Origin of the sequence: Cupriavidus nantongensis (assembly GCF_041726985.1) — a bacterium.
Classification (GTDB): domain Bacteria; phylum Pseudomonadota; class Gammaproteobacteria; order Burkholderiales; family Burkholderiaceae; genus Cupriavidus; species Cupriavidus nantongensis_A.
In genome coordinates this window covers 3,209,465-3,266,604 of sequence record NZ_CP168303.1, presented here as the reverse complement: position 1 = coordinate 3,266,604, position 57,140 = coordinate 3,209,465, and the positions used below count along the sequence as shown (strand labels likewise).

Here is a 57,140-nt window from a genome sequence, read left to right as displayed (position 1 = left end):
TCGCCGGCGTCGACGCCATGCCGCGCCAGGCGCGCGCGCAGCGCCTGTGCGTCGAACGGGTCGATGCGCAGGCAGAAATGGTCGAGGTTGCGGCCCTGCGCGCCCGGACCGGCGCCGCCCGCGCGGCCCAGCGGGCCATCGAGCGTGACCAGGTCGATCAGGCTGGCACCGGCGCGCAGCTGGGTCAGGCCCAGGTCGGCCTGCTCGCGCTCGACGCTGCAGCCGAGCACGTCGACATAGAAGCGCCGCAGCGCGGCCACATCGGCGCTGCGCAACACCAGGTGGTCGATGCCGAGGATGCGGAAGGCCGCGTCAGTGGTGCAGTCCGTCATAGTCGATGATCTTGAGGTTATCCAGGTCGACATTGTCCAGGCAGCGCACATTGACCGCGGCCATCGGCTTGCCGTCCTTGTCCTGGCCGTCCGCGTACGGGCCGCAGCCGCACACCGGGCAGAAGCGGTGCGCGATCTTCATGGTGTTGAAGCGGTAGGTGGAGGCGTTGCTCTCCGGCGTCTCCAGCTTGAAGGACGCGCGCGGCACGAACCACAGCAGGTGGCCGCGCCGGCGGCAGATCGAGCAGTTGCAGCGGATCACGCTGGGGATGCTGTCGGCCTCGACCGCGAAGGCGATGTTGCCGCAATGGCAGCTTCCGTTGAAGGTCATGTCTATCTCCTTGCGACAGGGTCCGTTCGACCCGGGGATCACAGCAACGCTGCTGCGCCGCAATATGCCGGCACATTGTTTGGTTTTTGACAGTGTAGTCCGGTCACGGGTGCCACAATGCCGGCAAAAGACAACGACACGCGCGGCCGCCGCGCCCCATTCCCATCAAAGGAGACCCGCATGAGCGACACCCACGCGCCCGCACGCGCCACCTTCAGCCATATGGAACACGGCACCCGCGAAGACTGGGCCGCGATCTCGGCCGAGTTCAGGCCGTTCGCGCGCGCGCTGCCTGACCGCGTGCTGGTGCACCTGCGCCTGCTCGATGGCGACTGCGGCGGCTTTCCCGTGGACCGGCTCACGCATTCGCTGCAGACCGCGACGCTGGCCCACCGCGACGGCCAGGACGAGGAATACGTGGTCTGCGCGCTGCTGCACGATATCGGCGATACGCTGGGCAGCTTCAACCATCCGGACATCGCCGCCGCCATCCTCAAGCCCTTCGTCAGCGCCGAGAACCTGTGGATGGTGGAAAAGCACGGCGTGTTCCAGGGCTACTACTTCTTCCATCATCTCGGCCTCGACCGCGACCTGCGCGAGCAATACCGCAGCCAGCCCGAGTTGTTCGAGCGCACCGCGGAGTTCTGCCGCAAGTACGACGCCGCCGCCTTCATGACCGACTACGACACGCTGCCGCTGTCGTTCTTCGAGCCGATGGTGCGCAGGGTGCTGTCGCAGCCGAAGCACTCGATGTATGTGAAGCCCGGGGAAACGACGCTGGCGCAGGCGTAAGCCAACGACTGACCCGTACCGATTGTGTTCCCCTCTCCCCGCATGGGGAGAGGGCAGGGTGAGGGGTGGTTTGGCTAGGCACCACGCCTCGAGAGACTCCTGCCCTCTCCCCCGGCTCCTCTCCCGCAAGCGGGAGCGGGGAGCAAACAGCGGGATTCGCAAAAAGCTCGCGCCGTCAGGCCGCCCGCTGCGCCGTCTCCGGATGCCGGAACTGCTCCAGCAGTTTCGCCCAGCGCGCCCGCACCGCCTTAAGGTTGTTTTCCTTTACATGGCCGAAGCCGCGGATATCGTCGGGCAGGTTGGCCAGCGCCACCGCGGTGTCGTGGTTGGCGGCATTGAGCCCCGCCACCAGTTCATCCAGCAACGCACGGTACTCGCCGATCAGCGCGCGCTCGGTGCGGCGCTCTTCGGTCTTGCCGAAGATGTCGAAGATGCCGCCGCGCAGCCCCTTCAGTTTCGCCAGCACGCGGAACAGCTTCATCGTCGACGGGCCGAACTTGCGCTTGACCAGCTGGCCCTTGTCGTCGCGCTTGGCGTTCAGCGGCGGCGCCAGCCAGAAGTTGAGCTGGTAGTCGCGTCCGGGCTCGCCCTCGAACTGCGCGTGCAGCTTGTCCAGGAAGGCCGGGTCCGTATAGAGGCGCGCCACTTCGTACTCGTCCTTGTACGCCATCAACTTGGCCAGGTTGCGTGCCGCGGCCTCGGTCAGCGGCAGGGCCTTGCCGCTGCCCAGCAGCGCGCTCTCGGCCGCGCGCACGCGCTCGATCGCTTCGCGGTAGCGGCTGGCATAAGCCGCATCCTGGTACGCCGTCAGGTGTTCCACGCGGCGCGCGATCAGCTTGTCGAGCAGGGCGCCGGTCGACGCCGGCAGCTTGACCACGGCCGCGCCTTCAGCGGTGCTCCTGAGCTTGCCGCTCAGCGACAGCACGTGCTCCGGGTCGTGCGCCATATGGCGGCCCCAGTCGAACGCGGCCTTGTTCTTTTCCACCGCGACCCCGTTCAGCTCGATGGCGCGCTCCAGCGCCTGCAGCGTCAGCGGAATCCAGCCCTTCTGCCAGGCGTAGCCGAGCACCAGCGGGTTGGTGTAAATGGCATCGCCCAGCAGCGCCACGGCCAGGCCCGACGCATTGATGAAGTCGCACTTCTCGCCCACGGCATTGCGCACGTCCTGCTCGGCCGACAGGCCCGGGAACTGCCACTTCGGGTTCTTGATAAAGTCGGCGGTCGGGGTTTGCGCGGTGTTGACCACGGCGCGGGTGCGGCCGGCCTGGGTCTTGGAGATGACCTCGTCGCTGGCCGAGACGATGGCATCGCAGCCGATCACCAGGTCGGCCTCGCCCATGGCGATGCGGGTGGCATGCAGGTCGTCGGGGCGCGCGGCCAGCTGCACGTGCGACAGCACCGCGCCGCCTTTCTGCGCCAGCCCGGCCATGTCGAGCACGGTGACGCCCTTGTTCTCCAGGTGCGCGGCCATGCCGAGCAGGCCGCCGATGGTCACCACGCCGGTGCCGCCGACGCCGGTCACCAGGATGCCGTAGGCCCGGCGGATCGCCGGCAATTGCGGCTCAGGCAGCGGCGGCAGGCTGTCCATCGACACGCCATGCTGCTCGGGCTTGCGCACCTGCGCGCCCTCGGCCGTGACGAAGCTGGGGCAGAAGCCGTTCAGGCACGAGAAATCCTTGTTGCACGACGACTGGTTGATCTGCCGCTTGGTGCCGAACTCGGTTTCCAGCGGTTCCACCGACAGGCAGTTGGACTTGACCGAGCAATCGCCGCAGCCCTCGCACACCGCATCGTTGATAAAGGCGCGGCGCGGCGGGTCTTCCATGGTGCCGCGCTTGCGGCGGCGGCGCTTCTCGGTGGCGCAGGTCTGGTCGTAGATCAGGATGGTGCAGCCGGGCACTTCGCGCAACTCGCGCTGCACGCGGTCGAGCTGGTCGCGGTGATGGATGTCGATGCCCTGCGGCAGCTTGATCGCCGCGTTGTATTTTTCGGGCTGGTCGCTGACGATGACGATCTGCTTCGCGCCCTCGCTGTGCACCTGCCAGGCGATGTCCTGCACCGACAGCTGGCCGTCGACCGGCTGGCCGCCGGTCATCGCCACCGCGTCGTTGTAGAGGATCTTGTAGGTGATGTTGACGCCCGCGGCGATCGACGCGCGGATCGCCAGCAGGCCGGAGTGGAAGTAGGTGCCGTCGCCCAGGTTGGCGAACACATGTTTGTCGCCGGCAAACGGTGCCTGGCCGATCCACGCCACGCCTTCGCCGCCCATCTGGCTGAAGGTGCTGGTGCTGCGGTCCATCCACACCGTCATGTAGTGGCAGCCGATGCCGGCAAGCGCGCGCGAGCCCTCGGGCACGTTGGTCGAGGTGTTGTGCGGGCAGCCCGAGCAGAACCAGGGCTTGCGCTCGGCCTTCTGCTGGCCCGTCCCTTGGCCCACCACGCGCGGCGTGGCCAGCGCCTTTTCCTTGGCCTCGATGATGGCCAGGCGCGCGGTGATGCGCGCGCGCACGTCGACCGGCAGGTCGAACTTGTCCAGGCGCGTGGCGATGGCCTTGGCGATGATCGACGGCGACAGCTCATAGTGTGCCGGCAGCAGCCAGTGGCCCTGCGGGATCGACCATTCGCCGCCGGCGTTGTCCTTCTCGTCGAACTTGCCGTAGACCTTGGGACGGACATCGTCGCGCCAGTTGTACAGCTCTTCCTTGAGCGCGTACTCCATGATCTGGCGCTTCTCTTCGACCACCAGGATTTCCTGCAGGCCCTCGGCAAAGGCGCGCGCGCCATGCGCCTCGAGCGGCCACACGCAGCCCACCTTGTACAGCCGGATGCCGATCTGCGCGCAGGTGGCATCGTCCAGGCCCAGGTCGGCCAGCGCCTGGCGCGTGTCCAGATAGGCCTTGCCGCCGGTCATGATGCCGAAGCGCGCATGCGGCGAGTCGATCTCGATCCGGTCCAGCCGGTTGGCGCGCACATAGGCCAGCCCGGCGTACCACTTGTAGTCGAGCAGCCGCGCTTCCTGCTCCAGCGGCGGATCGGGCCAGCGGATGTTGAGGCCGCCCGGCGGCATGATGAAGTCGCCCGGCAGCGCGATCTGCACGCGGTGCGGATCCAGTTCGACCGAGGCCGACGATTCGACCACGTCGGTCACGCACTTCATCGCCACCCATAGCCCGGAGTAGCGGCTCATGGCCCAGCCGTGCAGGCCGTAGTCCAGGTACTCCTGCACGTTGGACGGATACAGCACCGGCAGGCCGCAGGCCTTGAAGATGTGCTCGGACTGGTGCGCCAGCGTCGACGACTTGGCCGAGTGGTCGTCGCCGGCCAGCACCAGCACGCCGCCGTGCTGCGAGGAACCCGCCGAGTTGGCGTGCTTGAACACGTCGCCGGTGCGGTCCACGCCCGGCCCCTTGCCGTACCACATGCCGAAGACCCCGTCGAACTTCGCATCGGGGTACATGTTGACCTGCTGCGAGCCCCATACCGAGGTGGCGGCGAGGTCTTCGTTCAGGCCGGCCTGGAACACGATGTTGTGCGCGGCCAGGTGCTTCTTGGCCTTCCACAGCGACTGGTCCAGCGCGCCCAGCGGCGAGCCGCGGTAGCCCGAGATAAAGCCGGCGGTGTTGAGCCCGGCGGCGTGGTCGCGCTCCTGCTGCAGCATCGGCAGGCGTACCAGCGCCTGCGTGCCGCTGATATAGATGCGGCCGCGTTCGAGCGTGTATTTGTCTTCGAGGGAAACGTTGGCGAGCGCCTGGCGGATGGCGTCGCTGACCGGCGAGGTCAGGGGGGCATTCATGCGTGCTCCTCTATGGGCGTGCTGTCGGGATCACCGAAACCTGCAGTTGTGGGCAACCGCCGCGTCGCCTCTTGTGAAGGCTCGGGGTGGCTGTGTCTCTGCGCGGCATGGTAGCACCGCCACAAAATGGGCGGTACCTTGCAATGCAGCACAAAGCGTGCCGGTTGTGGGCGTGATTTCCCGTATCGACAGGGCTTGGCGTGTACACTGCGTTGCATCGAGATCGCCGGCGCCGAAGCCCGGCCGTCTCCCAAGCGTCATATCTGTGTTGCCATCCTGGTGCAACCGGACCTCTTGACCGCCCGCGCCGGTGCGCGGCTTGCCAGCGAATATCCGAACATGACCAATTCCCCCCGCCAGGGCACCGCGACCCTGGCCGTGCTGATCGACGCCGACAACGCGGCGCCCGCCATCGTCGAAGGCCTGCTGGCCGAGGTCGCCAAGTACGGCGTGGCAGCCGTCAAGCGCATCTACGGCGACTGGACCCGGCCCAACCTGGCCGGCTGGAAGGAGCGGCTGCTGTCGCACTCGATCCAGCCGATCCAGCAGTTCCGCTACACCGTCGGCAAGAACGCGACCGACAGCGCCATGATCATCGACGCCATGGACCTGCTCTACACCGGGCGCTTCGATGGCTTCTGCATCGTCTCCAGCGACAGCGACTTCACCCGGCTGGCCTCGCGCATCCGCGAGCAGGGCCTGACGGTGTACGGCTTTGGCGAGCGCAAGACGCCCAAGCCGTTCGTCACCGCCTGCGACAAGTTCATCTATTCCGACGTGCTGCGCGCCGAAGTCGACACCGACGGCGCCGACGGCACCGACGGCGCGGCCGCGCCCACGCGCAAGCGCAGTACCGGCGAGCTGCGCCAGGATTCGCGCCTGGTGCGCCTGCTGCAGAACGCGGCGCAGGCGGTGTCGGACGAAGACGGCTGGCTGACGCTGGGCAGCATGGGCAACCACATCGCCAAGCAGGCGCCGGAATTCGACTCGCGCAACTATGGCTACGGCAAGCTTTCTGAACTGGTGCTGGCCACCGGCCTGTTCGAGGTGGAAACGCGCAACGGCGGCAATAACAAGACCATCTGGGTGCGGCTGAAGAAGCGCGCCAAGGGCGGCGAGCCGCAGCAGCAGCGTGCGCCGCAACCGCCCGCGCCGCACACGGAGCCGGCGCGTCGCCAGCCCGCGCCGGCGCCGGCCGAAGCGCCGGAACCTGCGCGGGGCGTCGAGCCGCTGCCCACGCCGGAGACCGTTACCCCCGAACCCGAGGCCCCGGTGCCAGCCGAGCCGCCTTTTGTCGCGGCCGATGCGGTGCAGGCCGAGCCTGAGCCGCAAGCGGTGCCGCCGCTGGAAGCGGCGCCGCAGCCCGATCCGCAGCCCGCGTCGGGCAACCCCGGCGGCGCGCGCAAGCGCGCGGCGCGCCGGCCCGAGGTGACGCTGAGCGAGACGCCGTGGCCGATCGATCAGTCCGTATTCGCGGCGCCGGGCACGACCGTGCTGACGGCTACGGTGGAAGCGGAGCCGCAACCGGCCGCTGCTGAAGCGGAAGCCGCACCGGCACCGGCTCCTGCGCGCAAGACGCGCAAGCGTCCGAGCAAGAAGGCAGAGTAAAGCGCGCCTTACCGCACCAGCTGGTTGATCTCGATGATCGGCATCAGCACCGCCAGCACGATCAGCAGCACCACCACGCCCATGGTCAGGATCAGCAGCGGTTCCAGCAGGCTGGTCAGGAACAGCGTGCGCCGTTCCAGTTCCTGCGCTTCGCCCTGCGCGGCGCGGTCCAGCATTACCGGCAGGTTGCCGGTGGCTTCGCCCGAGCGGATCAGGTGCACCAGCACCGGCGGAAACTGGTTCTGCGCCGCCAGCGCGCGCGCCAGTGAGGCGCCTTCGCGCACGCGGGTGTTGGCGTCTTCCACGTTGGCGCGCAGCGCCTCGTTGGTCAGGGTCTCGCCGGCGGCCTGCAGGCTGCGCAGGATCGGCACCCCCGCGGACACCAGGATCGCCAGCGTGCCGGCAAAGCGCGCGGTGTTGTAGCCGCGCACCAGCTTGCCCAGCAGCGGCGCGGTCAGCAGCCAGCGGTGCCATTCCAGCCGCACCGCGGGCTGGCGCAGCAGCCGGCGGATGCTGAACGCGGCCACCGCGATCACAGCCAGCGCGGCCCACCACCAGTTGCGCACGAAATCCGACAGCCACAGCATGACGATGGTCAGCGTGGGCAGCTTCTGCTTGGTATTGGCGAACACGCTCACCACCTGCGGCACCACGTACGACAGCAGGAAGATCACGATCGCGAACGCCACCACCGTGACGATGGCCGGATAGGTGAAGGCGAGCCGGATCTTCGAGGTCAGTGTGTTGCGCGACTCGATATAGCCGGCCAGCCGCTCCAGCACCACGCCCAGGTGGCCGGAGTGCTCGCCGGCCGAGACCAGCGCGCGATAGATGTCCGGAAAATCGCGTGGATGCTGCGCCAGCGCCACCGACAGCGCGCTGCCGCCCATCACCTCGGCGCGGATGCCGGCCAGCAGTTCATGCACGTAGGGGCGCTCGGCCTGGTCGGCCAGCGCGCCCAGCGCCTCGTCCAGCGGCAGTCCGGCGACGATCAGGCTGGCCAGCTGGCGCGTGAACAGCGCCTGCTCCTGCGTCGACAGCTTGCGCGCGAGCAGCTGGCTGCCGCGGCGTGGCGCCAGCCCGGCGCCGGCGAGCGCGTCGACGGTGAGCGGCGTCAGCCCGCGCGCGCGCAACTGGGTGCGGGCCTGGCGCGCGCTGTCGGCTTCGATCACGCCGCGGTCGGTCTTGCCGGCGGCGTCGGCGGCTTCATAGCGGAAAGCTGGCATGCGGGCGGCTCCGCGTCAGTCGCGCGTGACGCGCAGCACTTCCTCGAGCGAGGTCGCGCCGCTGTCGATCCAGCGCTGCGCGTCGCCGCGCATGGTGTGCATGCCGTGCGCCAGCGCCACCTGCTTGATTTCCGATTCGGGCGCCTGGCGGTGGATCATGGTGCGGATCTCGTCGTCGACTGTGAGCAGCTCATAGACGCCCATGCGCCCCTGGTAACCCGACTGGCTGCACTTGTCGCAGCCGACCGGATGCCAGACGGTCTGCAGCGGCTTGCCTTGCGCTTGCAGCACGTCGGCCTCGGCTGGCGTGACCTCGATCACTTCCTCGCGCTTGCAGTGCGGGCACAGGCGCCGTACCAGCCGCTGCGCCAGCACCCCCAGCAGCGACGACGACAGCAGGAACGGCTCGATGCCCATGTCGACCAGTCGCGTCACCGCCGAGGCCGAGTCGTTGGTGTGCAGCGTGGCCAGCACCAGGTGGCCGGTCAGCGACGCCTGCACCGCGATCTGTGCGGTTTCCAGGTCGCGGATCTCGCCGATCATGACCACGTCCGGGTCCTGGCGCAGGATCGCGCGCAGGGCCTTGCCGAAGGTCATGTCGATGCGCGGGTTGACCTGGGTCTGGCCGATGCCGTCGAGGTCATACTCGACCGGGTCTTCCACCGTCATGATGTTGGTGGTGCGTGCATCCAGCCGCGACAGCGCGGCATACAGCGTGGTGGTCTTGCCCGAGCCGGTCGGCCCGGTCACCAGCACGATGCCGTGCGGCTGGCGGATCAGGTGGTCGAAGCCGCGCAAAGTGTCGGGCGCCATGCCCAGCTTGGCCAGGTCCAGCCGGCCGGCTTCCTTGTCGAGCAGGCGCAGCACCGCGCGCTCGCCGTGGCCGGTGGGCAGCGTCGAGACCCGCACGTCGACCGGCCGCCCGCCCACGCGCAGCGTGATGCGGCCGTCCTGCGGCAGGCGTTTTTCGGCAATGTCGAGCTGCGCCATGATCTTGATGCGCGAGATCAGCGCGCCGTGCAGCGCCTTCTTGGGCCGCACCACGTCGCGCAGCGTGCCGTCGACGCGGAAGCGCACCACCGACGACGATTCGAACGGCTCGATATGGATATCCGAGGCGCCTTCGCGCGCGGCCTGCGTCAGCAGCGCATTGATCATGCGGATGATCGGCGCATCGTCTTCGGATTCCAGCAGGTCTTCCACGGCGGGAATGTCCTGCATCAGGCGCGACAGGTCGACCTCGCCCTCGACCTCGCCCACCACCTGCGCGGCGCTGCCGTCCTGGCGGTTATAGGCGTCGGACATGGCATGTTCCAGCGCCTCGGGCTCGAGCACGCGCAGGCGCAGCGCGCCGTGCACGCGCGCCACTTCGGCCAGCGCCGTGGGCGAGGTGGCGCGGCTGACCCACACCTCGAGCCCGTCGGGACGCTGGTGCGCGATCAGCAGCGGCGCCTCGCGCGCAAAGCCGTAGGAGACCAGCCGCGCCGCCATCGGCGACGGCGGCTCGAGCTCGGCCGGCGGGTTGATCCCGGCGCTGCCGGTGGCAGGGGCGGAGAGGGCGGTTTGGACTTCGCTGGCCATGACGGGCCTCAGTACGGGAGTGCGGCTTCGCCGCGCTGGTTGAGCGGCTGCGGGACGCTCACCGGCGCTTGCGGCGCGGGTTGGGGCGCGGGTTGCGGGACCGGTTCGGGCACCGGTTGCGGGACCGCCTGCAGCGGCTGTGGCTGACCCGGCACGCCGGGCTGCGGCGCGCTCTGCGGCAGCGTCTGGGGCAACGGCAGCGGGCCGGCCACCGGGCCGTTGGTGCGTGGGTTGACGAACGGCGTGGTGGGCGCGTCGGCCGGCGGCAGCAGCGGCGTGTTGGTGTCCCGCACCATGATGTTAGGCGATACGAAGCCCTGCTGCTGCGCGCGCATATAGTCGTAGCGGTCCGCGGTCAGGCGGTCGGTGGCGCCGGCCGTGCGCATCACATAGGGCCGCAGGAACACCAGCAGGTTGGTCTTCGTGCGGTTCTTGTTCTCGTAGCGGAACAGGCCGCCGATCAGCGGGATGTCGCCCAGCAGCGGCACCTTCTGCACGCCATCGCCATAGTTGTCCTCGATCAGGCCGCCCAGCACGATGATCTGGCCGTCGTCGACCAGCACGTTGGTCTCGATCGAACGCACATTGGTGGTCGGGCCCTGGATCAGGTTGGCCGTTGCCTGCACCACGTTCGACGATTCCTGGAAGATCTGCATCTTCACCAGCCCGCCGTCGGTGATCTGCGGCTTGACGCGCAGCGTGATGCCGACGTCCTTGCGGTCGAAGGTCTGGAACGGCGTGACCGAGGCCGCGCCGCCGGTCTGGGCGTAGGAGCCGGTGGTGATCGGGATGTTCTGGCCGATCAGGATCTTGGCTTCCTCGTTCTCCAGCGTGATCAGGTTCGGCGTGGACAGCAGGTTGACGCTGCCGTTGGTACCCAGCGCGCGCAGCAGCGCCCCCAGCCCCATGGCGCGGTTGACGATGCCCAGGTTCAGGCCGCCGATGTCCTGCACCAGCCCCTGCGCCGCGGCAATGCCGGCGGTGCGGTTGCTGTCGGCCAGCGCCCCGGCCAGGGTCAGGTTCAGGATGTTCTGTCCGCCGGTGCCGAAGTTGGTGCCGGCAAAGACGTTGTTGTTGCCGCCGGGGGAACTGATCAGGCCCTGCCACTGGATCCCCAGTTCGCTCGCCTGGGTGGCGGTCACCTCGACGATCATCGACTCGATGTAGACCTGCGCGCGGCGCGCGTCGAGGTCGTCAATCACGCCGCGCAGGTTGCGGTAGACCGGTTCGCTGGCGGTGATGATCAGCGAGTTGGTGGAGGGGTCCGCCTGGATGATGCCGCCCGTGGTCGGCTGCGTGGTGGTGCCGAACGAGGCCGCGAAGGCCGAGTTGCCATAGGCGCCGCCGGTGCCGCCCCCGGTGCCGGTGCCGCCGCGCATGCCGGTCTGGGCGGTGGTGGCGCCGCCGGTGAACTGGCCGCCGGTCGGCGTCGAGACATTGGTCATGCCCGCCGCGCCGCCGATGCCGGCGGCCTGCCCTCCGGGCTGGGTGGTGGTGGCGAAGCTGCTGTCGGCGGCGACGATGGCGCGCAGCGTGGCGGCCAGCTTGATCGCATCCGCGTTCTTCAGCGGCACCACCCAGATGTTGCCGGGGCGCGCATAGGGCTGGTCGAGCTTCTCGATCAGCTGGCGCGCCTGCTGCAAGCGCGCGCGGCTGGTGGCGCGGATCATCAGCGAATTGCTGCGCGGCTCGGCCACCACCGAGGTGCGCAGGCTGGCATCGACAGCCGCGGCACCGCCGCCGCCGGTGGCACCCGCGGCGCCCGGGTCCAGCAGGCGCTGCAGCACCGCCGCGGTGTCGCTGGCCAGTGCGTGCTTGAGCGGCACCAGTTCGACCTCGCCCGAGGCCGGCGCATCGACCGCGGCGATGATGCGGGCGATGCGGCGCAGGTTGTCGGCGTAGTCGGTGATGACCAGCGTGTTGTTGGCCGGATAGGCGGTGATGGTGTTGTTGGGCGCGATCATCGGCCGCAGCACCGGCACCAGGTTGTTGGCCGACTCGTAGTTCAGCCGGAACACCTGTGTCACCACCTGGTCGCCGCGGCTGGGGCTGCCGCCGATCACGGTGGGCGAGCCCTGCAGCTTGGCGTCGGCCTCGGGCACGACCTTGGTGAAGCCGTTGCTCTCGACCATGGCATAGCCTTGCATGCGCAGCACCGAGCCCAGCGTCTGCAGCGCCTGCGCGCGCGACACCGGCTGTTCGGTGACGAGGTTGACGGTGCCCTTCACGCGCGGGTCGATGACGAAGTTCTTGCCGGTGGCCTGGCCGACCGCCTTGATCACGGAGTCGAGGTCGGCGTTGACGAAATTCAGCACCACCTGGTCGCGATTGGCGGGCGTTACGTCGGGCGGTGCCGGCAGAGTGCCTTGGGTACGCGAGGCCGGCGCCCCGGGCTGGGCCCACAAGGGCGCGGGCGCCAGCAAGGAGAGCCCGCAAAGCAATGCCACGGCGCGGGCGCAGGCGGTCTTGAAAACAGGTCGATTGGCGTGGGTGGTCATAGTCATTTCCGTGGGCTGTGCGCTCTGCGTGGCATCAGAAACGCAGCCTAGTCACATTGTTGTCTCGTCGTCCCAGCAGGCTCAGCAAGCTGGTCAGCTGCGTCGCGGCCTCGGGTTCGGCATGCGCGGTACCTTCGAAGCGCGCCTGCCGCCCGAGTGTGCCGCTGCCCTCCAGGTGCAGCGGACCATCGATGGTACTCAGCTGCAGCTTGCCGCCGCCTGCGCCGGTCCAGTCGATCTCGGCGCGGTAGCTGCCGAGCGGGCGCAGCCGGCTGACCGCGGCCGATACCTGCTCGACGCGCAGCGTCATATGGCCGGTCATGCCCTGGCCGGAAAAGCGGCCCTGCAGCGTGGACCAGTCCACCCGCATCAGGCCGTCCGGGCGCAGCGTGTTGAACGGCGCGCCCACGCCCTCGAGCAGCGACGCGGGCAGCCGCATCGCCCCCGACTGCGCGGTCCAGCCGCCCGGCGTCGCGGTGACCGCGACCGGCGCGGCCATGGCCTCCGAATGGGTCAGCACCAGCCGCGCGCGGCCGGTCAGCAGCGGCCAGAATGCCAGCGTCCAGTGCAGCCGGCCGGGCAGCACGGTCGCGGTCTGGCTGCCGGCACCGGCGGACAGCGCCAGCGTGGCACTGCCGCGCCACAGCGAGCCGCTGGCATCGGCCAGCAGCACGCGTCCCTGCGTCTGCGTGGCGACGCGCGTGGCGATCCATGTCGCCGGCAGCATCGCCACCGTGGTCACCGCGGCCGTGGCCAGGCCCAGCCCGAGCCAGCGCAGGCGCCGCGCGGCGGCCGGCTGGCGCAGCGCGCGCCGCGGCAGGCGCAGGGTTTCCAGCCGCACCATCAGCTGCGGCCACCCGGACCCTGCAGGGTCGCGGTTACGTTCACCAGCGCCGTGGCACCGACATAGACCACGCGCGCATCGATCACCTTCATGCGCTGCTGCTGGCGCACGTCCTGCAGCCAGGTGCTGACCGCCCCGAACGGAACCTTGTCCAGCTGCACCTGCACGCTGTTGTCGGCGGCGGCCGCCAGCCGGGTCGCTTTCAGGCCGTACTGGCCCAGGCTTTCCTGCAGCGCCTGGGTCAGTTCATCGCCGCGCAGCGACGGCGCCGGCGTGGCCTTGAGGCCGCGGGCTTCCTGCGCCAGGGTTTCCATCTCGGCCAGGTCGGCGCGCAGCTGCGGCAGGTTGCGTGCGGCGCGTTCACGGCCATCGGCGGCCGGCTCCCACAGCAGCAGGTAGCCGAGCACCAGTGTCAGCACCGCGGCGCCGCCGCCCAGGATGGCCTGCTCGCGCGGGTTGCGCGCCGACCAGAAGGCGTCGAAGCGTTCCCGCCACGCCTGCGGCACCGACGGGCGCAGCCGCGCCATGCGCGTGCGCAGCGTGGCGGCGCCGCGGCGGGCGGCGGGCGAAGGGCTGCGGGTTGAGTCTTTGAATGGATTCATGTCGGGCGTGCGCCGGTCACAGGCCGGGCTTGATGGTCCAGCGCGAGCCGGGTGTCACAGGCGTGCCTGCGCTGGAGCCGGTGCTGCCCGCGGCATTGCCGGCCTTGTCCTCTTCCATCTGCAGCCCCGCCTGGCGCGTCGCGCTGCGCAGGCCGGCGGTGTCGGTGCCGGGCTTGAGCGTCACCACCAGCATGCGGCCGCGGTACTCGAGCGCCTGCAGCGCATCCGGCGGCAGCCGGCGCGCGGCCTGGGCGAAGCGGTCGGCCAGCGGCAGGAAGTCATCTGGGGTGCTGCGTCCGCTGGCGATGCGCAGCTGCTCGACCTGCCGGCGCATCTGCAGCGGGGCGTCGATCACCGTCGGCGTCTGCGGGAAGGTGCCGCGCAGCGTCTGCGCCTGCGCGGCTTCGAGCCGTTGCTGTTCATTGCGCAGCAGCAGCCAGTGCGCGTTCATGCCGATCAGCTGGACCAGCACCAGGCCCGCCACCAGCGCCAGCGGCAGGCGCCACGCCACCAGGTTCCAGCGGTCGGCGCGGCCCTGCGCGAATTCGAACTGCGCCAGGTCCAGCCCGGGCTCGCGCAGGCATTCCTGCGCACCGTCGATCCACAGCCGCCAGCCGGTGCGACCGGCCTGGCGCAGGCCAGGCACCGGCGCCATCGCAGCGGCGTCGGCATCGGCATACCAGCTGCCTTCAGGCGCCAGCGCCTGCCACGCGGCCAGCGCGTCGTCGCCCAGCAGCAGGCCGTATCCGGCGTGCGCACCGGTGCGCACGGTCAGCTGCCATTGGCGTGCGCTGCTGCTGGCGGTGTCCGGCAAGGCTTCGCCCAATGCATCGCCGAGGGCACCGCCTTCGGCCAGCGCACTGGCGGCGGCCTCGACCACCAGCGTGGCCGGCTGCACCGCGACCGGCGTCTTGCCCGGCGGCGCCAGCGTCGGCTCGGCGCCGGCTTCCTCTTCTTCTGGGGCGGTCAGCGGCACGCACAGCTGCGCGGCCAGCACGTGGCGGCGGCGATGGCGGTGCTCGGCAAAGGCATCGAGCACCGCGCGCAGCCAGGCGCGGTCCGCCACCATCAGCAGGCGCTGGCGCGGCCCGCGCGCGGACGTGGCGCCGTCGAGGGCGGGGCCGATGCCGATATGGCAGGGCTGCGCGTCGGTGGCCAGGGCGTCCTCGACCAGGTTGGGCAGCGCCTGCTTCAAACGCGCGGGCGGCAGCGGCGGCACGCTGGCGCTAGTCAGCAGTACGTCGCTCGCGGCCAGGATCAGCACCAGCCGCTCCGCCGCGGGGAGGTCGGCGATGCGGGCGTGGCCTTCTCGCAACACTTCCGGCGCGGCACGGGGCAAGCCGCGCCGCGCGGCATCGGCCGCCGCCGTGCGCACCAGCGCAAACGGCAGGGCGCCGAACTGCCACGGTTGCGGCTGGTCATGCGGCCGGTGCGGCAAGCGCACGTACAGAGTGGTGCTCAAGGTGTCCTTGCTTTGGCTTCAGTAGAACGGCTCGATAAGGCGCATGGCCCATGGGGATGCGCCCGGGAACGCCCCGGCGCAGGAAACTTGCCGGAGTGCGGGGATGCCGGCGGGCGGCCTGGGAGGCCGATCGGCGGCGAGCGGGCTGGTGTCAGGCTCGCGCCAGCGCCGCAGCATACCTTGCCTGCGTGACAAAATCGCGTCAATACCATTCTCCCCGGTTGCTCCGGTGTGCTGTTTTCATATGTGCGCCAGGCCGCCTTGCCATGCTCAGCGCAGGTCCGGCAGCCGGTCCGCGTCCTGGATCCAGACCACGCGGGTGGTATTGGACGCACCGAGCGGTTCGCCGCGGTAGATCAGCGACACCTGCAGCCGGCTGGCGCGCTCGTGCCGCACCAGCCCGTAGACCAGGAAATAATGCGAGCGCACGTCGAGCAGGTTGCCCAGGTTGCCGCTGCTCGCCTGCGGCGCCAGCGCGGACAGCTGCGTCTGCAGGTTGCCGATGTTGTTGAAGTAGGCGCGGTCGCGCTGGCGCACCAGCTCGCGCGCGCGTTCCAGCGGCAGCTTGTCGATCATCGCGGCCAGCACCTCGGCCTCGGCGGTGTTGGCGTTGACCAGGGTGCGCTCGGGCAGCACGATCACGAAGGGCTCCAGCACCGCAACCATCTCGGGCGTGTAGCCGGGCAGCGCCAGCAGGCCCTGCACGCTGTCGAGCGGGCGCGGCGCCTGCCGGCCCGTGCCCTCGCCGCCGTGGCCACCCTGCGCGGCCTGCAGCATGTGGCGCGCGGTGGTCTCCGCCAGCGCCGGGTTCAGGCCCACGGTGCGCAGCAGCCGGCCATAGGCCGCCTGCGCCGACTGGTCGATATTGGCGACGCGCCCGGCCGGCGCGCCCTGGCCGCCGGTGGCGGACCATGTCACCAGGTTGGCAAGGTTGAAGCGCGCCTGCGCATCGAGGATGCGCCCGGACAGGAACGAGGTCTCGCCCGCGACGTCGGTGCGCAGCGACGCGCCCAGGAAATCCGACAGGCGGGTCTCGGCGATCGGCACCGCCCACGGCTCGCCCAGCTCGTCGACATTGCTGCGGCGCTGGTCGTCGCGCAGGATCAGCCGCGCCCAGTCGACCGCGGCGCGCTCGATCCAGGTGGCCTGGGCCAGCAGCCGCTGGTTCTCGATGGCGCGGATCTGCACCTGCTGCCGCCACAGCATGCCCGACACCACCACCACGGCCAGCGTCACCATCAGCAGCGCGGTAACGACGGCGGCGCCGCGGGCGCGGCGCACAGGCTGGAAGCGGAAGGGGCGGCGTGCGTGCGTCATAGCCCCGACATGCAGATCTTCTGGAACTGCCGCGGCGCGTCGCCGTCGCCCATGCGGGCGAGGATGGTCAGTTCCACCGCGCGCACCGCGGTATTGGGCACCGCCGCGCCGACCTCCGACGCTTGCACCGCGCTGGCCGCGTTGCCGCTGAACAGCACGTTGCGGATGCGGTTGCTGTCGGCCTGCCAGCCGCCCGGTTCGACCCAGGCGCGCGCGCTCATGCCGTCGACGTTGCCCAGCACGCGCCGCACCTGCGCGTCGTTGCCACCGCCCTGGCGCAGCGCCAGCAGCGACGACTGCAGCGCGGCGCGGTTGTTCACCGGCGGCGCGGCCACGCGCACCAGCGTGTTGCCGTCAAGCTGGTACGACAGCGCCTGCCATGCCGGCGCCTGGCCTTCGTCGCGGCGGTCGCGCACCATCAGCACGCGGTTCTGGCCGATCTCGACCGGGCTGCCCTGCAGCAGCGTGGGGTTGGCCAGATGCTCGCAATCGGCCTGGAGCTGGCCGTACAGCACCTTCAGCGCATCCAGCCGGGTGTCATGGTCGATCAGCCGTTCGCGGCCGCGCGTCAGGCTGTCCAGCGCGCGCCAGCCGATCACCGCCATCACCGCCAGCAGCGTGATGGCGACCAGCATTTCCAGCAGCGTGAAGCCGCCGGCGGATCGGCGCCCGCGCCGGCGCTCAGAGCACGTTGCGGATTTCATTGGGAACGATGGTGACAAGCCACGCCAGCCGCACCGACTTGTCGGTGGCCGACGGATAGACCGCGATCTCGACGCGGCGGAACACCGGATTGGGCGTGGCCGACACGGATTGCTCGCAGTACAGCGGCGTGCCGCCCTGCGGGCAGGCATAGCCGCTGACGCCGGGCTCGGGCCAGGTCTTGGCCAGGCGCAGCGCGGCCAGGTGGTTCTCGGCGCTCCATTCGGCCAGCATGCGGGTCTGCAGCGACGCGCTGGCATCGACCATCGAGCCCATCGCGCGCATCGCCGCGGTCAGCGCCACCGCCAGGATGGTCAGCGCCACCAGCACTTCGATCAGCGTGAAGCCGGCCGCGCGGGCGCGCCGGCGTGCGGGCAAGCGCGGGCGAGTCATGGCGTGCTGGCGAAATAGCGGCCGCTGCCGTCGCCGGCCACGTCGACGCGGATATCGCCGCGCACCAGCACCAGCCGCTGCGGGGCATCGATCAGCTCGCGCCCGAAAACCAGCCGCGGCGGGCTGCTGGTGCCGGTGCTACGGCCGCCTTCGGCGACGATGACCTGGTCCAGCGCAAGGCGCCAGGTGCCAGGCGCGAACACGTCGGTGCGCAGGGGGATCCAGCCATTGGGAGTCGATTCGAGGAAGCGCCAGCCGCCGGCGTCGCCTTCCCAGGCGATCGGGCGCGCGCCCAGCTGCGCTTCTTCCTGCGCCAGCTCGAACAGCCGCGCGATGCGCTGGCCGTCGTCAAGTACGCGGCCGCGCTCGTTGGGCGAGGCATTGACCGCGACCAGCGAGATCACGATGCCGGCGATCACCATCACCACCAGCAGTTCCAGCAGCGTAAAGCCGGAGTGCCGCTGCCGGGGGGCGCGGCGGCGCGGCGCCGTGGTCATCAGGGAAGCGGCAAGGGCGGGCGGCAGGGGTGTTTACTCCCAGTTGCCGATATCGGCGTCGTTGGCGTTGCCGCCGGCCTGGCCGTCAGCACCGAAGCTGAACACGTCGATTTCGCCGCGCACGCCGGGGTTCAGGTATTGATACGGATGGCCCCACGGATCCTTGGGCAGCTTTTCCAGGTAGCCGCCGCCCTTCCAGTTGTTGGGCACCGGCTCGGTGGTAGGCTTGGCCACCAGCGCGCCCAGGCCTTGCTCGGTGGTCGGATAGCGGCTGTTGTCGAGGCGGTACAGCTTGAGCGCCTGCATGATCGACGAGATATCCTGTCGCGCCGCGACGATGCGGGCTTCGTCCGGACGGCTCATGATCTTGGGCACCACCAGTGCCGCCAGCACGCCGAGGATCACGATCACGACCATGATCTCGATCAGGGTAAAGCCGCGCGCGCGGCGGGCAGGACGGGCGGGACGGACAAGCTGGGAAGTGAATCTGCGCATTGTTGGTAAGACCTCGTTGCTGGAATGGCGGGACCGCGCCAGAGCGCTGGCGGGGCCGGGTTCGCCAATCAGTATAACCGGCGCCTTATGACTCTTTTATGGGCAGCCCGGGATGGGGCTGCAGCGAAGTCTGTTGTGAATCACAATGGTGGCCGGCGCTTTTTGGCGAATCCCGAACCGTAACATGCCGGGAAAAATATAACTTGCATACAGGATGCATCTTTTTTAACATGACGCCACGATGCAACTGACCCGCTTCTCCGACTATGCGCTGCGCCTGTTGATGTACGTCGCCCGTGGCGATGGCAGCCGGCCGATCACGATCGCCGAGGTCGGCCAGCAGTTCGGCATCTCGCACAACCACCTGGTCAAGGTGGCGGCGCGGCTGTCGAAGCTGGGCTGGGTCAGCGCCACGCGCGGCCGCCATGGCGGCCTGCAGCTGGGGCCCGGCGCCGAGCGCCTTACCATCGGCACCATCCTGCGCGAGCTGGAAGGGCACCGGCCGGTGATCGACTGCGACAACCCGCCCTGCGCGCTGAACGGCAACTGCCACCTGAAGCGCGCGCTGGACGTGGCCGAGCAAGCCTTCTACCGCGCGCTCGACGACGTGACGCTGGCCGATGTCACCGGCAGCCACACCGCCGAATCGATCATCCGCCTGCATCGTGATTTCCTGAACCGGCGTTCGGCCTGAGCGGAGGAATCCGCGCGTGGCCGTCGAATGCCGGTTTTTTGTTGTCCAAAAACATGCATCTAATTTGCATGAATAAAACGGAGTGATACCTGATGCTGTCCGCCGCTTCCCGCCCCTATATCGATGCAAGCGTGCCCGTGCTGCGCGAGCATGGCCTGGCCATCACCACGCATTTCTACCGCGAGATGTTCGCCGACCGGCCGGAGCTGACCCAGCTGTTCAACATGGGCAACCAGGCCAACGGCAGCCAGCAGCAGTCGCTGGCGTCGGCCGTGTTCGCCTACGCGGCCAATATCGACAACGCGGCGGCGCTGGGTCCTGTGGTCGAGCGCATCGTGCACAAGCATGCGGCGGTGGGCATCACGCCCGCACACTACCCGATCGTCGGCCGCCATCTGCTCGGCGCCATCTCCGCGGTGCTGGGGGAAGCCGCCACGCCGCCGCTGCTGGCGGCCTGGGACGAGGCCTACTGGCTGCTGGCGGGCGAGCTGATCGCCGCCGAGGCGCGCCTGTACCAGCGCACCGGCGTGGCCGCCGGCGAACTGATGCCGGTGCGCGTGGTGCGCCGCGAGGCGCAGGGCGGCCAGGTGGTGGCGCTGACGCTGGCCGGGGCCGACGGCCAGCCGCTGCGTGAGTTCCGCCCCGGCCAGTACATCAGCGTCGAGGCGCGCCTGGACGACGGCACGCGCCAGCTGCGCCAGTATTCGCTGTCGGCCGAGGCCGGCCTGCCGACCTGGCGCATCTCGGTAAAGCGCGAGGACGGCGACCAGGCCACGCCGGCCGGCGCGGTGTCCAACTGGCTGCACGCCAACGCCCACGAGGGCGCCGAGCTCAAGGTGAGCGCGCCGTTCGGCGAGTTCACGCCGGTGCTGGAAAGCCGCCGGCCGCTGGTGCTGCTGTCGGGCGGGATCGGCATCACGCCGATGCTGTCGGTGCTGCGCACGCTGGCCGCGCAAGGCTCGCAGCGGCCGGTGCTGTTCGCCCACGCCGCCCGCGACGGCCACCACCATGCCCATCGCGCCGACCTGCAATGGGCGCGCGAGCGCCTGCCAGGGCTGGTCACGCACATCAGCTATGAGTTCCCGCAGGCGGAAGACGCCGCCGGCCGTGATTACGACCACGCCGGCACCATGCCGCTGGGCGAGATGCTGCGCCAGCCCGGGCTGCAACGCTTCATCGATGGCCGCTTCTACCTGTGCGGGCCGCTTGGCTTCATGCAGGCGCAGCGTCACGCGCTGCTCAGCGCGGGCGTGCCGGTGGCGCATATAGAGCGCGAAGTGTTCGGTCCCGACCTGCTGGACGACCTGCTGTAAGCGTCCCGGCCGGGCCGGCGGCAGTAGCCGGCCCGGCAGACAGCGTCATGGGGCTCTGGTACGCTTGGCGCGTCCGCGCTCTCGCGCCATGACCCGCCGCGGCGGGTATCCACGGTCCCGATCCATGCAATTGTCCCTTCGGCCTTCGTTCCGCTTCGATGCCTCCGCGCTGTGGCTGCCGCGCCTGGCCAGCGTGGCGCTGTTTATCGCGCTGTGCGCGCTGGTCACCTATTGGGTGCTGACGTTCAGTGCGATGCGGACCATCCCGGTGCCCAAGAGCGCGCGCGTGGCGCAGACCGAGGCGGTCGAGACCGGCGCGATCGCGACGCTGTTCGGCGGCTCGGCCCAGGCCGGCCCCAGCAATGTGCAACTGCTCGGCGTGGTGGCCGAACTCGGCGGTGGCGCCAGCGCGGCGATCGTCTCCATCGATGGCGCCCCGGCCAAGGCGGTGCGCATGGGTGCCGACCTGGCGCCGCAGATCCGGCTGGTGGAAGTGCGCCAGCGCGGCGTGGTGATCGAGCGCAATGGCGTGCGCCAGGAGATTGCCCTGCCGCTGCAGGCGGCTGCCACGCGCGGTGCGCCGCGTGCCGCCAGCCCGCTGCCGACACCGCCCGCCGGCGCGGCGGCACCGATGGCAACGCCCATGCCGCCGCCGGCGCAGGCCGCTGCCCAGCCCGCCCCGGCCCAGCCGCCGCGCGGCCAGCCGCCAGGGCAACAAGCCCAGCCGCAGCCGCAAGCCCAGCCCCAGGTCCAGCCTCAGCCTCAGCCTCAGCCTCAGCCTCAGCCTCAGCCTCAGCCTCAGCCACAACCGGTCCAGCCGGCACCATCGGTCCAGCCGGCCCAGCCCCAGCCCCAGCCCGTCGATCCGCGCCAGTATCAGCCCGGAATGTCGCCCGAGGCGGCGGATGAAGGCCAGATCGTGCCGAAAGCGCAGCCCTAGGCTACCGGCGCATCGAATATTCGTGCTTGCTTGCGTTCCCTTACGGCGCTCCGGGCTTTCTGTGAGGCGGGTAACATCGTATTAAAAGCGCCAACTTCGCTGCATCGTCTGCGTTCTAATCCGTACATGCCAACGTGATGACAAGGAGCAAGACATGCAACGCAATCACAAGCCGCAGATCCTGAAACAGTTCCTGGCCGCCTCGGCCGCGCTGCTGGTCGCCGGCGGCGCCTTTGCCCAGGCCAGCGCTCCCGCTGCACCGGGCGCAGCACCGGCCGGCAAGCCCGGCATGGACCACCACCACCGCCACCACGGCGGCGGCATGTGGATGAAGGCGATCGATACCGACGGCGACGGCGCCATCTCCAAGGCCGAGGCCGACGCGTGGTTCAACAAGCTCGACACCAACCGCGACGGCAAGATCGACAAGGCCGAGATGGACGCGCAGCGCAAGGCCGCCATGGCCGAGCACCACGCGCGCATGCAGGCCGCCTTCGACGAGAAATTCAAGGCCGCCGACAAGAACGGCGACGGCGCGCTGACCAAGGCCGAGGCCAACGCCGGCCTGCCGCGCCTGGCCAGGCGCTTCGACCAGCTCGACGCCAACCGCGACGGCAAGCTGACCCGCGATGAAATCCGCGCCGGCATGGAGAAGATGCACCGCGATCGCCCCCATCGCGGCGAGCGTGGCGAACGCGGCCCGCGCGGCCAGCCCGCCCCGGACAACCAGCCGGCGCCCGCCAACCCGGCGGCGCCGTCGACCAGCGGCGGCTGAGCGGTTCCAGGCAGCGCCGCCCGAGCGCCGCTGCCAGCATAGCGACCAAGCGCGCGAGCCTGAGGGCCGCGCGCTTTTTTTGTCCGTTCAGCGGTCAACGTGAACCGCTTCGGGACAGGAACGCACTGGCGCGGACGCAAACGCCCGTAGAATGCCGCTTCCCTGTTTGCCGGAACCTGCGCACCACCTCGCCCGTTCTCCGGTCAGCGCGCGTCCGCGACACCCGGCAGCGCCGCCAGACTGGGATTTGCCCGGCCCGAACGGCCGACGCGCGAGTGACCGATAAGGCCGTCCACCCCACAAAATCGGGCGCAGATCGGATGTAATTTCACAAAAAATTGCGTACTTGTGCACGGCTTGCTAAATTTGCGCAAAAAAATTGCCAATAAACATATTGCGGAGCAACAATATCGTGAGCAAGGTGGAGTTGGACAAGATCGACCGGAAGATCCTGGAAGTGCTGCAGACCAACGGCCGGTTGACCAACCTGGAGGTGGCCGAGCGCGTGAACCTGTCGCCCAGCCCCTGCCTGCGCCGCATCCGGCGGCTGGAAGAGATCGGCGTGATCCGGCAGTACGCGGCACTGCTGGAGCCCAACAAGATCGGGCTCGGCCTGCTGGCCTATATCAATGTGCGGCTGGAAAAGCATGGCGGGGCGCCCAAGGGCAAGGCCCCGCTGGACCTGTTCCGCGCCTCGATCGCGGTGTGGCCGGAGGTGGCGGCTTGCCATGCCATGACCGGCGAGATGGACCTGCTGCTCAAGGTCTATGTCGAGGACATGGAGCACTTTGCGCGCTTCATGCAGGAACAGTTGCTGGCGCACCCGTCGGTGATCGACGTGCGGTCGAGCTTCGCGCTGGAAAGCATCAAGGACACCACGGCGCTTCCGGTGGGCGGCGCGGCCTGAACGGCGCGGCCCGGGCCGGCAAAGCAAAACGGCGCATCGTTGCGATGCGCCGTTTTTGTCGATGCCGTGCGGACCGGGGTTCTCGCCGCTCAGGCGGTATGCTTCTGCGGCACCATGGTGCGCCAGAAGCGCAGGCCGAACCGGCGTGCGTCGCGCAGGTTGCGGCGCACCGCGTAGTCCAGGTCGGCGAGCTGCTCGTCGAGCGCCTCGCTCAGGCGGCTGGCGGTATCCGCCGGTGGCAGTTCCAGGTAGGCATCGGCTTCGCCGTAGGCATACTGGACCTTCATGCCGGCCTTCTTGGCGATATGCATCATCGCGGCGTTGCGCGACAGGCAGTGCATGTAAAGCGTGCGCACGCTGGTATTGCGGCCATGGATGGCGGCACGCTCGAACAGCGCGCTGCCGATGCCGCGGCCGCGCGCGCTGCCGGACACCGACACGCCGAACTCCGCCACGCGCCCCTGGGCGTTGTCGCGCAGGTTGGCGAAATGGCCGACGCCGATCAGCTCGAGCTTGTCGTCGTAGACGCCGAACACGCTGTCATGGTCGAAGTCGATGCTGTCGACATAGGCCTCGATCACGTGGTCGCCCACCGACTGGCCGAAACGGAGCAGGCGATCCTCCTCGCCCAGGGCGAGGAAATGCTTCAGCAAGCGCGAGCGGTGGTGGGCCGACAGTTCGCGCACCAGGACGGTGGCGCGTTGGGCGGCTTGGGCGGCTTCGGCTGCCTTGCGCAGATCTTCGTCGGTCAGTGCGCCGACGGCCTTGCTCAGTTCGAGCGGGTTCACGATGATTCCTTCCGGTGCTGTCAGATAAAAAATAGGCACTGCGGTGGTGTTTTTCCAGGCACTTTTCCCTGGAACCGCGAGACTCGGGGAAACACCAACTTGATGCAGCACGAAAAGTATTGTAGTGGAATTGTCAGTTTGACGTAAGCTTCCTGCGCCGCAGCAGAAACCCTTGCGGCCACACCGAGAAATAAAAGCCAGTAAAAACAACGATTTATAAAAATGTGATGAATTGTTGCGCGCCTTCAGGTGTGGATTTGGTGCAACGCGACAATTCATCGACGACCCGCGCCGGATTGTCCGATCACCCAGACCGCTCCAAACGTCATTCCATGAACGAGCCCCCCATCGTTGTGATCTACGCGCACCCGACGCCCAGCCGCTCGCGCGTGAACCGGCCGCTGGCCGACGCGCTGGACGCGCTGCCGCAGGTCCAGGTGCGTGACCTCTACCGCAGCTATGTCGACTACGACATCGATGTTGTCGCCGAGCAGCGCGTGCTGTCGGTGTCGGACACCATCGTGCTGCAGTTCCCGGTGCGCTGGTACAGCGTGCCGGCCCTGCTCAAGCTGTGGCTGGATGAAGTGCTCGAGCCGGGCTGGGCCTATGGCCCGGGCGGCACCGCGCTGCGCGGCAAGTCGCTGCTGATAGTGGTCAGCACCGGCGGCACGGCGGACGCGTACGGGCCGGAGGGCACGCATGGCCACCCGATCGCCGAATTCCTGCTGCCGCTGGAGCAGACCGCCCTGTTATGCGGCATGACGTGGCTGCCGCCGGTGGTGCTGCACGACGCTCACAATGCCGACGCCCAGGCGCTGGCCGACCATATCGCCCACGTCTGCGGGCGGCTGGGCACGCATCAGGCGCCGGCGGAGGTGCAGGCATGAACCAGCATGATTTCCTGATTGCGCTGCTGGTGTTCCTGGTGGCGGCGGTGGTGGCGGTGCCGCTGGCGCGGCGCGGCGGGCTGGGCGCGGTGCTGGGCTACCTGCTGGCCGGCGCGGCGATCGGGCCATTCGCGCTGCGCCTGGTGACCGATGTCGAATCGATCCTGCACTTCTCCGAGTTCGGCGTAGTGCTGATGATGTTCGTGATCGGCCTGGAGCTGGAGCCGCGCAAGCTGTGGGCGCTGCGGCGTAGCATCTTCGGCTACGGCGGCGCGCAGCTTGCCGCCTGCGCGCTGGTGATCGGCGTGGCTGCGGCGCTGGCCGGCGCATCCTGGCAGGTGGCGCTGGTGGCGGGGCTGGGGCTGGCGCTGTCGTCCACCGCGATCGCGCTGGCGACGCTGACCGAGCGCAACCTGTTCGGCACGCCGGCGGGGGCCGCCAGCTTTGGCATCCTGCTGTTCCAGGATATCGCCGCGATTCCGATGATCGCGCTGCTGCCGTTGCTGGCCACGCAAGGCGCCGAAGGAGCGGGCACCGGCGCGGCCGGCTGGCTGGCGGCGGGCAAGGCGGTGGCGGTCATCGGCGCGGTGGTGGCCGGCGGCCGCTACCTGGTGCGGCCGGCGCTGCGGTTTATCGCCCGCACCGACATGCGCGAGATGTTCACCGCCTTTGCGCTGCTGCTGGTGGTCGGCATCGCGCTGATGATGGACGCGGTGGGCTTGTCGATGGCGCTGGGCACCTTCCTGGCCGGCGTGCTGCTGGCCGATTCGGAATACCGTCACGCCCTCGAGGCCGACCTCGAGCCGTTCAAGGGCCTGCTGCTGGGGCTGTTCTTCATGGCGGTCGGGATGTCGATCGACTTTGCCGTGCTGGCGCGCTCCCCCTGGCTGGTGCTGGGCCTGGTGGCAGCCTTCGTGGTGGCCAAGACCGCGGTGCTGGCGCTGCTGGCGCGGCATTTTTCGATTGCCCGCGGCCAGCGCCTGCTGTTCGCGTTGCTGATCTCGCAGGGCGGGGAGTTCGCCTTCGTGGTGTTCGGCGTCGCCGGCGGCGCCGGGCTGCTGCCGCGCGAGACCGAGGCCTTGCTGGTGCTGGTGGTGGCGCTGTCGATGGTGGCCACGCCGTTGCTGCTGCTGGCCTATGACCGGCTGGTGGCGCCGCGCATCGGCGCCGGCAAGGCGCGGCCGGATGAAGTCATTACGCCGCAGCACAACCCGGTGCTGATCGCCGGCTTCGGGCGCTTCGGCCAGATCATCGGCCGCCTGCTGTACACCCAGGGCGTGGGCGTGACGGTGCTGGACCACGATCCGGACCAGATCGAATTCCTGCGCCAGTACGGCTTCAAGGTCTTCTATGGCGACGCCACCCGGCTGGACCTGCTGGAGGCCGCCGGCATTGCCGACGCGCGCATCCTGGTGGTGGCCATCGACAGCATGGACGACAGCCTGGCGCTGATCGACCGCGTGCGCGAGCGCTTCCCCGATCTGCAGATCTACGCCCGCGCACGCCATGTCTCGCATGTCTACCAGCTCAAGGACCGCGGCGTGCAGCTGTTCGAGCGCGAGATGTTCGAGGGCTCGCTGATGCTGGGCCGGCGCGTGCTGGAAGGGCTGGGCTTCGACCCCGGCGAGGCGCGCAACGTGGCGCTGCGGTTCCGCCGCCACAACATCGAGGCAATCGACCGCTTCTACCCGCACTACACCGACCAGAAGAAACTGGTCTCGCTGGCGCGCCAGGCGCGTGACGAGCTGGAAGAGATGTTCCGCCAGGACCGCGAGCAGCGGCGCCAGCGCGAAGAGGCCGAGTGGATGTAGGCGCGGTTTGGCCCGGCCTGCCCGCGCCCGGGCGGCTCAGCGCCCGGCGGCAGCGCGGCCGGGCAGGCCGCCTTCGAGCAGGTCGACCACCATCTCGGCGAAGTCGGCGTACGACAGCCGGCCGCCCGGCTTGAGCCAGGTGAAGGTCCAGTTGATCATGCCGAAGATGGTCATGGTCAGCGCGGTCTGGTTCTCGCGCGTGACGCGCTCCGGGTAGGCGCGGCGCAGCAGGCGCGAGAACGCCGCGACCACGTCGCGCTCGCGGCCCAGGATCAGGTCGCGCTGGGTCGCGGCCAGGAACTTGACGTCGTTGATCAGGGCGATATGGCGCGTCTGCGAGGTCTCGTACTCGGCCAGGAAGGCGCGGATCAGGTTGCCGAAGGCGTCCTTGTCGGTGCGCGCATGGCGCTCGGCGTCGGCTTCGACTTCGGTGACGAGCAGCATCAGCCGGCGCGTGTAGCGGTCCAGCAGGTCGAACAGGATCGCTTCCTTGCTCTCGTAATAGTGATACAGCCGGGCCTTGGAGGTGCCGCAGGCGGCGGCCAGGTCGGCCATCGAGGTGCTGGGGTAGCTGCTGTTGGCAAAGGCGGCGGCGGCCAGGTCCAGGATCTGCTCGCGCTGCGCCTCGAAATCGGGTGCCTTGGTACGGGCCATATATTCTTGTTTATTCGCCCCCGCCGCCGGCATGGCGGCGCAGCTCACAGGTATCGAGCGAGTCGGCGTTGCCGCGCAGCACCAGCTGACCCATGGCGATCAGCTCGCGGCAGCGCCAGAACACGAACCAGTCGCTGGCCAGCAGACCCTCGATCGCGCCCATCACGCTGCCGACCACCTGCGCCGCGGGGGTCCAGTCGGCCGGGGCGCGCTCCATGATGATGTCGTCGATGGTGCGGTAGGCCGCCGGCACCAGCGTGTTGCCCTTCCACAGCCGCACGTCGGCGTTTTCCTTGACGTTCTGCTGCCATTCGTAACCGAGTCGCCCCAGCCGCAGCACCGAGACCGGCGCGATGGTGGAGAAGCGCCGCGCCAGCCGCGCCGGCGAGTACATGCCGATCGCCGCCAGGTTGCCCTGCGCGGGCGTTTCCAGTTCGCGCAGGTCCATCGCGACCTCGTTGATCCGCTGCGGCGCCTGGTACAGGTGGAACACCACCCGGCGCAGCATCAGCTGGTCCGCCGCGCTCTGGCCGTGCCAGATCGCCACTTCCATGTCGTCCTGCCGCAGCGCCAGCAGCTGGTCCAGCGCCTGGCGCATCTCGGCGGCGAAGTCGATGTCGGTGTGCGGGGCGACGCGCTGCCAGAAGCCGGAGCGGATCATGCCGGTGCTGTCGATGTCCGCCAGCGGACCGACCGCCAGATCGTCGCGCAGCACCACGACAGGGTCCGGCCGCGCCGCCTGGGCCAGCGCCTGGCGCAGGGTCGTGCCTGCTACATCACCGTTGACGACGTGGATATATTGCATGGCCGTGATTGTATATGGGTGGGGCGGTTCGCTGGGGCCGCCGCGGCGGCGGCGCGACAGCTGCCCGCACCGCGCGCCTGATCACCCGCCTGCAAGCATCGCGCCAGCAGGGCGCTGCCTGCCGCCATTGTAGTCACGGCCTGTGCTGGCCAATGTCGGCGATTGTCTGACGACGCACGCGACGGCGTGCCGGGATCAGCGTTCGTCGTAGCTGACCACCACCCGCGGCGTCAGCGCACGTGCCTGGCAGGTGAGCACGAAGCCCTTGTCCATCTCCCAGGGCTCGAGCGTGTAGTTCTTTTCCATCTCGACCTTGCCTTCCAGCACCTTGGCCCGGCAGGTGCAACAGACGCCGCCCTTGCAGGCGTAGGGCAGGTCCAGCCCGGCGGCCAGCGCGGTGTCGAGCACGTTGGCGTCTTCCAGCGGCAGGCGCATGCTGTGCTGCTTGCCATCGAGCACCACCACCAGTTCCGCTGTGCCGGCATGGTCCGCGTGCGCGGCATGGGCGGCGGCGGGCTTGCGCCGGGTCGGTGCCAGCGGCACCCCGAAGCGCTCGGCGTGGATGCGGTGCGGGTCCAGGCCCGCATCGCGCAGCGCCGCCTCGACCTCGTCGATCATCGAGGCCGGGCCGCAGACAAAGGCCGCGTCGATGTCGTCGACCGGGATCAGCGTCTGCAGGAAGGCGGTCACGCGCGCATGGTCCAGCCGGCCGTGCAGCAGGTCGACCTCCTGCGGCTGGCGCGACAGCACGTGGTAGAGCGTGAAGCGCGCCAGGTACTGGTTCTTGAGGTCCTCCAGCGCTTCGGAAAAGATGATGCTGTCGACATTGCGGTTGCCATAGACCAGCGTGAAGCGGCTGTGCGGCTCGGCCTGCAGCGTGGTGCGGACCAGCGACAGCACCGGGGTGATGCCGCTGCCGGCGGCGAAGGCGACATAGTGGCGCGCGGCATTGGCGTCGAGCGGCACGTGGAAGCGCCCGTCCGGCGTCATCACGTCGATGACCTGTCCGGGGGCGATGGAATCGTGCAGATGGCTGGAAAACAGCCCGTCCTCCACCAGCTTGACCGCGACGCGCAACTCGCCGTGCGCGTCATAGTCCTGCACCGCCGAGCAGATCGAGTAAGAGCGCCGCAGGTCCTTGCCGTCGACCGGCGCCTTCAGCGTCAGGAACTGACCCTGCGTGAAGCGGTAGGCATCGCGCAGCGCGTCCGGAACCTCGAACGCGATCGAGATGGTGTCGGCGGTCTCGGGGCGCACCTGCGCCACGCGCAGCGGGTGGAACTGTGGAGTCATGGCAGCCTGGCTCGGCCCGGGGGCTCAGTAGGGTTTGAAATAGTCGAACGGCTCGCGGCAGTCCAGGCACCGGTACAGCGCCTTGCAGGCGGTCGAGGCAAAGCGCGAGATCTCTTGTGTATGGACGCTGCCGCAACGCGGGCAGGCCACGGCATCGGGCGCGCCGGCGCGCGCGGCGCGCGGCACGAAGCGCAGCGGCTGCGCCCCGGCCGGCGCATTGCACTGTCCTGGCGGCGCGATGCCGAACTCGCGCAGCCGCTCGCGCGCGGCTGCGGTGATCCAGTCCGTGGTCCAGGCCGGCGCCAGCACGGTGCAGATGCGCCACGGTGCCAGCCCGGCGCGGTCCAGTGCCTGGCCGATGTCCTCACCGATCTGCGACATCGCCGGGCAGCCGGAATAGGTGGGCGTGATGACGATCTCCAGCACGCCGTCCGGCGCGGCGATGACCTCGCGCAGGATGCCCAGTTCGCGGATCGACACCACCGGGATCTCCGGGTCCGGCACCGCCTCGAGCGCGGCCCACGCGCGCGCGACGCGCGCGTCGGTGGCGCCTGCGTTGTCCCCGTGATGGGAGGGAAGGGCGGTGACGTTCATGTGGATCGAGCCTTTGCGTTGAAGCTTGCGCTCACCAGTGTGCTTACCATTGCGCGTCCGGATGGGCCCGCGCCAGCCCCTGCATCTCGCCCAGCAGGTAGCTCATGTGTTCTGAATGCACGCCGTGCTTGCCGGCCGAGACAAAGCCGGTGGCTGGCGGCAATGCGAGCGTGGCCGCATGCAGCGTCTCGGCGACGGTGGCGTCCCAGGCCGGGCGCAGCGTGGCGGTGACCACGCCGATGCCCTGTGCGGCGGCCTCGCTTTCGACCGCGTCCTCCGCAAAACACTCGTTCATGTACGGCAACAGGTGTTCCAGCGCGCGCTGCATGCGCATGTGCGAGGCCTCGGTACCGTCGCCCAGCCGTACCACCCAGCCGGCAGCGTGGTGCAGGTGATAGCGCGCCTCCTTGATCGCCTTGGCGGCGATCGCGGACAGCTGTTCGTCCCGGCTGGCCTGCAAGGCCTGCCAGAGTTCGACCATCAGCGCGCTGTACAGGAAGTTGCGCACGATGGTGACGCCGTAGTCGCGTTCGGCGGCGGCGTTGCCCGCCAGCGGGCCGCGATGCGGCAGTTCCAGCAGCGTCCAGTTGCGGAACTCGCGTTCCGCGCGCCAGTAGGCGTAGTCATCCTCATGGCGGGGCAGGCCAGTCAGCTCGCCCTCGAGTTCGCCGGCGTGGCCATACAGCAGCCGCGCCTGGCCGATCAGGTCGAGGCTGATATTGGCCAGCGCGATGTCTTCTTCCAGCACCGGCCCATGGCCGCACCATTCGGCATTGCGCTGGCCGAGGATCAGGGCGTTGTCGGCCAGGCGCAGCACGTAGCGCAGCGCGGCGGTGCGCGCCGGCGGCAGGTGGTCGAGCGACGCAGGCACGGCAGGCTGTGGGGACGCGGTCATCGTGCGGGCCTTACATGTGGTTGACTTCGTCGGGCAGCTGGTAGAACGTCGGGTGCCGGTAGATCTTGTCCGCCATCGGGTCGAACAGCTCCGGCTTTTCCTCGGGCACGCTGGCGGTGATGGCCGCGGACGGCACCACCCAGATCGACACGCCTTCCTGGCGCCGCGTATAGACGTCGCGCGCCATGTGCAGCGCCTGCTGCGCGTCGGCCGCGTGCAGGCTGCCGCAATGCTTGTGTTCCAGGCCTTGCTTGCTGCGCACGAACACTTCCCACAGCGGCCATTCCTTGCGTTGCATCGTGGTCTCCTCGGCGATGTCAGGGGTCAGGCGGCAGCGCGACCGGCGCCGGATTCGCGTTCGGCCAGCTTGGCGGCGTGCGCCAGCGCGGCTTCGCGCACCCAGGCGCCGTCCTCGTGCGCCTTCACGCGGGTGGCCAGCCGTTCCTTGTTGCACGGGCCGTCGCCGTTGATCACCCGCCAGAATTCATCCCAGTCCAGCGGGCTGTAGTCGTAATGGCCGCGTTCGGCATTCCATTGCAGGCCCGGGTCCGGCAGGGTCACGCCGAGTACGCGCGCCTGTTCTACGGTGGCATCGACAAACTTCTGGCGCAGGTCGTCGTTGGAGATGCGCTTGATGCCCCAGGCCATGGTCTGGGCGCTGTTGGTCGAGGCCGCATCGGGCGGGCCGAACATCATCAGCACGGGGAACCACCAGCGGTTGACCGCGTCCTGCACCATCTCGCGCTGCGCGTCGGTGCCGCGCATCATGGCCAGCAGCGCGTCGAAGCCCTGGCGTTGGTGGAACGACTCTTCCTTGCAGATGCGGATCATGGCGCGCGCATACGGCCCGTACGAACAGCGGCACAACGGGATCTGGTTCATGATCGCCGCGCCGTCGACCAGCCAGCCGATCACCCCGACGTCGGCCCAGGTCAGCGTCGGGTAATTGAAGATCGACGAATACTTGGCCTTGCCGCTGTGCAGCGCATCGACCAGGTCGTCGCGCGAGGCATCGAGGGTCTCGGCCGCCGAATACAGATAGAGGCCGTGGCCGCCTTCATCCTGGACCTTGGCCAGCAGGATCGCTTTGCGCTTGAGCGACGGCGCCCGGCTGATCCAGTTGCCCTCCGGCAGCATGCCGACGATCTCGGAGTGCGCGTGCTGCGAGATCTGCCGCACCAGTGTCTTGCGGTAAGCCTGCGGCATCCAGTCCTGCGGCTCGATCTTGCCGTCGGCGGCCATGCAGGCATCGAACGCGGCCTGGCGGGCGGCTTCATCGGGGGGCGCGCTGGCCTGCGCTGCATCGGCGTGCTGGCCGGGCAGGTCAAGACTCTGCGTGTACATAGCGTCTCCTCTGGCGGGGCGCCGCGCCAATTCGGTCCGGCGCGGCTGGCCCTATTATATATAAGCCGACCGGTCGGTCAATTAAAGCGGGCACGCCCGCCGGTGGGTTTGCGTCGGCGCATGACGCCGGCTTCGCCCGATGTGTACTATCCAAGACAGGCGGCCACCGTGCCGCATCTCTCTTCCATCAATGGAGGTACGCTCATGACAAGCGCGGCATACAGCAAGATCGTGGTGGCGGTGGACGGCAGCAGCACGTCAGACCTTGCGGTTGACGAAGCCATTCGCGTGGCATCCCCCGGCGGCGCCACCGTGCTGGCGCTCTATGTGGTCGATACCGGCACGCCGATGTTCGACGCCGGCTACTACGATCCAAGCCAGTTGCAGAAGGCGTTCGAGGAAAGCGGGCAGCGCGCCCTGCAGGACGCCGCAAAGCGCCTGGCTGGGGCTGGCGTCACGCACGAAACCCAGCTCGTGACCGCGGCTGCGGTGCCTGGGGACATCGGTGCTTCCATCAATGAGGCCGCCCGCCAGTGGGGAGCAGACCTGCTGGTGATCGGCACGCATGGCCGGCGCGGCGTGCGCCGGCTGGTGCTCGGCAGCGTGGCCGAGGCGGTAATCCGCCAGTCCAACGTGCCGGTGCTGCTGGTGCGCGGCGAAGCGAAAGCCGATTGAAGCGCCACCCGTCCGCTGCTATTAGCCCGCAAAGCGGAAGTGGCCGCTGCGCAGGACGATTTCGCGCGCCTCGGTCAGCTCGAACAGGCTTTCGGCCAGGCGTTCGATGCGCTGGCGGTTATTGGTGAAGGCAGCCACCAGATCTTCCTCGCGCGGCGAGCGCGCGCCGAAATGGGCTTCGAGCGCTTCGGCTGTGACGGAATACAAGGTGGGACTGCCGTTGACCGTCGCGGGGCAGGACAGCGTCAGGCTGGCTGCACAGTAGGTGGGGAGGCTGCGAGGGAACGTGATGTCTGGCATGGCGTGCCTCGTGCTGGCGGCGGACGTATCCAATCAATATAGGCCAAGGCCGCATTCCGTAAAGCCTCGGGCCGAGCGGGGCCGTCCATACCATGTTTCCCTCGTCGCCAATGTTCCGCTGAACTGCCATGTCTTCGCCTTTGGGCCCTGTTGCTGCGATGCGGAAATCAGTCACGGCAGTGGCCGCATACAGGCGAAAAAAAACCCACGCAGGTTGTGCGTGGGTTGGAATCCACCGAGGTGGTGGAGGAGACAGACTTCACTATACATGCTTTGTTGCGACGCACCAAGTGCAATGTGTCAATGTACGACGATGAGCACATTACTGTTGTGACGATGCAACAAACCGCCAATCCTGGGGCGGGTCAGCGGAAAAGATATGCAGCGCCCACCGCACAAAAAATTCCGGCAACGTCCGCCACCAGCGCGCAGCCAAGCGCGTGGCGCGTATTGCGCACATTGATACTGCCGAAATAAACCGCCAGCACATAGAAGGTGGTTTCGGTCGACCCCTGGATAATCGCCGCCAGGCGCCCCTGGAACGAATCGACGCCGTAGGTCGTCATCACGTCGACCATTAACCCACGCGCACCCGCACCGGACAGGATCTTCATCAGGCCGACCGGTAGCGCCGGGACAAAGTCGGTGTTGACGCCCAGCATCGCAAAGCCCTGCATGAGCCAGCCCATCAGCACGTCCATGCAGCCCGCGGCGCGGAACAGCCCAATGGCGATCAGGATCGCGACCAGATAGGGAATGATCTGCACCGCGACGCCGAAGCCTTCCTTGGCGCCGTCGATAAACGCCTCATAGACGTTGACCCGGCGTAGCGCCCCGCAAATCAGGAAAAGGGTGATCAAGGACAGGATGAAGCCGGCGCCAGCCAGCGCCGTCACGGTGCCGACCTGCTCGGGCGGCGCATGCTGCAGCCACGCGAACATTGCCCCAAGCAACGCGAGCACCAGTCCGAACGTCACCAGCACCGCGGGCCGCAGCAGGTTGATCCGCTGCACCCATGCCACCGCGAGCAATCCGGCCAGGCAGGCGCCGCCTGTGGCAAGCAACGTCGGCAAAAAGATGTCGGCGGCGTTGAAGCCGACCAGGCCCTGCTTGACCGCGATGGCCTGGCGGATGGCGATGACCGAAGTTGGGATCAGCGTCAGCCCGGCAGAGTTCAGCACGATGAACATGATCTGCGCGTCGGTGGCGACGTCCGGGCGCCGGTTCAGCGTCTGCAGCTCGCGCATGGCGTTCAGGCCCAGCGGCGTGGCGGCGTTGTCTAGCCCGAGCAGGTTGGCCGACACGTTCATCATCATCGCGCCTTGTGCCGGGTGACCCTGGGGCACCCCGGGAAAGAAGTGCCGCAGCAGCGGGTTCACCAGCCGGGCAAAGGCGTCGACAACGCCGGCGCGCTCGCCGATCCGCATGATGCCCAGCCACAGGCTCATGACCCCGGCCAGCCCGAGCGCGATCTCGAAGGCGGTGCGGGCGCTGTCGAACAGGCTGCTCAGCATCGCCGGGAACACGGCGAGGTCGCCCTGGGCCACGCGGATACAGGCGGCGGAGAAGGAAATCAGGAAAAAGCCGAGCCAGACTACGTTCAGCGCCATCGGAAAATGGGGGGCGGGGAAAGGGAAAAGGGAAAGGGGAAATCGGAAAAGCGTGAAAACAAAGCCGGGAAGATCCCGGCACGTCGCGCAACTCAGTCGATCACGGCCCCGCGCTCGGCGAGCAACTCGCGCAGGACGGAGCGGTGGCAACGCGCCTCGTCCTCGCAATAGCAGCCCACCGAGAAATTGGTCTGGTGCGACAGCGCCGCCAGCAGGTCCAGCGTGCGGCTGGCGTCCGGCTCGGCCATTTCCTTGCGGAAATGCCGCACGAAGGCGCGCCATTGCTTGTCGTCGGTCGCATGCAGCGCCTGCGCGACCAGTTCGGGTGACGGCGAAAGCGCCGGATACCAGACATCATAGTAATCGCGGCTCGCAAACTCCGATTTGGGCACGCCCCGCGGCGGCCGGCGCACGGTCCCGACGCGGAGGCCCTCGTCGGCCGCGCGTGGTGTACCCAGTCTTACGATTCTGATGGTCATGAGGATCCCGGTTCGGCTCTGGCAGCCATGCAGGGTTGCGCGACGGTGTGCCTGGTTCGCTCCAGCCCCAGATCATGAATCATGGGGCTGCGGCTGACAAACTGGTGCTCCTTGCAGTGTTCATAGGGAGGGACTTTCCGCGTCACCGAATTATTTCGTGGAATCGCTTGCCAACCCCGCCGCGCTCGCTTACTATTCGCCCCCTCGCAACACAACGCGGTCCCTGCAAGGCAGGCACAGCAAGGGTTGCGGGGTTGGCCGGAAGGTTGGCGCAGCAAGGTTTGCAGCGCTGACGGCAGCAAAAAAGATTGCTGCAAACGGTTGACGAAACGAAGAAAGCTCTGCATAATCTCGTTTCTCTGCTGCAGACAACGCAGCGCGCTGAACGGCAAAGCCGGGCGGCGAAGTTCTTTAACAAACAAACAACCGATAAGTGTGGGCGCTGGGTAGCGGACGCCGCTGTCTCCGGACAGTGCTGCTTCAAGTTATACAGTGCTCGCACAGCAAAACGTGACTGGATCTTCGGATCTGGTCAGTCAGTTTTCTGAGAGTGAGCGACCGCTCGAAAGAGCGAGGGTCTTCGGACCCATACAGAGATTGAACTGAAGAGTTTGATCCTGGCTCAGATTGAACGCTGGCGGCATGCCTTACACATGCAAGTCGAACGGCAGCGCGGGCTTCGGCCTGGCGGCGAGTGGCGAACGGGTGAGTAATACATCGGAACGTGCCCTGTCGTGGGGGATAACTAGTCGAAAGATTAGCTAATACCGCATACGACCTGAGGGTGAAAGCGGGGGACCGCAAGGCCTCGCGCGATAGGAGCGGCCGATGTCTGATTAGCTAGTTGGTGGGGTAAAGGCCTACCAAGGCGACGATCAGTAGCTGGTCTGAGAGGACGATCAGCCACACTGGGACTGAGACACGGCCCAGACTCCTACGGGAGGCAGCAGTGGGGAATTTTGGACAATGGGGGCAACCCTGATCCAGCAATGCCGCGTGTGTGAAGAAGGCCTTCGGGTTGTAAAGCACTTTTGTCCGGAAAGAAATGGCCTGGGCTAATACCCTGGGTCGATGACGGTACCGGAAGAATAAGCACCGGCTAACTACGTGCCAGCAGCCGCGGTAATACGTAGGGTGCGAGCGTTAATCGGAATTACTGGGCGTAAAGCGTGCGCAGGCGGTTTGATAAGACAGGCGTGAAATCCCCGAGCTCAACTTGGGAATGGCGCTTGTGACTGTCAGGCTAGAGTATGTCAGAGGGGGGTAGAATTCCACGTGTAGCAGTGAAATGCGTAGAGATGTGGAGGAATACCGATGGCGAAGGCAGCCCCCTGGGACGTCACTGACGCTCATGCACGAAAGCGTGGGGAGCAAACAGGATTAGATACCCTGGTAGTCCACGCCCTAAACGATGTCAACTAGTTGTTGGGGATTCATTTCTTCAGTAACGTAGCTAACGCGTGAAGTTGACCGCCTGGGGAGTACGGTCGCAAGATTAAAACTCAAAGGAATTGACGGGGACCCGCACAAGCGGTGGATGATGTGGATTAATTCGATGCAACGCGAAAAACCTTACCTACCCTTGACATGCCACTAACGAAGCAGAGATGCATTAGGTGCCCGAAAGGGAAAGTGGACACAGGTGCTGCATGGCTGTCGTCAGCTCGTGTCGTGAGATGTTGGGTTAAGTCCCGCAACGAGCGCAACCCTTGTCTCTAGTTGCTACGAAAGGGCACTCTAGAGAGACTGCCGGTGACAAACCGGAGGAAGGTGGGGATGACGTCAAGTCCTCATGGCCCTTATGGGTAGGGCTTCACACGTCATACAATGGTGCGTACAGAGGGTTGCCAACCCGCGAGGGGGAGCTAATCCCAGAAAACGCATCGTAGTCCGGATCGTAGTCTGCAACTCGACTACGTGAAGCTGGAATCGCTAGTAATCGCGGATCAGCATGCCGCGGTGAATACGTTCCCGGGTCTTGTACACACCGCCCGTCACACCATGGGAGTGGGTTTTGCCAGAAGTAGTTAGCCTAACCGCAAGGAGGGCGATTACCACGGCAGGGTTCATGACTGGGGTGAAGTCGTAACAAGGTAGCCGTATCGGAAGGTGCGGCTGGATCACCTCCTTTCCAGAGGCTTGTGTCTCAAGCCTAGCGTTCACACTTATCGGTTTGTTTGCTGTTACAGCCAAGGGTCTGTAGCTCAGGTGGTTAGAGCACCGTCTTGATAAGGCGGGGGTCGTAGGTTCAAGTCCTACCAGACCCACCAAGTTATCCGAGGGGGGATTAGCTCAGCTGGGAGAGCACCTGCTTTGCAAGCAGGGGGTCGTCGGTTCGATCCCGTCATCCTCCACCACTACCTGGTAACTTTGGTTGGCCGCCAAATGCAAGCGCTTAAGACTTGAGCGTTTGCATTTGGCATTGCCAAGCGATCGCAAGATCGGCTGTTCTTTAACAATATGGGATGTAGTAAAGGTGTCGCGAGCGTTGATGAGACACTGCAGTACAAACGCGATACCGGGTTGTGATTGTATCAACCAAATGTATTTTAAAGTGATCGAAAGATGACTTGGAATACGGCACAAATGCGAGAACTCAACCTGTAGCGACTGTTTCGAGCGATCGAGACACACTCGTTATAGGGTCAAGCGAACAAGTGCATGTGGTGGATGCCTTGGCGATCACAGGCGATGAAGGACGCGGTAGCCTGCGAAAAGCTTCGGGGAGCTGGCAAACGAGCTTTGATCCGGAGATGTCCGAATGGGGAAACCCGGCCCGAATGGGTCATCCCACACTGAATTCATAGGTGTGGGAAGCGAACGCGGCGAACTGAAACATCTAAGTAGCTGCAGGAACAGAAATCAACCGAGATTCCCAAAGTAGTGGCGAACGAAATGGGAAGAGCCTTGTACTCTTTAGCAGTGGTGTTAGCAGAACGGGATGGAAAGCCCGGCCATAGCAGGTGATAGCCCTGTATGCGAAAACACGATTGTGGAACTAGGTGTACGACAAGTAGGGCGGGACACGTGAAATCCTGTCTGAAGATGGGGGGACCATCCTCCAAGGCTAAATACTCGTGATCGACCGATAGTGAACCAGTACCGTGAGGGAAAGGCGAAAAGAACCCCGGGAGGGGAGTGAAATAGATCCTGAAACCGCATGCATACAAACAGTCGGAGCCCTTTCGGGGGTGACGGCGTACCTTTTGTATAATGGGTCAGCGACTTACATTCAGTGGCAAGCTTAACCGGTTAGGGAAGGCGTAGCGAAAGCGAGTCCGAACAGGGCGTTGAGTCGCTGGGTGTAGACCCGAAACCAGATGATCTATCCATGGCCAGGTTGAAGGTGCGGTAACACGTACTGGAGGACCGAACCCACTAACGTTGAAAAGTTAGGGGATGAGCTGTGGATAGGGGTGAAAGGCTAAACAAATCTGGAAATAGCTGGTTCTCTCCGAAAACTATTTAGGTAGTGCCTCGTGTCTCACCTTCGGGGGTAGAGCACTGTCATGGTTGGGGGGTCTATTGCTGATTACCCCGCCATAGCAAACTCCGAATACCGAAGAGTGCAATCACGGGAGACAGACATCGGGTGCTAACGTCCGGTGTCAAGAGGGAAACAACCCAGACCGCCAGCTAAGGTCCCCAAATATAGCTAAGTGGGAAACGAAGTGGGAAGGCTAAAACAGTCAGGAGGTTGGCTTAGAAGCAGCCACCCTTTAAAGAAAGCGTAATAGCTCACTGATCGAGTCGTCCTGCGCGGAAGATGTAACGGGGCTAAGCTATATACCGAAGCTGCGGACGCACGCAAGTGCGTGGTAGGAGAGCGTTCTGTAAGCCTGTGAAGGTGTCTTGTAAAGGATGCTGGAGGTATCAGAAGTGCGAATGCTGACATGAGTAGCGATAAAGGGGGTGAAAGGCCCCCTCGCCGTAAGCCCAAGGTTTCCTACGCAACGTTCATCGGCGTAGGGTGAGTCGGCCCCTAAGGCGAGGCAGAGATGCGTAGCTGATGGGAAGCAGGTTAATATTCCTGCACCGTCGTATGATGCGATGGGGGGACGGATCGCGGAAGGTTGTCCGGGTGTTGGAAGTCCCGGTCCCTGTAGTGGAGAAGGCGCTTAGGCAAATCCGGGCGCGTAATTCAAGGCTATGGGGCGAGCGGCCTAGTGCTGCGAAGCAATTGGAAGTGGTTCCAAGAAAAGCCTCTAAGCTTCAGTCATACGAGACCGTACCGCAAACCGACACAGGTGGGCGAGATGAGTATTCTAAGGCGCTTGAGAGAACTCGGGAGAAGGAACTCGGCAAATTGGTACCGTAACTTCGGGATAAGGTACGCCCTGGTAGCTTGACTGGCCTGCGCCAGAAGGGTGAAGGGGTTGCAATAAAATGGTGGCTGCGACTGTTTAATAAAAACACAGCACTCTGCAAACACGAAAGTGGACGTATAGGGTGTGACGCCTGCCCGGTGCCGGAAGATTAAATGATGGGGTGCAAGCTCTTGATTGAAGTCCGGTAAACGGCGGCCGTAACTATAACGGTCCTAAGGTAGCGAAATTCCTTGTCGGGTAAGTTCCGACCTGCACGAATGGCGTAACGATGGCCACACTGTCTCCTCCCGAGACTCAGCGAAGTTGAAGTGTTTGTGATGATGCAATCTCCCCGCGGCTAGACGGAAAGACCCCATGAACCTTTACTGTAGCTTTGCATTGGACTTTGAACCGATCTGTGTAGGATAGGTGGGAGGCTTTGAAGCGTGGACGCCAGTTCACGTGGAGCCGTCCTTGAAATACCACCCTGGTTTGTTTGAGGTTCTAACCTTGGCCCGTGAATCCGGGTCGGGGACAGTGCATGGTAGGCAGTTTGACTGGGGCGGTCTCCTCCCAAAGTGTAACGGAGGAGTTCGAAGGTACGCTTGGTACGGTCGGACATCGTACCTAAAGTGCAATGGCAAAAGCGTGCTTAACTGCGAGACCGACAAGTCGAGCAGGTGCGAAAGCAGGACATAGTGATCCGGTGGTTCTGAATGGAAGGGCCATCGCTCAACGGATAAAAGGTACTCTGGGGATAACAGGCTGATACCGCCCAAGAGTTCATATCGACGGCGGTGTTTGGCACCTCGATGTCGGCTCATCTCATCCTGGGGCTGTAGCCGGTCCCAAGGGTATGGCTGTTCGCCATTTAAAGAGGTACGTGAGCTGGGTTTAAAACGTCGTGAGACAGTTTGGTCCCTATCTGCCGTGGGCGTTGGAATCTTGACGGGGGCTGCTCCTAGTACGAGAGGACCGGAGTGGACGTACCGCTGGTGTACCTGTTGTCTCGCCAGAGGCATCGCAGGGTAGCTATGTACGGAAGAGATAACCGCTGAAAGCATCTAAGCGGGAAACTCGCCTGAAGATGAGGATTCCCTGGAGGCTTGACCTCCTTGAAGGGTCGTTCGAGACCAGGACGTTGATAGGCTGGGTGTGGAAGCGCAGTAATGCGTTAAGCTAACCAGTACTAATTGCCCGTAAGGCTTGATCCTATAACCAGTGTGTTTCACACGGGTAGAGCGATCGCCTTGTGCCCCGATACACGCACAACCAACACTACATCCCGATTCGTGACGCTGTCCACAGACAGCGCCACCACCCCTCATGCCTGGTGACCATAGCGAGCTGGAACCACCCCTTCCCATCCCGAACAGGACCGTGAAACAGCTCCGCGCCGATGATAGTGCGGATTCCCGTGTGAAAGTAGGTCATCGCCAGGCTCTTATTGTGCAAAACCCCTCGACAGCGTGTGCTGCGAGGGGTTTTTGCTTTTCCGTCGTCCATTCGAGACGACGCCGGGTAAAGCTCCGCCAGGCCGTTTCAAAGCCGCCAGGAGCCGTCCTGAAAGCCCTATAGGGTGAGAACGCAGAAATCTAAACTGCGCTTGTGGGAGCGGTCAGGCAGCGCCAGACGCCACGCCGGAACGCCCTCCCGATTCCCTGGCAGCACAGCATCCGCAACGGAAAGTGCTTGACAGGAGCGGCGAGGAAGCCCATAATCGATAGTTCTCTGCGGAGAGGTGCCCGAGTGGCTAAAGGGGGCAGACTGTAAATCTGTTGGCTTACGCCTACGCTGGTTCGAATCCAGCCCTCTCCACCAGAATGCAAGACAGCAGCCGGCAACGCCGGTGAAGAAGCAGGAAAGACCCAGGCGGGTGTAGCTCAATGGTAGAGCAGAAGCCTTCCAAGCTTACGACGAGGGTTCGATTCCCTTCACCCGCTCCAGTCGCGCGGTTGCTGTCATAAAGTAGTACGTCTAGTTTCGCCCATGTGGCTCAGTGGTAGAGCACTCCCTTGGTAAGGGAGAGGTCGGCAGTTCGATCCTGCCCATGGGCACCAAATACCACGCACTGGCAATATCGCTACCGAGACAGGAGTCGCGAAATGGCAAAGGAAAAGTTCGAGCGGACCAAGCCGCACGTGAACGTTGGTACGATTGGTCACGTTGACCATGGCAAGACCACGCTGACCGCAGCGATCGCCACGGTGCTGGCAGCGAAGTTCGGTGGTGCGGCCAAGAAGTACGACGAAATCGACGCAGCGCCGGAAGAGAAGGCCCGCGGTATTACCATCAATACCGCCCACGTCGAATACGAGACGGCCAACCGCCACTACGCGCACGTTGACTGCCCGGGCCACGCCGACTACGTCAAGAACATGATCACCGGTGCCGCCCAGATGGACGGCGCGATCCTGGTGTGCTCGGCCGCTGACGGCCCGATGCCGCAGACCCGCGAGCACATCCTGCTGGCCCGCCAGGTTGGCGTGCCGTACATCATCGTGTTCCTGAACAAGTGCGACATGGTGGACGACGCCGAACTGCTCGAGCTGGTCGAGATGGAAGTGCGCGAGCTGCTGTCGAAGTACGAGTTCCCCGGCGACGACACCCCGATCATCAAGGGTTCGGCCAAGCTGGCGCTGGAAGGCGACAAGGGCGAGCTGGGCGAAGTGGCCATCATGAACCTGGCCGACGCGCTGGACAACTACATCCCGACGCCGGAGCGTGCCGTTGACGGTACCTTCCTGATGCCGGTGGAAGACGTGTTCTCGATCTCGGGTCGCGGCACCGTGGTGACCGGCCGTATCGAGCGCGGCATCATCAAGGTCGGCGAAGAAATCGAAATCGTCGGTATATCAAGCCGACCGTGAAGACCACCTGCACCGGCGTGGAAATGTTCCGCAAGCTGCTGGACCAGGGCCAGGCTGGCGACAACGTCGGTCTGCTGCTGCGCGGCACCAAGCGTGAAGACGTCGAGCGCGGCCAGGTGCTGTGCAAGCCGGGTTCGATCAAGCCGCACACCCACTTCACCGGCGAGGTGTACATCCTGTCGAAGGACGAAGGCGGCCGTCACACCCCGTTCTTCAACAACTATCGCCCGCAGTTCTACTTCCGTACCACCGACGTGACCGGCTCGATCGAGCTGCCGGCGGACAAGGAAATGGTCATGCCGGGTGACAACGTGTCGATCACCGTCAAGCTGATCGCCCCGATCGCCATGGAAGAAGGCCTGCGCTTCGCCATCCGCGAAGGTGGCCGTACCGTCGGCGCCGGCGTCGTGGCAAAGATCCTCGACTAAGCTGTTCGATAGCGAATGCGGCACCAACCGGCCGCATTCGTTGCCAGAGGGGTTGGCGCAAGCGTCGACCCCGAAGTTGTTTTAGGGGTATAGCTCAACTGGCAGAGCGTCGGTCTCCAAAACCGAAGGTTGGGGGTTCGATTCCCTCTGCCCCTGCCAAATCAATCAGCCGCGTCGCGAGGAGCAATCGTGACGCGGCTTAGTCTCGTTTGCGAAACATGGCCAATCCCAATGTTGAAACCGTGAATGCCAGCAGCGGCAAGTGGATGCTCGGCGTCGCGGTGCTGCTGGTGGTTGCCGGCGTCATCGGTTTCTATGCACTCGCACAGCAACCGTCTTATGTACGTGGCGCTGCGCTGTTCGGCGGTATTGCACTGGGCGTCGTCGTTGCACTGGTGTCTGCACCGGGCAAGGACTTCATTGGGTTCGCCAAAGAGTCGTATCGGGAAGTTCGCAAAGTCGTCTGGCCGACGCGCAAGGAATCCGGGCAGATGACGGGACTGGTCTTCGTCTTTGTCGTCATCATGGCACTGTTCCTGTGGTCGGCGGACAAGCTCATCGAGTGGATCGTGTTTTCGCTCGTACTGGGCTGGAAATAAGAGGTAGCACATGACGGATAACGCTCAGCAGGAAACCACCGCGCCGGAATCGCCTTCGTCGAAGAAGCGCTGGTATGTCGTGCATGCCTACTCCGGGATGGAGAAGAGCGTGCAACGCGCGCTGCAGGAGCGCATCGAGCGCGCCGAGATGCAGGACAAGTTTGGCCGCATCCTGGTGCCGTCCGAAGAAGTCGTGGAAATCAAGGGCGGCCACAAGTCGGTCACCGAGCGTCGTTTCTTCCCCGGCTACGTGCTGGTGGAAATGGAAATGACCGACGAGACCTGGCACCTGGTGAAGAACACCAGCAAGGTTACCGGTTTCGTGGGCGGTGCCCGCAATCGCCCGAGCCCGATTTCGCAGCGCGAGGTCGACAAGATCATGACCCAGATGCAGGAAGGGGTCGAGAAGCCGCGTCCCAAGACGCTGTTCGAAGTGGGTGAAATGGTGCGCGTCAAGGACGGCCCGTTCACCGATTTCAACGGCAACGTCGAAGAAGTGAACTACGAGAAATCGCGCTTGCGTGTCTCGGTCACCATCTTCGGGCGCGCCACGCCGGTCGAGCTCGAGTTCGGCCAGGTCGAGAAGGTTTAAGGAATTTGCCGGTTGTCGGCCGCAAGGTCGGCAACGGGCAGCGGCAGCGCTCCAGGGCGCTGCCAAAGAGGAGCGTGAGGCCGTGCCACCGGTGCGGCGACAGCGCGTTACGACTCAACAGGATCGCAACCCCTTCGTGGAGCGGTCCGGATTGGAGTAGAGATGGCCAAGAAGATCATTGGCTTTATCAAGCTGCAGATTCCGGCTGGTAAGGCAAATCCCTCCCCGCCCGTTGGTCCCGCACTGGGTCAGCGTGGTCTGAACATCATGGAGTTCTGCAAGGCGTTCAACGCCCAGACCCAGGGTATGGAACCCGGTCTGCCGGTGCCGGTGGTGATTACCGCCTTCGCCGACAAGAGCTTCACCTTCGTGATGAAGTCGCCGCCGGCGACCGTGCTGATCAAGAAGGCAGCCGGCATCACCAAGGGTTCGCCGAAGCCCCACACCGACAAGGTTGGCAAGATCACCCGCGCCCAGGCTGAAGAAATCGCCAAGGCCAAGAACGCTGACCTGACCGCCGCCGACCTGGACGCCGCCGTGCGTACCATCGCCGGTTCGGCTCGTTCGATGGGCATCACCGTGGAGGGTCTGTAAATGGCTAAGGTTTCCAAGCGCGTCGCCGCCAACAAGGCGAAGATCGAGCGTACCAAGTTCTACCCGATCGACGAGGCCCTGGGCCTGGTGAAGGGCTGCGCCTCGGCGAAGTTCGACGAGTCGATCGACGTGGCCGTGCAACTGGGCATCGACGCCAAGAAGTCGGACCAGGTCGTGCGTGGTTCCGTGGTGCTGCCTGCCGGTACCGGCAAGTCGGTGCGCGTGGCCGTGTTCGCCCAGGGCGACAAGGCCGAGGCCGCCAAGGCCGCCGGTGCCGACATCGTCGGCATGGAAGACCTGGCTGAGCAAGTCAAGGCCGGCAACCTGAACTTCGACGTCGTGATCGCCTCGCCGGACACGATGCGTATCGTCGGTACGCTGGGCCAGATCCTGGGCCCGCGCGGCCTGATGCCGAACCCGAAGGTCGGTACCGTGACCCCCGACGTGGCCCAGGCCGTGAAGAACGCCAAGGCCGGTCAGGTCCAGTTCCGTGTCGACAAGGCCGGTATCATCCACGCCACCATCGGCCGCCGTTCGTTCGAAGACGCCGCGCTGAAGAGCAACCTGGCGGCGCTGCTGGACGCGCTAGTCAAGGCGAAGCCGGCCACCAGCAAGGGGGTGTACCTGCGCAAGGTCGCGGTTTCGTCGACCATGGGCGTTGGCGTGCGTGTCGACCAAGCTACGCTGGCAGCCTGAGCTGACGGCACATTGCTGACCGGAACCCGATAACACCGGTCGGCAAGCAAGAATTGAAGACCCTGGCCAATGGCGAGGGTCGTCTCCGGACCGCAAGGAAAGGAGCAAGGCTTTGGGCAGTGGTGCCGTGTTCGATGCGCAAGCATCGGCCGTACCGCTGGTTATCAAAGACCGCTGGTGTTCTTGTCCGCGGCAGCAGGGCGGAAAGGGCTTAATCGGTCGGTGCAGAGCGCAGGCGCTACGCCTGTGCGACGTTTTCCGGCCAGCCAGCGCAGATGGCGCACCCGAAGGGATTGATGAAGCCGGGCCTCGACCCGGATGATTCGGGCCAATCGGACGCCGTTCGTTTGTGCTGACGTGAAGGCTCCGGTATGCCGGAGACCCAGCGTCATTTTGGAGCTTAACCGTGCCACTCAATATTGAAGATAAGAAGGCCGTCGTTGCTGAGGTCTCGGCGCAAGTCGCCAAGGCCCAGACCATCGTCGTCGCCGAATATCGCGGCATTGCGGTTGGCGATCTGACCAAGCTGCGTGCTACCGCTCGCCAGCAAGGCGTGTACCTGCGCGTTCTGAAGAACACGCTGGCCCGCCGTGCCGTCGAAGGTACGCCGTTTGCAGGCCTCGCAGAGCAGATGACCGGTCCGCTGATCTACGGTATTTCCGAAGATGCAGTGGCCTCGGCCAAGGTTCTGAACGACTTCGCCAAGACCAACGACAAGCTGGTCCTGCGCGCCGGGTCGTATGACGGCAAGGTTCTCGACGCTGCCGCCGTGAAGGCGCTGGCCTCGATCCCGAGCCGCGACGAACTGATTGCTCAGCTGCTGGGCGTGATGCAGGCACCGGTGTCGGGCTTCGCCCGTCTGCTGGCTGCTCTGGCCGCCAAGAAGGCAGAAGGTGCTCCCGCGGAAGCGGAAGCTGCCAGCGCCTAAGGCAATCCAGGCCGCGCATCGCAAGATCGCATTACCGATACCGAATCAAATCTAGTAGGAGTATTTCAAATGGCAATCACCAAAGACGACATCCTGGAAGCCGTTGGCGCGATGTCCGTGATGGAACTGAACGACCTGGTCAAGGCGTTCGAAGAGAAGTTTGGCGTGTCGGCCGCTGCCATGGCCGTGGCTGCTGCTCCGGGCGCTGCCGGTGCTGCTGCTGCCGAAGAGCAGACCGAGTTCAACGTGATCCTGGCCGAAGTCGGCGCCAACAAGGTTGGCGTGATTAAGGCTGTTCGCGAAATCACCGGCCTGGGCCTGAAGGAAGCCAAGGACCTGGTCGATGGCGCACCGAAGCCCGTCAAGGAAGGCGTGGACAAGGCTGCTGCTGCCGAAGCCAAGAAGAAGCTGGAAGACGCCGGCGCCAAGGTCGACGTCAAGTAATGCTGTACTCGCGTGCCTCGCGGCACGCGAAGGGGGCTGGCAAAGGGAAATTCCCGGCGCCAGCCTTTTTGCGCTTGTGCGATTGTGTTTTAGTCACCACTCGACACAGCGCTAATGCGTGACTAACGCAGTAAAAGTGATGTTTGCGATTCGCGGCGAAGATCGATTTGCCGGCGATTCAGCAGAGGCCAAACATCAGTGGCACACTAAGTGGTTGCTGCTGATGTTTGTCTTCTGAACCGACTGCAGAAGACAAGTTTGGTCGGGTGTCCCCCGGGCGAGTACAGGCGTTGCGCTGAAGCGACGACCACACCGCCCGCAGCGTGCGGACACCGTCAGCCAGAGGTTGGTAGCGGCCAACCGCCAAATCCCCTCCCAGTCGCTGAACACCTCAGGTCCGGCCAGGTCCAGCCAGTCCTGCGATGATTCGGAGATCCCATGGCGTACAGCTTCACCGAAAAGAAGCGCATTCGCAAAAGCTTTGCGAAGCGCGCGACGGTACATCAGGTTCCATTCCTGCTTGCCACCCAGATTGAATCCTACACCCAGTTCTTGCAAGCGGATACGCCACCCGCACGTCGCAAGACCGAAGGCCTCCAGGCCGCTTTCAACGCAATTTTCCCGATCTCCTCGCATAACGGGCTCGCCCGTATGGAGTTCGTCTCGTATCACCTGTCCAACCCGCCGTTCGATGTCAAGGAATGCCAGCAGCGTGGCCTGACGTTCCATTCGGCGCTGCGCGCCAAGGTTCGCCTGATCATCAACGATCGCGAGAACCCGGGCAAGGTAAAGGAAGTGAAGGAGCAGGAAGTCTACATGGGCGAGATTCCGCTCATGACTTCCACGGGTTCGTTCGTCATCAACGGCACCGAGCGTGTCATCGTCTCGCAGCTGCACCGCTCGCCGGGCGTGTTCTTCGAGCACGACAAGGGCAAGACCCACAGCTCGGGCAAGCTGCTGTTCTCGGCACGTATCATCCCCTACCGCGGCTCGTGGCTGGACTTCGAATTCGATCCGAAGGACATCCTGTACTTCCGCGTCGACCGCCGCCGCAAGATGCCGGTGACGATCCTGCTGAAGTCGATCGGCCTGACCCCGGAACAGATCCTGGCGCACTTCTTCGTGTTCGACAACTTCACGCTGCAGTCGGAAGGCGCACAGCTGGAGTTCGTGCCCGAGCGCCTGCGCGGTGAAGTCGCGCGCTTCGACATCGCCGACAAGAACGGCCGCGTGGTGGTCGAGAAGGACAAGCGGATCAACGCCAAGCACATCCGCGACCTGGACTCGGCCGGCACCAAGCTGATCAGCGTGCCGGAAGACTACCTGCTGGGCCGCGTGCTGGCCAAGAACATCATCGACCCGGACACCGGCGAGGTGATCGCCAACGCCAATGACGAGCTGACCGAAGCGCTGCTGGAAAACCTGCGCGAAGCCGGCGTCAAGCAGATCCAGACCCTGTACACCAACGATCTGGACCAGGGCCCGTACATGTCGCAGACCCTGCGCGTGGACGAGACCGTCGACCAGACCGCTGCGCGTATCGCGATCTACCGCATGATGCGTCCGGGCGAGCCGCCGACCGAAGAAGCCGTGGAAGCGCTGTTCCAGCGCCTGTTCTACAGCGAAGAGTCGTACGACCTGTCGCGCGTGGGCCGCATGAAGGTCAACAGCCGCCTGGGCCGCCCCAGCGGCGAAGGCGCCATGGTGCTGCAGGACGAGGACATCCTCGAGACCATCAAGATCCTGGTCAACCTGCGCAACGGCAAGGGCGAGGTCGATGACATCGATCACCTGGGCAACCGTCGCGTGCGTTGCGTCGGCGAACTGGCCGAGAACCAGTTCCGCGCCGGCCTGTCGCGCGTGGAGCGTGCCGTCAAGGAACGTCTGGGCCAGGCCGAGACCGAGAACCTGATGCCGCACGACCTGATCAACTCGAAGCCGATCTCGTCGGCGATCCGCGAGTTCTTCGGTTCGTCGCAGCTGTCGCAGTTCATGGACCAGACCAACCCGCTGTCGGAGATCACGCACAAGCGCCGCGTCTCCGCACTGGGCCCGGGCGGCCTGACGCGCGAGCGCGCCGGCTTTGAAGTCCGCGACGTGCACCCGACCCACTATGGCCGCGTGTGCCCGATCGAAACGCCGGAAGGTCCGAACATTGGCCTGATCAACTCGCTGGCACTGTATGCCCGCCTGAACGAATACGGCTTCCTGGAAACGCCGTACCGCAAGGTGGTCGACAGCAAGCTGACCGACGAGGTCGACTACCTGTCGGCGATCGAGGAAGGCAAGTACGTGGTGGCGCAGGCCAATGCGACGGTCGATGCCGACGGCAACCTGACCGACGAACTGGTGTCGGCGCGTGAAGGCTCCGAGCGTGAAACCCGTATGGTGACGCCGGATCGCGTGCAGTACATCGACGTGGCGCCGTCGCAGATCGTGTCGGCCGCTGCCTCGCTGGTGCCGTTCCTGGAACACGATGACGCGAACCGTGCACTGATGGGCGCGAACATGCAGCGCCAGGCCGTGCCTTGCCTGCGTCCGGACAAGCCGCTGGTCGGCACCGGCATCGAGCGCACCGTTGCGGTCGACTCGGGCACCGCCGTGCAGGCGATGCGTGGCGGCGTGGTCGACTACGTCGACGCGATGCGTATCGTGATCCGCGTGAACGACGACGAAGCCGTGGCCGGTGAAGTCGGCGTGGACATCTACAACCTGATCAAGTACACGCGCTCGAACCAGAACACCAACATCAACCAGCGTCCGATGGTCAAGGTGGGCGACCACGTGGCCCGCGGCGACGTCATCGCCGACGGCGCCTCGACCGACCTGGGCGAACTGGCGCTGGGCCAGAACATGCTGGTGGCGTTCATGCCGTGGAACGGCTACAACTTCGAGGATTCGATCCTGATCTCGGAGCGTGTGGTGGCCGAAGACCGCTATACCTCGATCCACATCGAGGAACTGTCGGTCGTCGCCCGCGACACCAAGCTGGGACCGGAAGAAATCACGCGCGATATCTCGAACCTGGCCGAAGCCCAGCTGGCGCGCCTGGACGAGTCGGGCATCACCTACATCGGTGCCGAGGTCGAAGCCGGCGACGTGCTGGTGGGCAAGGTCACGCCCAAGGGCGAGACCCAGCTGACGCCGGAAGAGAAGCTGCTGCGCGCGATCTTCGGCGAGAAGGCGTCGGACGTGAAGGACACCTCGCTGCGCGTGCCGTCGGGCATGAGCGGCATCGTGATCGACGTCCAGGTCTTCACCCGCGAAGGCGTGACCCGCGACAAGCGTGCCCAGTCGATTATCGACGACGAACTGAAGCGCTACCGCCTGGACCTGAACGACCAGCTGCGTATCGTGGAAGGCGACGCATTCCAGCGTCTGGAGCGCCTGCTGGTCGACAAGACCGTCAACGGTGGTCCGAAGAAGCTGGCCAAGGGTGCCAAGATCACCAAGGAGTACCTGGCGGACATCGACAAGTACCACTGGTTCGACATCCGTCCGGCCGACGAGGAACTGGCTGCCCAGCTGGAAGCCGTCAAGGAAGCCATCGAGCAGAAGCGCCACGAGTTCGACCTGGCCTTCGAAGAGAAGCGCAAGAAGCTGACGCAGGGCGACGAACTGCCGCCGGGCGTGATCAAGATGGTCAAGGTCTACCTGGCCGTCAAGCGCCGCCTGCAGCCGGGCGACAAGATGGCCGGCCGTCACGGTAACAAGGGTGTGGTGTCGAAGATCGTGCCGATCGAAGACATGCCGTACATGGCGGACGGTACCCCGGCCGACATCGTGCTGAACCCGCTGGGCGTGCCGTCGCGGATGAACGTGGGCCAGATCCTGGAAACCCACCTGGGCTGGGCCGCGCGCGGCCTGGGCCAGCGCATCGGCGACATGCTCAAGGCGCAAGCCAAGGCGCAGGAACTGCGCACGCTGCTCTCGCAGATCTACAACGAGAGCGGCAAGCCGGAAGACCTGGACAGCCTGTCCGATGCCGAAGTGCTGGAACTGGCGAACAACCTGAAGAAGGGCGTGCCGTTTGCGACCCCGGTGTTCGACGGTGCCCACGAGGACGAAATCCGCCGCATGCTGGACCTGGCCTACCCGGACGACGTCGCCCGCGAAAAGGGCCTGACGGCTTCCAAGCAGCAGGTCACGCTGTTCGACGGCCGCACCGGCGAAGCGTTCGAGCGTCCGGTCACGCTGGGTGTGATGCACATGCTGAAGCTGCACCACCTGGTCGACGACAAGATGCACGCACGTTCGACCGGCCCGTACTCGCTGGTGACGCAGCAACCGCTGGGCGGCAAGGCCCAGTTCGGTGGCCAGCGTTTCGGTGAGATGGAAGTGTGGGCACTGGAAGCCTACGGCGCGTCGTACGTGCTGCAGGAAATGCTGACGGTCAAGTCCGATGACGTGAACGGCCGTACCAAGGTGTACGAGAACATCGTCAAGGGCGAGCACTCGATCGATGCCGGCATGCCGGAATCGTTCAACGTGCTGGTGAAGGAAATCCGCTCGCTGGGTATCGACATCGACCTCGATCGCTACTGATCAGGGCAGGTGAGGGTGCCGGCCGCGGCCGGTACCCGCCAGCGAACAGGATTTCCCACAGAATGAATGCCATCGTCCCGGACCAACTCCGGGCCGCTGGCGAAACAAGGAGTTGCAATGAAAGCATTGCTCGATCTCTTTAAGCAGGTACAGCAGGAAGAGCAGTTCGACGCGATCAAGATCGGCCTGGCCTCGCCCGAGAAGATCCGTTCGTGGTCGTACGGCGAAGTGAAGAAGCCGGAAACGATCAACTACCGTACGTTCAAGCCGGAACGCGACGGCCTGTTCTGCGCCAAGATCTTTGGCCCGATCAAGGACTACGAGTGCCTGTGCGGCAAGTACAAGCGCCTGAAGCACCGTGGCGTGATCTGCGAGAAGTGCGGCGTTGAAGTGACGCTGGCCAAGGTGCGTCGCGAGCGCATGGGCCACATCGAACTGGCCGCGCCGACCGCGCACATCTGGTTCCTGAAGTCGCTGCCGTCGCGCCTGGGCATGGTCCTGGACATGACGCTGCGCGACATCGAGCGCGTGCTGTACTTCGAAGCATTCGTGGTGATCGAACCCGGCATGACCCCGCTCAAGAAGAGCCAGATCATGTCCGAAGACGACTACCTGGCGAAGTGCGACGAGTACGGCGAAGGCGAGTTCGTCGCCATGATGGGTGCCGAGGGCATCCGTGAACTGCTGCGCGGCATCGACATCGAGAAGCAGATCGAACAGATCCGCGCCGAGCTGCAGGCCACCGGTTCCGAAGCCAAGATCAAGAAGTTTGCCAAGCGCCTGAAGGTGCTCGAGGCCTTCCAGCGTTCGGGCATCAAGCCCGAGTGGATGATCCTCGAGGTGCTGCCGGTGCTGCCGCCGGAGCTGCGCCCGCTGGTGCCGCTGGACGGCGGCCGCTTCGCGACCTCGGACCTGAACGACCTGTATCGCCGCGTCATCAACCGTAATAACCGCCTGAAGCGCCTGCTGGAGCTGAAGGCCCCTGAGATCATCGTGCGCAACGAAAAGCGCATGCTGCAGGAAGCGGTTGACTCGCTGCTGGACAACGGCCGTCGCGGCAAGGCGATGACCGGTGCCAACAAGCGTCCGCTGAAGTCCCTGGCCGAAATGATCAAGGGCAAGGGCGGCCGTTTCCGTCAGAACCTGCTGGGCAAGCGCGTCGACTACTCGGGCCGTTCGGTCATCGTGGTCGGCCCGACGCTCAAGCTGCACCAGTGCGGCCTGCCCAAGCTGATGGCGCTTGAGCTGTTCAAGCCCTTCATCTTCCACAAGCTGGAAACGATGGGCATCGCCACCACCATCAAGGCGGCGAAGAAGGAAGTCGAAAGCCAGACCCCGGTGGTGTGGGACATCCTCGAAGAGGTGATCCGCGAGCACCCGGTGATGCTGAACCGTGCGCCGACGCTGCACCGCCTGGGCATCCAGGCGTTCGAGCCGGTGCTGATCGAAGGCAAGGCGATCCAGCTGCACCCGCTGGTCTGCGCGGCGTTCAACGCCGACTTCGACGGTGACCAGATGGCTGTTCACGTGCCGCTGTCGCTGGAAGCGCAGATGGAAGCCCGCACCCTGATGCTGGCCTCCAACAACGTGCTGTTCCCGGCCAACGGCGACCCATCGATCGTGCCGTCGCAGGACGTGGTGCTGGGCCTGTACTACACCACCCGCGACAAGATCAACGGCAAGGGCGAGGGCATGACCTTCGCCGACATCAGCGAAGTGATCCGCGCGTACGAGAACAAGGAAGTCGAACTGGCTTCGCGCGTGAACGTGCGTATCACCGAGTATGAGCTGGTCGACAAGGACGCCGAAGGCGACGCGCGTTTCGCGCCCAAGATCACGCTGCAGGCCACCACGGTCGGCCGCGCGATCCTGTCCGAGATCCTGCCGAAGGGCCTGCCGTTCTCGGTGCTGAACAAGCCGCTGAAGAAGAAGGAAATCTCGCGCCTGATCAACACGGCGTTCCGCCGCTGCGGCCTGCGCGAGACCGTGATCTTCGCCGACAAGCTGCTGCAGTCGGGCTTCCGCCTGGCGACCCGCGCCGGTATCTCGATCGCGATCGACGACATGCTGGTGCCGCCGGCCAAGGAAAAGATCATCGCCGAGGCCTCGGCCAAGGTGAAGGAATACGACAAGCAGTACATGTCGGGCCTGGTGACCGACCAGGAACGCTACAACAACGTCGTGGACATCTGGGGCGCCGCCGGCGACCAGGTGGGCAAGGCGATGATGGAGCAGCTGCAGCACGAGGACGTGGTCGACCGCGAAGGCAAGACCGTGAAGCAAGAGTCGTTCAACTCCATCTACATGATGGCCGACTCGGGCGCACGGGGTTCCGCCGCGCAGATCCGCCAGCTGGCCGGCATGCGTGGCCTGATGGCCAAGCCGGATGGCTCGATCATTGAAACGCCGATTACGGCGAACTTCCGTGAAGGCCTGAACGTTCTGCAGTACTTCATCTCGACCCACGGTGCCCGTAAGGGCCTGGCCGATACGGCACTGAAGACCGCGAACTCGGGTTACCTGACTCGCCGCCTGGTCGACGTGACGCAGGATCTGGTCGTGGTGGAAGACGATTGCGGCACCTCCAACGGCGTGGCCATGAAGGCCCTGGTCGAAGGCGGTGAAGTGATCGAAGCCCTGCGCGACCGTATCCTCGGCCGCGTGACCGTGGCCGACGTGGTCAATCCGGAAACCCAGGAAACCGCGATCGAGGCCGGCACGCTGCTGGACGAAGACCTGGTCGAGCTGATCGACAACATCGGCGTCGACGAAGTCAAGGTCCGCACCCCCCTGTCGTGCGACACGCGCTACGGCCTGTGCGCCAAGTGCTACGGCCGCGACCTGGGCCGCGGCGTGCTGGTGAACTCGGGCGAAGCGGTGGGCGTGATCGCCGCGCAGTCGATCGGTGAGCCGGGCACGCAGCTGACCATGCGTACGTTCCACATCGGTGGTGCGGCATCGCGTGCGGCAGTGGCCTCGAGCGTGGAAGCGAAGGCGACCGGTACGGTGCGCTTCACCGCGACCATGCGCTACGTGACCAACGCCAAGGGCGAACTGATCGTGATCTCGCGTTCGGGCGAGGCGCTGATCACCGACGACCACGGCCGCGAGCGCGAGCGCCACAAGATCCCGTACGGCGCCACGCTGCTGGTGCAGGACGGCCAGTCGATCAAGGCCGGCACGCAACTGGCCACGTGGGACGCGCTGACGCGCCCGATCGTTTCGGAGTACTCGGGCACGATCAAGTTCGAGAACGTCGAAGAGGGCGTGACCGTCGCCAAGCAGATGGACGAAGTCACCGGCCTGTCGACCCTGGTGGTGATCGACGCCAAGCGCCGCACGGCCGCAACCAAGGGCATCCGCCCGCAGGTGAAGCTGCTCGACGCCAACGGCCAGGAAGTGAAGATCCCGGGCACGGACCACTCCGTGACCATCGGCTTCCAGGTCGGCGCGCTGATTACCGTGAAGGACGGCCAGCAGGTGCACGTGGGTGAAGTGCTCGCGCGTATCCCGACCGAATCGCAGAAGACCCGGGACATTACCGGTGGTCTGCCGCGTGTGGCCGAGCTGTTCGAAGCGCGTTCGCCGAAGGACGCCGCCGTGCTGGCGGAAGTCACCGGCACGACCTCGTTCGGCAAGGACACCAAGGGCAAGCAGCGCCTGGTCATCACCGACCTGGACGGCAACGCCCACGAGTTCCTGATCGCGAAGGAAAAGCAGGTGCTGGTGCACGACGGCCAGGTGGTGAACAAGGGCGAAATGATCGTGGAAGGTCCGGCGGACCCGCATGACATCCTGCGCCTGAAGGGCATCGAAGAGCTGGCGCACTACATCGTCGACGAAGTCCAGGACGTGTACCGTCTGCAGGGCGTGAAGATCAACGACAAGCACATCGAGGTGATCGTTCGCCAGATGCTGCGCCGTGTTCAGATCGTCGATGTGGGCGACACCAAGTTCATCCCGGGTGAACAGGTGGAGCGTTCGGAACTGCTCGACGAGAACGATCGCGTGATCGCCGAAGGCAAGCGTCCGGCGACCTACGAGAACCTGCTGCTGGGTATTACCAAGGCGTCGCTGTCGACCGACAGCTTCATCTCGGCGGCATCGTTCCAGGAAACCACGCGCGTGCTGACCGAAGCCGCGATCATGGGCAAGACCGACGACCTGCGTGGCCTGAAGGAAAACGTGATCGTCGGCCGTTTGATCCCGGCTGGTACCGGCCTGGCCTACCACCGTGCCCGCAAGGCACGCGAGGCCTCGGAGCGCGAACGCGCCCAGGCGATCGCCGAAGAAGAGCAGTCGCTCTTCATCGAGCCGCCGGTGGTGCAGGCGACCGAGGGCGAAGGCGACAACGCCTGATCCCGTTGCAGTGATGACACCCGCCGCAAGGCGGACCAAAGCCCGGCTGATCCAGCCGGGCTTTTTTTTCGCCCGCGCGCGGCGCGGCCCCTCGGCCGATTTCGTGAGAAACATCGGAGAGTTTGCCGCGCAGGCGCGGCGGCCAGCCCCCTTAGTGGTAAGGTTACGGCTTTTCCGGCTCCAGCATTTCCGTTGTCCATGTCGCAAGCACTGGCGATCCTCAAGGATGTCTTCGGCTACCACGCCTTCCGCGGGCGCCAGGCCGAGATCATCGACCACGTCGCCACCGGCGGCGATTGCCTGGTGCTGATGCCGACCGGCGGCGGCAAGTCGCTGTGCTACCAGATCCCGGCGCTGCTGCGCCAGCGCGCCGGCGATGGCGTCGGCATCGTGGTGTCGCCGCTGATCGCGCTGATGCAGGACCAGGTCGCGGCGCTGACCGAGGCCGGCGTGCGCGCCGCGGTGCTCAACTCGACGCTGACCGGCGCCGAGGCCTCCGCGGTCGAGCGCGACCTGCTGGCCGGGCGCATCGAGATCCTCTACGTGGCGCCGGAACGGCTGATGACGCCGCGCTTCCTTGACCTGCTGGAGCGCACCCGCGTCGGCCTGTTCGCGATCGACGAAGCCCACTGCGTGTCGCAATGGGGCCACGATTTCCGCCCCGAATACATCCAGCTGTCGGTGCTGCACGAACGCTTCCCGTACGTGCCGCGCATCGCGCTGACCGCGACCGCCGACGCGCTGACGCGCGACGAGATCGTCGAGCGGCTGGCGCTGCACGACGCGCGCATCTTCATCTCCAGCTTCGACCGGCCCAATATCCGCTACCGCATCGTCGAGAAGGACAATGCGCGCCAGCAGCTGCTGGCCTTCATCAAGGCCGAACATACCGCGGCCGACGGCACCCACGACAGCGGCATCGTCTATTGCCTGTCACGCAAGAAGGTCGAGGAGACCGCGCAGTGGCTGAGCGGCCACGGCATCAACGCGCTCGCCTACCACGCCGGCATGGACGCCCAGGTGCGGCAGCATCACCAGGCCCGCTTCCGCGTGGAGGAAGGGCTGGTGATGGTGGCGACGATCGCCTTCGGCATGGGCATCGACAAGCCCGACGTACGCTTTGTCGCCCACCTGGACCTGCCCAAGAGCATGGAGGGCTATTACCAGGAAACCGGCCGCGCCGGCCGCGACGGGCTGCCCGCCAATGCCTGGATGGCCTACGGCCTGGGTGACGTGGTGCAGCAGAAGCGCATGATCGACGAATCCGAGGCCGACGAGGCCTTCAAGCGCGTGTCATCGTCCAAGCTCGATGCGCTGCTGGGTTTATGCGAAACCGCCGGCTGCCGGCGCGTGCGCATCCTGGCGTATTTCAACGAAGCCAGCGAACCGTGCGGCAACTGCGATACCTGCCTCGAGCCGCCCGCCACGTGGGACGGCACGCGCGAGGCGCAGATGGCGCTGTCCTGCGTCTACCGTACCGCGCAGGCCAGCCGCGTGCACTTTGGGGCCACCCACCTGATCGACGTGCTGCGTGGCAATGC

Annotated in this window: 45 protein-coding genes, 6 tRNA genes, 3 rRNA genes and 1 pseudogene (2 of these 55 running past the window's edge); 29 read left to right on the top strand and 26 right to left on the bottom strand. The window is 65.8% G+C overall.

Features of this window, described 5'->3' with window-relative positions; all coding sequences use genetic code 11:
• Both ACEI37_RS26430 and ACEI37_RS26425 read right to left on the bottom strand, forming a co-directional pair.
• On the bottom strand, positions 1-332 hold the 5' portion of the coding sequence (locus ACEI37_RS26430) for a VOC family protein (protein ID WP_373378753.1). 112 nt of this gene lie to the left of the window's left edge; the window shows 332 of its 444 coding nt (coding positions 1-332); it begins with the start codon at positions 330-332; its stop codon lies off the left edge, out of view.
• The gene (locus tag ACEI37_RS26425; protein ID WP_373378752.1) at positions 313-663 is read right to left on the bottom strand and encodes a GFA family protein; all 351 of its coding nucleotides are present in this window, start codon (positions 661-663) and stop codon (positions 313-315) included. Before ACEI37_RS26425 ends, ACEI37_RS26430 begins: the two co-directional genes overlap by 20 nt.
• 180 nt (positions 664-843) lie before the next feature.
• Here ACEI37_RS26425 and ACEI37_RS26420 point away from each other — a divergent pair, with 180 nt between their 5' ends.
• Positions 844-1,455 carry an HD domain-containing protein gene (locus tag ACEI37_RS26420; protein WP_373378751.1) on the top strand — a complete coding sequence of 204 codons (612 nt, stop codon included), beginning with the start codon at positions 844-846 and terminating at the stop codon, positions 1,453-1,455.
• 175 nt (positions 1,456-1,630) lie between these two features.
• Here the strand turns inward: ACEI37_RS26420 and ACEI37_RS26415 are convergent, their stop codons facing one another.
• Entirely contained in the window at positions 1,631-5,248 is a 3,618-nt protein-coding gene (locus tag ACEI37_RS26415; protein ID WP_373378750.1) for an indolepyruvate ferredoxin oxidoreductase family protein, read from the bottom strand.
• Between the two features lie 339 nt (positions 5,249-5,587).
• Here ACEI37_RS26415 and ACEI37_RS26410 point away from each other — a divergent pair, with 339 nt between their 5' ends.
• Positions 5,588-6,856: an NYN domain-containing protein gene (locus ACEI37_RS26410; RefSeq protein ID WP_373378749.1), complete on the top strand. Its 1,269-nt coding sequence runs from the start codon at positions 5,588-5,590 to the stop codon at positions 6,854-6,856.
• 8 nt (positions 6,857-6,864) lie between these two features.
• Here the strand turns inward: ACEI37_RS26410 and gspF are convergent, their stop codons facing one another.
• The 11 genes from gspF to gspG all read right to left on the bottom strand — a co-directional run bounded on the left by gspF (position 6,865) and on the right by gspG (position 18,473).
• A complete protein-coding gene (gspF, locus tag ACEI37_RS26405) occupies positions 6,865-8,082 on the bottom strand; it encodes a type II secretion system inner membrane protein GspF (protein WP_373378748.1) in 1,218 nt (405 codons plus the stop codon).
• A gap of 15 nt (positions 8,083-8,097) precedes the next feature.
• Entirely contained in the window at positions 8,098-9,573 is a 1,476-nt protein-coding gene (gene gspE / locus ACEI37_RS26400; protein WP_373380322.1) for a type II secretion system ATPase GspE, read from the bottom strand.
• A 98-nt stretch (positions 9,574-9,671) separates the two neighbouring features.
• A complete protein-coding gene (gspD, locus tag ACEI37_RS26395) occupies positions 9,672-12,161 on the bottom strand; it encodes a type II secretion system secretin GspD (protein WP_373378747.1) in 2,490 nt (829 codons plus the stop codon).
• A gap of 34 nt (positions 12,162-12,195) precedes the next feature.
• Positions 12,196-13,005: a type II secretion system protein N gene (locus tag ACEI37_RS26390; protein WP_373378746.1), complete on the bottom strand. Its 810-nt coding sequence runs from the start codon at positions 13,003-13,005 to the stop codon at positions 12,196-12,198.
• Positions 13,005-13,607 carry a type II secretion system protein M gene (locus ACEI37_RS26385; protein WP_373378745.1) on the bottom strand — a complete coding sequence of 201 codons (603 nt, stop codon included), beginning with the start codon at positions 13,605-13,607 and terminating at the stop codon, positions 13,005-13,007. The genes ACEI37_RS26390 and ACEI37_RS26385 overlap by 1 nt, the downstream gene beginning before the upstream one ends.
• A 16-nt stretch (positions 13,608-13,623) precedes the next feature.
• Positions 13,624-15,069, bottom strand: a complete 1,446-nt coding sequence (gspL, locus tag ACEI37_RS26380; protein WP_373378744.1) for a type II secretion system protein GspL — start codon at positions 15,067-15,069, stop codon at positions 13,624-13,626.
• 270 nt (positions 15,070-15,339) lie between these two features.
• On the bottom strand, positions 15,340-16,386 hold the full coding sequence (gene gspK / locus ACEI37_RS26375) for a type II secretion system minor pseudopilin GspK (protein WP_373378743.1): 1,047 nt from the start codon (positions 16,384-16,386) through the stop codon (positions 15,340-15,342).
• Positions 16,383-17,090 (bottom strand): type II secretion system protein J, encoded by a 708-nt coding sequence (locus tag ACEI37_RS26370; protein ID WP_373378742.1) that lies wholly within the window; start codon positions 17,088-17,090, stop codon positions 16,383-16,385. The genes gspK and ACEI37_RS26370 overlap by 4 nt, the downstream gene beginning before the upstream one ends.
• Positions 17,068-17,481: a type II secretion system minor pseudopilin GspI gene (gene gspI, locus ACEI37_RS26365; RefSeq protein WP_373378741.1), complete on the bottom strand. Its 414-nt coding sequence runs from the start codon at positions 17,479-17,481 to the stop codon at positions 17,068-17,070. Before gspI ends, ACEI37_RS26370 begins: the two co-directional genes overlap by 23 nt.
• The gene (locus ACEI37_RS26360; RefSeq protein WP_373378740.1) at positions 17,478-17,978 is read right to left on the bottom strand and encodes a GspH/FimT family pseudopilin; all 501 of its coding nucleotides are present in this window, start codon (positions 17,976-17,978) and stop codon (positions 17,478-17,480) included. Before ACEI37_RS26360 ends, gspI begins: the two co-directional genes overlap by 4 nt.
• A gap of 33 nt (positions 17,979-18,011) precedes the next feature.
• On the bottom strand, positions 18,012-18,473 hold the full coding sequence (gene gspG, locus ACEI37_RS26355; RefSeq protein WP_116383761.1) for a type II secretion system major pseudopilin GspG: 462 nt from the start codon (positions 18,471-18,473) through the stop codon (positions 18,012-18,014).
• Between the two features lie 241 nt (positions 18,474-18,714).
• On the opposite strand from gspG, the gene ACEI37_RS26350 reads away from it, so the two are divergent.
• From ACEI37_RS26350 to ACEI37_RS26330, 5 genes are all read left to right on the top strand, one after another.
• The gene (locus ACEI37_RS26350; RefSeq protein WP_092316581.1) at positions 18,715-19,167 is read left to right on the top strand and encodes an Rrf2 family transcriptional regulator; all 453 of its coding nucleotides are present in this window, start codon (positions 18,715-18,717) and stop codon (positions 19,165-19,167) included.
• Positions 19,168-19,259: 92 nt separating this feature from the next.
• Complete coding sequence (locus ACEI37_RS26345; protein ID WP_373378739.1) at positions 19,260-20,480, top strand: globin domain-containing protein; 1,221 nt, start codon at positions 19,260-19,262, stop codon at positions 20,478-20,480.
• 124 nt (positions 20,481-20,604) lie between these two features.
• On the top strand, positions 20,605-21,420 hold the full coding sequence (locus tag ACEI37_RS26340) for a type II secretion system protein N (protein ID WP_373378738.1): 816 nt from the start codon (positions 20,605-20,607) through the stop codon (positions 21,418-21,420).
• A gap of 154 nt (positions 21,421-21,574) precedes the next feature.
• On the top strand, positions 21,575-22,195 hold the full coding sequence (locus ACEI37_RS26335; RefSeq protein ID WP_373378737.1) for an EF-hand domain-containing protein: 621 nt from the start codon (positions 21,575-21,577) through the stop codon (positions 22,193-22,195).
• A gap of 412 nt (positions 22,196-22,607) precedes the next feature.
• The gene (locus tag ACEI37_RS26330; protein ID WP_010813460.1) at positions 22,608-23,102 is read left to right on the top strand and encodes an Lrp/AsnC family transcriptional regulator; all 495 of its coding nucleotides are present in this window, start codon (positions 22,608-22,610) and stop codon (positions 23,100-23,102) included.
• Positions 23,103-23,191: 89 nt separating this feature from the next.
• Here the strand turns inward: ACEI37_RS26330 and ACEI37_RS26325 are convergent, their stop codons facing one another.
• Positions 23,192-23,890 (bottom strand): GNAT family N-acetyltransferase, encoded by a 699-nt coding sequence (locus tag ACEI37_RS26325; RefSeq protein WP_116338098.1) that lies wholly within the window; start codon positions 23,888-23,890, stop codon positions 23,192-23,194.
• A gap of 332 nt (positions 23,891-24,222) precedes the next feature.
• Here ACEI37_RS26325 and ACEI37_RS26320 point away from each other — a divergent pair, with 332 nt between their 5' ends.
• Both ACEI37_RS26320 and kefC read left to right on the top strand, forming a co-directional pair.
• A complete protein-coding gene (locus tag ACEI37_RS26320; RefSeq protein WP_373378736.1) occupies positions 24,223-24,777 on the top strand; it encodes an NAD(P)H-dependent oxidoreductase in 555 nt (184 codons plus the stop codon).
• Entirely contained in the window at positions 24,774-26,588 is a 1,815-nt protein-coding gene (kefC, locus tag ACEI37_RS26315; RefSeq protein ID WP_373378735.1) for a glutathione-regulated potassium-efflux system protein KefC, read from the top strand. The genes ACEI37_RS26320 and kefC overlap by 4 nt, the downstream gene beginning before the upstream one ends.
• Before the next feature lie 36 nt (positions 26,589-26,624).
• Here the strand turns inward: kefC and ACEI37_RS26310 are convergent, their stop codons facing one another.
• The 7 genes from ACEI37_RS26310 to paaA form a co-directional block, all read right to left on the bottom strand.
• On the bottom strand, positions 26,625-27,242 hold the full coding sequence (locus ACEI37_RS26310; RefSeq protein WP_373378734.1) for a TetR/AcrR family transcriptional regulator: 618 nt from the start codon (positions 27,240-27,242) through the stop codon (positions 26,625-26,627).
• A 10-nt stretch (positions 27,243-27,252) separates the two neighbouring features.
• Complete coding sequence (locus ACEI37_RS26305; RefSeq protein ID WP_092316566.1) at positions 27,253-28,047, bottom strand: DUF1835 domain-containing protein; 795 nt, start codon at positions 28,045-28,047, stop codon at positions 27,253-27,255.
• 195 nt (positions 28,048-28,242) lie between these two features.
• Positions 28,243-29,340 carry a 1,2-phenylacetyl-CoA epoxidase subunit PaaE gene (gene paaE / locus ACEI37_RS26300; RefSeq protein ID WP_373378733.1) on the bottom strand — a complete coding sequence of 366 codons (1,098 nt, stop codon included), beginning with the start codon at positions 29,338-29,340 and terminating at the stop codon, positions 28,243-28,245.
• Between the two features lie 24 nt (positions 29,341-29,364).
• The gene (paaD, locus tag ACEI37_RS26295) at positions 29,365-29,934 is read right to left on the bottom strand and encodes a 1,2-phenylacetyl-CoA epoxidase subunit PaaD (protein WP_373378732.1); all 570 of its coding nucleotides are present in this window, start codon (positions 29,932-29,934) and stop codon (positions 29,365-29,367) included.
• A 43-nt stretch (positions 29,935-29,977) separates the two neighbouring features.
• Positions 29,978-30,829: a 1,2-phenylacetyl-CoA epoxidase subunit PaaC gene (paaC, locus tag ACEI37_RS26290; protein WP_373378731.1), complete on the bottom strand. Its 852-nt coding sequence runs from the start codon at positions 30,827-30,829 to the stop codon at positions 29,978-29,980.
• 10 nt (positions 30,830-30,839) lie between these two features.
• Positions 30,840-31,127 (bottom strand): 1,2-phenylacetyl-CoA epoxidase subunit PaaB, encoded by a 288-nt coding sequence (gene paaB, locus ACEI37_RS26285; RefSeq protein WP_012354162.1) that lies wholly within the window; start codon positions 31,125-31,127, stop codon positions 30,840-30,842.
• Positions 31,128-31,153: 26 nt separating this feature from the next.
• Positions 31,154-32,173, bottom strand: a complete 1,020-nt coding sequence (paaA, locus tag ACEI37_RS26280) for a 1,2-phenylacetyl-CoA epoxidase subunit PaaA (protein ID WP_115678830.1) — start codon at positions 32,171-32,173, stop codon at positions 31,154-31,156.
• 204 nt (positions 32,174-32,377) lie between these two features.
• Here paaA and ACEI37_RS26275 point away from each other — a divergent pair, with 204 nt between their 5' ends.
• Positions 32,378-32,848: a universal stress protein gene (locus tag ACEI37_RS26275; RefSeq protein WP_373378730.1), complete on the top strand. Its 471-nt coding sequence runs from the start codon at positions 32,378-32,380 to the stop codon at positions 32,846-32,848.
• A gap of 21 nt (positions 32,849-32,869) precedes the next feature.
• On the opposite strand, the gene ACEI37_RS26270 is transcribed toward ACEI37_RS26275, so the two are convergent.
• The 3 genes from ACEI37_RS26270 to ACEI37_RS26260 all read right to left on the bottom strand — a co-directional run bounded on the left by ACEI37_RS26270 (position 32,870) and on the right by ACEI37_RS26260 (position 35,237).
• Positions 32,870-33,148: a DUF1488 domain-containing protein gene (locus ACEI37_RS26270; protein WP_018006086.1), complete on the bottom strand. Its 279-nt coding sequence runs from the start codon at positions 33,146-33,148 to the stop codon at positions 32,870-32,872.
• A gap of 365 nt (positions 33,149-33,513) precedes the next feature.
• Positions 33,514-34,758, bottom strand: a complete 1,245-nt coding sequence (locus tag ACEI37_RS26265) for a nucleoside recognition domain-containing protein (protein WP_373380321.1) — start codon at positions 34,756-34,758, stop codon at positions 33,514-33,516.
• A gap of 92 nt (positions 34,759-34,850) precedes the next feature.
• Complete coding sequence (locus ACEI37_RS26260) at positions 34,851-35,237, bottom strand: DUF488 domain-containing protein (RefSeq protein WP_115681339.1); 387 nt, start codon at positions 35,235-35,237, stop codon at positions 34,851-34,853.
• A 599-nt stretch (positions 35,238-35,836) separates the two neighbouring features.
• Here ACEI37_RS26260 and ACEI37_RS26255 point away from each other — a divergent pair.
• From ACEI37_RS26255 to rplL, 16 genes and pseudogenes are all read left to right on the top strand, one after another.
• Positions 35,837-37,368, top strand: a 16S ribosomal RNA gene (locus tag ACEI37_RS26255).
• A gap of 62 nt (positions 37,369-37,430) precedes the next feature.
• Positions 37,431-37,507, top strand: a tRNA-Ile gene (locus tag ACEI37_RS26250).
• An 11-nt stretch (positions 37,508-37,518) separates the two neighbouring features.
• A tRNA-Ala gene (locus ACEI37_RS26245) sits at positions 37,519-37,594 on the top strand.
• Between the two features lie 286 nt (positions 37,595-37,880).
• Positions 37,881-40,758 (top strand): 23S ribosomal RNA (locus ACEI37_RS26240).
• Between the two features lie 115 nt (positions 40,759-40,873).
• Positions 40,874-40,986: ribosomal RNA gene (rrf, locus tag ACEI37_RS26235) — 5S ribosomal RNA — on the top strand.
• Together the 16S, 23S and 5S rRNA genes with 5 tRNA genes alongside form the textbook arrangement of a ribosomal RNA operon.
• A 293-nt stretch (positions 40,987-41,279) precedes the next feature.
• Positions 41,280-41,365: transfer RNA gene (locus ACEI37_RS26230), tRNA-Tyr, on the top strand.
• Positions 41,366-41,416: 51 nt separating this feature from the next.
• Positions 41,417-41,490 (top strand) — tRNA-Gly (locus ACEI37_RS26225).
• Positions 41,491-41,529: 39 nt separating this feature from the next.
• Positions 41,530-41,604 (top strand) — tRNA-Thr (locus tag ACEI37_RS26220).
• 45 nt (positions 41,605-41,649) lie between these two features.
• Positions 41,650-42,842, top strand: a pseudogene (tuf, locus tag ACEI37_RS26215) (elongation factor Tu).
• A gap of 83 nt (positions 42,843-42,925) precedes the next feature.
• Positions 42,926-43,001: transfer RNA gene (locus ACEI37_RS26210), tRNA-Trp, on the top strand.
• A gap of 59 nt (positions 43,002-43,060) precedes the next feature.
• Entirely contained in the window at positions 43,061-43,441 is a 381-nt protein-coding gene (secE, locus tag ACEI37_RS26205; RefSeq protein WP_116383749.1) for a preprotein translocase subunit SecE, read from the top strand.
• A 10-nt stretch (positions 43,442-43,451) separates the two neighbouring features.
• Positions 43,452-44,033, top strand: a complete 582-nt coding sequence (nusG, locus tag ACEI37_RS26200) for a transcription termination/antitermination protein NusG (protein WP_010810468.1) — start codon at positions 43,452-43,454, stop codon at positions 44,031-44,033.
• A gap of 162 nt (positions 44,034-44,195) precedes the next feature.
• Positions 44,196-44,627 (top strand): 50S ribosomal protein L11, encoded by a 432-nt coding sequence (gene rplK, locus ACEI37_RS26195; protein WP_010810467.1) that lies wholly within the window; start codon positions 44,196-44,198, stop codon positions 44,625-44,627.
• Positions 44,628-45,323, top strand: a complete 696-nt coding sequence (gene rplA / locus ACEI37_RS26190; protein WP_012354153.1) for a 50S ribosomal protein L1 — start codon at positions 44,628-44,630, stop codon at positions 45,321-45,323.
• 406 nt (positions 45,324-45,729) lie between these two features.
• A complete protein-coding gene (gene rplJ, locus ACEI37_RS26185) occupies positions 45,730-46,251 on the top strand; it encodes a 50S ribosomal protein L10 (protein ID WP_373378729.1) in 522 nt (173 codons plus the stop codon).
• Between the two features lie 69 nt (positions 46,252-46,320).
• Positions 46,321-46,695, top strand: a complete 375-nt coding sequence (gene rplL / locus ACEI37_RS26180) for a 50S ribosomal protein L7/L12 (RefSeq protein ID WP_012354151.1) — start codon at positions 46,321-46,323, stop codon at positions 46,693-46,695.
• A gap of 195 nt (positions 46,696-46,890) precedes the next feature.
• Here the strand turns inward: rplL and ACEI37_RS26175 are convergent, their stop codons facing one another.
• Positions 46,891-47,253 (bottom strand): hypothetical protein, encoded by a 363-nt coding sequence (locus tag ACEI37_RS26175; protein WP_373380332.1) that lies wholly within the window; start codon positions 47,251-47,253, stop codon positions 46,891-46,893.
• Here ACEI37_RS26175 and rpoB point away from each other — a divergent pair.
• The 3 genes from rpoB to recQ form a co-directional block, all read left to right on the top strand.
• Entirely contained in the window at positions 47,134-51,240 is a 4,107-nt protein-coding gene (gene rpoB / locus ACEI37_RS26170) for a DNA-directed RNA polymerase subunit beta (protein ID WP_373378728.1), read from the top strand. The genes ACEI37_RS26175 and rpoB overlap by 120 nt on opposite strands.
• Positions 51,241-51,357: 117 nt before the next feature.
• Positions 51,358-55,599 (top strand): DNA-directed RNA polymerase subunit beta', encoded by a 4,242-nt coding sequence (gene rpoC / locus ACEI37_RS26165; RefSeq protein WP_018003796.1) that lies wholly within the window; start codon positions 51,358-51,360, stop codon positions 55,597-55,599.
• Between the two features lie 198 nt (positions 55,600-55,797).
• A protein-coding gene (gene recQ / locus ACEI37_RS26160; protein ID WP_373378727.1) for a DNA helicase RecQ crosses the window boundary here: on the top strand, positions 55,798-57,140 show its 5' portion. 505 nt of this gene lie beyond the right edge of the window; only the first 1,343 of its 1,848 coding nucleotides appear in the window; its start codon is at positions 55,798-55,800; its stop codon lies beyond the right edge, outside the window.

Coding starts and splice junctions, on each gene's coding strand:
- ACEI37_RS26275 (WP_373378730.1), top strand. CDS start 32,378: ATGACAAGCGCGGCATACAGCAAGATCGTGGTGGCGGTGGACGGCAGC.
- ACEI37_RS26425 (WP_373378752.1), bottom strand. CDS start 663: ATGACCTTCAACGGAAGCTGCCATTGCGGCAACATCGCCTTCGCGGTC.
- kefC (WP_373378735.1), top strand. CDS start 24,774: ATGAACCAGCATGATTTCCTGATTGCGCTGCTGGTGTTCCTGGTGGCG.
- paaA (WP_115678830.1), bottom strand. CDS start 32,173: ATGTACACGCAGAGTCTTGACCTGCCCGGCCAGCACGCCGATGCAGCG.
- rplK (WP_010810467.1), top strand. CDS start 44,196: ATGGCCAAGAAGATCATTGGCTTTATCAAGCTGCAGATTCCGGCTGGT.
- ACEI37_RS26420 (WP_373378751.1), top strand. CDS start 844: ATGAGCGACACCCACGCGCCCGCACGCGCCACCTTCAGCCATATGGAA.
- rpoC (WP_018003796.1), top strand. CDS start 51,358: ATGAAAGCATTGCTCGATCTCTTTAAGCAGGTACAGCAGGAAGAGCAG.
- ACEI37_RS26270 (WP_018006086.1), bottom strand. CDS start 33,148: ATGCCAGACATCACGTTCCCTCGCAGCCTCCCCACCTACTGTGCAGCC.
- gspE (WP_373380322.1), bottom strand. CDS start 9,573: ATGGCGGCGCGGCTGGTCTCCTACGGCTTTGCGCGCGAGGCGCCGCTG.
- ACEI37_RS26305 (WP_092316566.1), bottom strand. CDS start 28,047: ATGCAATATATCCACGTCGTCAACGGTGATGTAGCAGGCACGACCCTG.
- gspI (WP_373378741.1), bottom strand. CDS start 17,481: ATGACTCGCCCGCGCTTGCCCGCACGCCGGCGCGCCCGCGCGGCCGGC.
- ACEI37_RS26350 (WP_092316581.1), top strand. CDS start 18,715: ATGCAACTGACCCGCTTCTCCGACTATGCGCTGCGCCTGTTGATGTAC.
- ACEI37_RS26310 (WP_373378734.1), bottom strand. CDS start 27,242: ATGGCCCGTACCAAGGCACCCGATTTCGAGGCGCAGCGCGAGCAGATC.
- ACEI37_RS26345 (WP_373378739.1), top strand. CDS start 19,260: ATGCTGTCCGCCGCTTCCCGCCCCTATATCGATGCAAGCGTGCCCGTG.
- paaC (WP_373378731.1), bottom strand. CDS start 30,829: ATGACCGCGTCCCCACAGCCTGCCGTGCCTGCGTCGCTCGACCACCTG.
- rplL (WP_012354151.1), top strand. CDS start 46,321: ATGGCAATCACCAAAGACGACATCCTGGAAGCCGTTGGCGCGATGTCC.
- rplA (WP_012354153.1), top strand. CDS start 44,628: ATGGCTAAGGTTTCCAAGCGCGTCGCCGCCAACAAGGCGAAGATCGAG.
- gspD (WP_373378747.1), bottom strand. CDS start 12,161: ATGACCACCCACGCCAATCGACCTGTTTTCAAGACCGCCTGCGCCCGC.
- ACEI37_RS26370 (WP_373378742.1), bottom strand. CDS start 17,090: ATGAAATCCGCAACGTGCTCTGAGCGCCGGCGCGGGCGCCGATCCGCC.
- ACEI37_RS26390 (WP_373378746.1), bottom strand. CDS start 13,005: ATGGTGCGGCTGGAAACCCTGCGCCTGCCGCGGCGCGCGCTGCGCCAG.
- ACEI37_RS26410 (WP_373378749.1), top strand. CDS start 5,588: ATGACCAATTCCCCCCGCCAGGGCACCGCGACCCTGGCCGTGCTGATC.
- ACEI37_RS26360 (WP_373378740.1), bottom strand. CDS start 17,978: ATGACCACGGCGCCGCGCCGCCGCGCCCCCCGGCAGCGGCACTCCGGC.
- gspK (WP_373378743.1), bottom strand. CDS start 16,386: ATGACGCACGCACGCCGCCCCTTCCGCTTCCAGCCTGTGCGCCGCGCC.
- ACEI37_RS26260 (WP_115681339.1), bottom strand. CDS start 35,237: ATGACCATCAGAATCGTAAGACTGGGTACACCACGCGCGGCCGACGAG.
- paaB (WP_012354162.1), bottom strand. CDS start 31,127: ATGCAACGCAAGGAATGGCCGCTGTGGGAAGTGTTCGTGCGCAGCAAG.
- ACEI37_RS26265 (WP_373380321.1), bottom strand. CDS start 34,758: ATGGCGCTGAACGTAGTCTGGCTCGGCTTTTTCCTGATTTCCTTCTCC.
- gspG (WP_116383761.1), bottom strand. CDS start 18,473: ATGCGCAGATTCACTTCCCAGCTTGTCCGTCCCGCCCGTCCTGCCCGC.
- gspF (WP_373378748.1), bottom strand. CDS start 8,082: ATGCCAGCTTTCCGCTATGAAGCCGCCGACGCCGCCGGCAAGACCGAC.
- ACEI37_RS26340 (WP_373378738.1), top strand. CDS start 20,605: ATGCAATTGTCCCTTCGGCCTTCGTTCCGCTTCGATGCCTCCGCGCTG.
- rpoB (WP_373378728.1), top strand. CDS start 47,134: ATGGCGTACAGCTTCACCGAAAAGAAGCGCATTCGCAAAAGCTTTGCG.
- ACEI37_RS26320 (WP_373378736.1), top strand. CDS start 24,223: ATGAACGAGCCCCCCATCGTTGTGATCTACGCGCACCCGACGCCCAGC.
- paaE (WP_373378733.1), bottom strand. CDS start 29,340: ATGACTCCACAGTTCCACCCGCTGCGCGTGGCGCAGGTGCGCCCCGAG.
- ACEI37_RS26415 (WP_373378750.1), bottom strand. CDS start 5,248: ATGAATGCCCCCCTGACCTCGCCGGTCAGCGACGCCATCCGCCAGGCG.
- ACEI37_RS26335 (WP_373378737.1), top strand. CDS start 21,575: ATGCAACGCAATCACAAGCCGCAGATCCTGAAACAGTTCCTGGCCGCC.
- secE (WP_116383749.1), top strand. CDS start 43,061: ATGGCCAATCCCAATGTTGAAACCGTGAATGCCAGCAGCGGCAAGTGG.
- paaD (WP_373378732.1), bottom strand. CDS start 29,934: ATGAACGTCACCGCCCTTCCCTCCCATCACGGGGACAACGCAGGCGCC.
- nusG (WP_010810468.1), top strand. CDS start 43,452: ATGACGGATAACGCTCAGCAGGAAACCACCGCGCCGGAATCGCCTTCG.
- ACEI37_RS26385 (WP_373378745.1), bottom strand. CDS start 13,607: ATGAATCCATTCAAAGACTCAACCCGCAGCCCTTCGCCCGCCGCCCGC.